This window comes from Nocardia anocheti (assembly GCF_029675105.1).
Classification (GTDB): domain Bacteria; phylum Actinomycetota; class Actinomycetes; order Mycobacteriales; family Mycobacteriaceae; genus Nocardia.
Genome location: NZ_JAQQFV010000003.1, coordinates 681,109 through 738,779, shown reverse-complemented (window position 1 = coordinate 738,779; position 57,671 = coordinate 681,109). Strand labels below are relative to the sequence as shown.

At 70.7% G+C, this 57,671-nt stretch carries 49 protein-coding genes and 1 riboswitch (2 of these 50 only partly in view); of the genes, 22 read left to right on the top strand and 27 right to left on the bottom strand.

What is annotated here, in order from left to right:
- Positions 1–597, top strand: partial view of an NAD(P)/FAD-dependent oxidoreductase gene (locus QC180_RS10965; RefSeq protein ID WP_278262548.1) — the end only. Its footprint begins 606 nt before the window's first position; the window shows 597 of its 1,203 coding nt (coding positions 607–1,203); the start codon falls outside the window, past its left edge; its stop codon occupies positions 595–597.
- Here the strand turns inward: QC180_RS10965 and QC180_RS10960 are convergent.
- A complete protein-coding gene (locus QC180_RS10960; RefSeq protein WP_278262547.1) occupies positions 566–2,116 on the bottom strand; it encodes an FAD-binding oxidoreductase in 1,551 nt (516 codons plus the stop codon). The genes QC180_RS10965 and QC180_RS10960 overlap by 32 nt on opposite strands.
- A gap of 233 nt (positions 2,117–2,349) precedes the next feature.
- On the opposite strand from QC180_RS10960, the gene QC180_RS10955 reads away from it, so the two are divergent.
- Both QC180_RS10955 and QC180_RS10950 read left to right on the top strand, forming a co-directional pair.
- Positions 2,350–3,942, top strand: coding sequence for an aspartate aminotransferase family protein (locus QC180_RS10955; protein ID WP_278262546.1), 1,593 nt, complete (start codon positions 2,350–2,352; stop codon positions 3,940–3,942).
- Positions 3,939–4,967, top strand: a complete 1,029-nt coding sequence (locus QC180_RS10950; protein ID WP_278262545.1) for a methyltransferase — start codon at positions 3,939–3,941, stop codon at positions 4,965–4,967. Before QC180_RS10955 ends, QC180_RS10950 begins: the two co-directional genes overlap by 4 nt.
- A gap of 62 nt (positions 4,968–5,029) precedes the next feature.
- Here QC180_RS10950 and QC180_RS10945 read toward each other — a convergent pair whose 3' ends face one another.
- From QC180_RS10945 to QC180_RS10935, 3 genes are read right to left on the bottom strand one after another with little or no spacing between them, the layout of a single operon-like run.
- Positions 5,030–6,658, bottom strand: coding sequence for an FAD-dependent monooxygenase (locus tag QC180_RS10945; protein ID WP_278262544.1), 1,629 nt, complete (start codon positions 6,656–6,658; stop codon positions 5,030–5,032).
- 41 nt (positions 6,659–6,699) lie between these two features.
- Entirely contained in the window at positions 6,700–8,088 is a 1,389-nt protein-coding gene (locus tag QC180_RS10940; RefSeq protein WP_278262543.1) for an aldehyde dehydrogenase family protein, read from the bottom strand.
- 1 nt (position 8,089) lies between these two features.
- On the bottom strand, positions 8,090–9,199 hold the full coding sequence (locus tag QC180_RS10935) for a phenylacetate--CoA ligase family protein (RefSeq protein ID WP_278262542.1): 1,110 nt from the start codon (positions 9,197–9,199) through the stop codon (positions 8,090–8,092).
- Positions 9,200–9,449: 250 nt separating this feature from the next.
- On the opposite strand from QC180_RS10935, the gene QC180_RS10930 reads away from it, so the two are divergent.
- Positions 9,450–10,652: an NAD(P)/FAD-dependent oxidoreductase gene (locus tag QC180_RS10930; RefSeq protein WP_278262541.1), complete on the top strand. Its 1,203-nt coding sequence runs from the start codon at positions 9,450–9,452 to the stop codon at positions 10,650–10,652.
- A gap of 62 nt (positions 10,653–10,714) precedes the next feature.
- Here QC180_RS10930 and QC180_RS10925 read toward each other — a convergent pair whose 3' ends face one another.
- From QC180_RS10925 to QC180_RS10915, 3 genes are read right to left on the bottom strand one after another with little or no spacing between them, the layout of a single operon-like run.
- The gene (locus QC180_RS10925; protein WP_278262540.1) at positions 10,715–11,989 is read right to left on the bottom strand and encodes a metal-dependent hydrolase family protein; all 1,275 of its coding nucleotides are present in this window, start codon (positions 11,987–11,989) and stop codon (positions 10,715–10,717) included.
- Entirely contained in the window at positions 11,986–13,662 is a 1,677-nt protein-coding gene (locus QC180_RS10920) for a (2,3-dihydroxybenzoyl)adenylate synthase (RefSeq protein ID WP_278262539.1), read from the bottom strand. Before QC180_RS10920 ends, QC180_RS10925 begins: the two co-directional genes overlap by 4 nt.
- Positions 13,659–13,886 carry an acyl carrier protein gene (locus QC180_RS10915; RefSeq protein WP_278262538.1) on the bottom strand — a complete coding sequence of 76 codons (228 nt, stop codon included), beginning with the start codon at positions 13,884–13,886 and terminating at the stop codon, positions 13,659–13,661. The genes QC180_RS10920 and QC180_RS10915 overlap by 4 nt, the downstream gene beginning before the upstream one ends.
- Before the next feature lie 321 nt (positions 13,887–14,207).
- On the opposite strand from QC180_RS10915, the gene QC180_RS10910 reads away from it, so the two are divergent.
- From QC180_RS10910 to QC180_RS10885, 6 genes are read left to right on the top strand one after another with little or no spacing between them, the layout of a single operon-like run.
- Positions 14,208–15,482: a DegT/DnrJ/EryC1/StrS aminotransferase family protein gene (locus QC180_RS10910; RefSeq protein WP_278262537.1), complete on the top strand. Its 1,275-nt coding sequence runs from the start codon at positions 14,208–14,210 to the stop codon at positions 15,480–15,482.
- A complete protein-coding gene (locus tag QC180_RS10905; RefSeq protein ID WP_278262536.1) occupies positions 15,479–16,666 on the top strand; it encodes an NAD(P)/FAD-dependent oxidoreductase in 1,188 nt (395 codons plus the stop codon). The genes QC180_RS10910 and QC180_RS10905 overlap by 4 nt, the downstream gene beginning before the upstream one ends.
- Before the next feature lie 30 nt (positions 16,667–16,696).
- Positions 16,697–24,136 (top strand): non-ribosomal peptide synthetase/type I polyketide synthase, encoded by a 7,440-nt coding sequence (locus QC180_RS10900; protein ID WP_278262535.1) that lies wholly within the window; start codon positions 16,697–16,699, stop codon positions 24,134–24,136.
- Positions 24,137–24,159: 23 nt separating this feature from the next.
- Positions 24,160–27,321, top strand: a complete 3,162-nt coding sequence (locus QC180_RS10895; RefSeq protein WP_278262534.1) for a non-ribosomal peptide synthetase — start codon at positions 24,160–24,162, stop codon at positions 27,319–27,321.
- On the top strand, positions 27,318–28,487 hold the full coding sequence (locus tag QC180_RS10890) for an acyl-CoA dehydrogenase family protein (protein ID WP_278262533.1): 1,170 nt from the start codon (positions 27,318–27,320) through the stop codon (positions 28,485–28,487). Before QC180_RS10895 ends, QC180_RS10890 begins: the two co-directional genes overlap by 4 nt.
- A complete protein-coding gene (locus tag QC180_RS10885; protein WP_278262532.1) occupies positions 28,484–29,203 on the top strand; it encodes a thioesterase II family protein in 720 nt (239 codons plus the stop codon). Before QC180_RS10890 ends, QC180_RS10885 begins: the two co-directional genes overlap by 4 nt.
- Positions 29,204–29,234: 31 nt before the next feature.
- On the opposite strand, the gene QC180_RS10880 is transcribed toward QC180_RS10885, so the two are convergent.
- The 5 genes from QC180_RS10880 to QC180_RS10860 form a co-directional block, all read right to left on the bottom strand.
- The gene (locus tag QC180_RS10880; protein ID WP_278262531.1) at positions 29,235–30,692 is read right to left on the bottom strand and encodes an MFS transporter; all 1,458 of its coding nucleotides are present in this window, start codon (positions 30,690–30,692) and stop codon (positions 29,235–29,237) included.
- A gap of 81 nt (positions 30,693–30,773) precedes the next feature.
- Positions 30,774–31,586, bottom strand: a complete 813-nt coding sequence (locus QC180_RS10875; RefSeq protein WP_278262530.1) for an ABC transporter ATP-binding protein — start codon at positions 31,584–31,586, stop codon at positions 30,774–30,776.
- Positions 31,583–32,671, bottom strand: coding sequence for a FecCD family ABC transporter permease (locus QC180_RS10870; protein ID WP_278262529.1), 1,089 nt, complete (start codon positions 32,669–32,671; stop codon positions 31,583–31,585). Before QC180_RS10870 ends, QC180_RS10875 begins: the two co-directional genes overlap by 4 nt.
- Positions 32,672–32,682: 11 nt before the next feature.
- The gene (locus QC180_RS10865) at positions 32,683–33,741 is read right to left on the bottom strand and encodes an ABC transporter substrate-binding protein (protein ID WP_278262528.1); all 1,059 of its coding nucleotides are present in this window, start codon (positions 33,739–33,741) and stop codon (positions 32,683–32,685) included.
- Positions 33,742–33,855: 114 nt separating this feature from the next.
- Positions 33,856–34,482, bottom strand: coding sequence for a TetR/AcrR family transcriptional regulator (locus QC180_RS10860; protein ID WP_278262527.1), 627 nt, complete (start codon positions 34,480–34,482; stop codon positions 33,856–33,858).
- 279 nt (positions 34,483–34,761) lie between these two features.
- Between QC180_RS10860 and QC180_RS10855 the strand changes: the two genes are divergently transcribed.
- Together QC180_RS10855 and QC180_RS10850 are read left to right on the top strand one after the other, a co-directional pair.
- The gene (locus QC180_RS10855; protein ID WP_278262526.1) at positions 34,762–35,226 is read left to right on the top strand and encodes a LuxR C-terminal-related transcriptional regulator; all 465 of its coding nucleotides are present in this window, start codon (positions 34,762–34,764) and stop codon (positions 35,224–35,226) included.
- Positions 35,227–35,300: 74 nt separating this feature from the next.
- On the top strand, positions 35,301–36,272 hold the full coding sequence (locus tag QC180_RS10850; protein WP_278262525.1) for an LLM class flavin-dependent oxidoreductase: 972 nt from the start codon (positions 35,301–35,303) through the stop codon (positions 36,270–36,272).
- Here the strand turns inward: QC180_RS10850 and QC180_RS10845 are convergent.
- From QC180_RS10845 to QC180_RS10815, 7 genes are all read right to left on the bottom strand, one after another.
- Positions 36,232–37,617, bottom strand: a complete 1,386-nt coding sequence (locus tag QC180_RS10845; protein WP_278262524.1) for an ABC transporter ATP-binding protein — start codon at positions 37,615–37,617, stop codon at positions 36,232–36,234. The two genes, QC180_RS10850 and QC180_RS10845, sit on opposite strands and share 41 nt — an antisense overlap.
- Positions 37,614–38,423, bottom strand: coding sequence for an ABC transporter permease (locus QC180_RS10840; RefSeq protein ID WP_278262523.1), 810 nt, complete (start codon positions 38,421–38,423; stop codon positions 37,614–37,616). The genes QC180_RS10845 and QC180_RS10840 overlap by 4 nt, the downstream gene beginning before the upstream one ends.
- On the bottom strand, positions 38,420–39,361 hold the full coding sequence (locus QC180_RS10835; protein WP_278262522.1) for an ABC transporter permease: 942 nt from the start codon (positions 39,359–39,361) through the stop codon (positions 38,420–38,422). The genes QC180_RS10840 and QC180_RS10835 overlap by 4 nt, the downstream gene beginning before the upstream one ends.
- Before the next feature lie 8 nt (positions 39,362–39,369).
- Positions 39,370–41,016: an ABC transporter substrate-binding protein gene (locus tag QC180_RS10830; protein ID WP_278262521.1), complete on the bottom strand. Its 1,647-nt coding sequence runs from the start codon at positions 41,014–41,016 to the stop codon at positions 39,370–39,372.
- Between the two features lie 16 nt (positions 41,017–41,032).
- Positions 41,033–41,210, bottom strand: a riboswitch (cobalamin riboswitch).
- A 145-nt stretch (positions 41,211–41,355) separates the two neighbouring features.
- On the bottom strand, positions 41,356–42,159 hold the full coding sequence (locus QC180_RS10825; RefSeq protein ID WP_278262520.1) for an alpha/beta fold hydrolase: 804 nt from the start codon (positions 42,157–42,159) through the stop codon (positions 41,356–41,358).
- Between the two features lie 130 nt (positions 42,160–42,289).
- On the bottom strand, positions 42,290–42,886 hold the full coding sequence (locus tag QC180_RS10820) for a TetR/AcrR family transcriptional regulator (RefSeq protein ID WP_278262519.1): 597 nt from the start codon (positions 42,884–42,886) through the stop codon (positions 42,290–42,292).
- Between the two features lie 86 nt (positions 42,887–42,972).
- The gene (locus tag QC180_RS10815; RefSeq protein ID WP_278262518.1) at positions 42,973–43,941 is read right to left on the bottom strand and encodes an alpha/beta hydrolase; all 969 of its coding nucleotides are present in this window, start codon (positions 43,939–43,941) and stop codon (positions 42,973–42,975) included.
- Positions 43,942–44,343: 402 nt separating this feature from the next.
- Here QC180_RS10815 and QC180_RS10810 point away from each other — a divergent pair, with 402 nt between their 5' ends.
- Positions 44,344–44,778 carry a hypothetical protein gene (locus tag QC180_RS10810; protein WP_278262517.1) on the top strand — a complete coding sequence of 145 codons (435 nt, stop codon included), beginning with the start codon at positions 44,344–44,346 and terminating at the stop codon, positions 44,776–44,778.
- Positions 44,779–44,839: 61 nt separating this feature from the next.
- Complete coding sequence (locus QC180_RS10805) at positions 44,840–45,391, top strand: dihydrofolate reductase family protein (protein WP_278262516.1); 552 nt, start codon at positions 44,840–44,842, stop codon at positions 45,389–45,391.
- On the opposite strand, the gene QC180_RS10800 is transcribed toward QC180_RS10805, so the two are convergent.
- Both QC180_RS10800 and QC180_RS10795 read right to left on the bottom strand, forming a co-directional pair.
- Positions 45,388–46,692: a DoxX family protein gene (locus QC180_RS10800; protein WP_278262583.1), complete on the bottom strand. Its 1,305-nt coding sequence runs from the start codon at positions 46,690–46,692 to the stop codon at positions 45,388–45,390. The genes QC180_RS10805 and QC180_RS10800 overlap by 4 nt on opposite strands.
- Complete coding sequence (locus QC180_RS10795; RefSeq protein WP_278262515.1) at positions 46,692–47,288, bottom strand: M15 family metallopeptidase; 597 nt, start codon at positions 47,286–47,288, stop codon at positions 46,692–46,694. The genes QC180_RS10800 and QC180_RS10795 overlap by 1 nt, the downstream gene beginning before the upstream one ends.
- Positions 47,289–47,374: 86 nt before the next feature.
- Between QC180_RS10795 and QC180_RS10790 the strand changes: the two genes are divergently transcribed.
- Both QC180_RS10790 and QC180_RS10785 read left to right on the top strand, forming a co-directional pair.
- A complete protein-coding gene (locus QC180_RS10790) occupies positions 47,375–48,049 on the top strand; it encodes a response regulator transcription factor (protein ID WP_278262514.1) in 675 nt (224 codons plus the stop codon).
- Entirely contained in the window at positions 48,042–49,142 is a 1,101-nt protein-coding gene (locus QC180_RS10785; protein ID WP_278262513.1) for a sensor histidine kinase, read from the top strand. Before QC180_RS10790 ends, QC180_RS10785 begins: the two co-directional genes overlap by 8 nt.
- Here the strand turns inward: QC180_RS10785 and QC180_RS10780 are convergent.
- Positions 49,132–49,482, bottom strand: a complete 351-nt coding sequence (locus QC180_RS10780) for a hypothetical protein (protein ID WP_278262512.1) — start codon at positions 49,480–49,482, stop codon at positions 49,132–49,134. The genes QC180_RS10785 and QC180_RS10780 overlap by 11 nt on opposite strands.
- A gap of 119 nt (positions 49,483–49,601) precedes the next feature.
- Positions 49,602–50,027, bottom strand: coding sequence for a DoxX family protein (locus QC180_RS10775; protein WP_278262511.1), 426 nt, complete (start codon positions 50,025–50,027; stop codon positions 49,602–49,604).
- Positions 50,028–50,230: 203 nt separating this feature from the next.
- On the opposite strand from QC180_RS10775, the gene QC180_RS10770 reads away from it, so the two are divergent.
- From QC180_RS10770 to QC180_RS10760, 3 genes are all read left to right on the top strand, one after another.
- The gene (locus tag QC180_RS10770) at positions 50,231–50,548 is read left to right on the top strand and encodes a GYD domain-containing protein (protein WP_278262510.1); all 318 of its coding nucleotides are present in this window, start codon (positions 50,231–50,233) and stop codon (positions 50,546–50,548) included.
- 9 nt (positions 50,549–50,557) lie between these two features.
- A complete protein-coding gene (locus QC180_RS10765) occupies positions 50,558–50,944 on the top strand; it encodes a DoxX family protein (RefSeq protein ID WP_278262509.1) in 387 nt (128 codons plus the stop codon).
- Positions 50,945–51,136: 192 nt separating this feature from the next.
- Positions 51,137–52,108, top strand: a complete 972-nt coding sequence (locus QC180_RS10760; protein WP_278262508.1) for an Acg family FMN-binding oxidoreductase — start codon at positions 51,137–51,139, stop codon at positions 52,106–52,108.
- Here QC180_RS10760 and QC180_RS10755 read toward each other — a convergent pair whose 3' ends face one another.
- Together QC180_RS10755 and QC180_RS10750 are read right to left on the bottom strand one after the other, a co-directional pair.
- Positions 52,109–52,393 carry a hypothetical protein gene (locus tag QC180_RS10755; protein ID WP_278262507.1) on the bottom strand — a complete coding sequence of 95 codons (285 nt, stop codon included), beginning with the start codon at positions 52,391–52,393 and terminating at the stop codon, positions 52,109–52,111.
- Between the two features lie 134 nt (positions 52,394–52,527).
- Positions 52,528–53,100, bottom strand: a complete 573-nt coding sequence (locus QC180_RS10750; protein WP_278262506.1) for a helix-turn-helix domain-containing protein — start codon at positions 53,098–53,100, stop codon at positions 52,528–52,530.
- A 105-nt stretch (positions 53,101–53,205) separates the two neighbouring features.
- Here QC180_RS10750 and QC180_RS10745 point away from each other — a divergent pair, with 105 nt between their 5' ends.
- Positions 53,206–54,597: an MFS transporter gene (locus tag QC180_RS10745; RefSeq protein WP_278262505.1), complete on the top strand. Its 1,392-nt coding sequence runs from the start codon at positions 53,206–53,208 to the stop codon at positions 54,595–54,597.
- On the opposite strand, the gene QC180_RS10740 is transcribed toward QC180_RS10745, so the two are convergent.
- Positions 54,579–54,899 carry a hypothetical protein gene (locus tag QC180_RS10740; protein ID WP_278262504.1) on the bottom strand — a complete coding sequence of 107 codons (321 nt, stop codon included), beginning with the start codon at positions 54,897–54,899 and terminating at the stop codon, positions 54,579–54,581. The two genes, QC180_RS10745 and QC180_RS10740, sit on opposite strands and share 19 nt — an antisense overlap.
- 153 nt (positions 54,900–55,052) lie before the next feature.
- Here QC180_RS10740 and QC180_RS10735 point away from each other — a divergent pair, with 153 nt between their 5' ends.
- Complete coding sequence (locus tag QC180_RS10735; protein ID WP_278262503.1) at positions 55,053–55,469, top strand: hypothetical protein; 417 nt, start codon at positions 55,053–55,055, stop codon at positions 55,467–55,469.
- Positions 55,470–55,537: 68 nt separating this feature from the next.
- A complete protein-coding gene (locus tag QC180_RS10730; RefSeq protein WP_278262502.1) occupies positions 55,538–55,993 on the top strand; it encodes a flavodoxin domain-containing protein in 456 nt (151 codons plus the stop codon).
- Here the strand turns inward: QC180_RS10730 and ilvD are convergent, their stop codons facing one another.
- Positions 55,994–57,671, bottom strand: partial view of a dihydroxy-acid dehydratase gene (gene ilvD, locus QC180_RS10725; RefSeq protein ID WP_278262501.1) — the 3' portion only. The gene runs 14 nt beyond the window's last position; the window shows 1,678 of its 1,692 coding nt (coding positions 15–1,692); its start codon lies off the right edge, out of view; the stop codon is at positions 55,994–55,996.

Here is a 57,671-nt window from a genome sequence, read left to right as displayed (position 1 = left end):
TACACGCGCCCGTGGCGCGGCTTCGCGGCGGCGCCGACGCACGACGGGCTGACCATGGTCGTCTCCGGGTGGCCCTTCGCCGAAATGCACGCCCGGCGAGCCGATCTCGAGGGCAACTACCTCGCCGGATTCGAGCAGGCACCCCATTTCGCCGAACGCCTGCGCGCCGCGCGCCCCGAGACCCGCCTGCTCGGCACCTCCCTGCCCGGCTTCTTCCGCAAGCCCTTCGGCCCCGGCTGGGCGCTGGTCGGCGACGCCGGGTACACCAGGGATTTCATCACCGCGCAGGGCATCAGCGACGCCTTCGCCACCGCCCAGTGGTGCGCCGAGGCCCTGGACGACACCTTCACCGACCGGCGGCCCTTCGACACCGCGATGGCGGGCTACCAGGTACTGCGCGACCGGCGGGCTCTGCGGATCTACGACTTCACCGCCGATCTGGCGACCCTCGCACCGCCGGAGCCGGACTTCCTGCGCCTGCTCGACACCGTCTCCGGCGATCCGGCCGCGATGCGGGACTTCGTCCAGGTGAACTCCGGCCTGCTCGCCGCCGACGAGTTCTTCCTCAGGTACGGATCGATGGCACCGGCGCGGTGATCGACAGCGTGTGCCGGAAGACATCACGCGGATCCCACGCCGCCTTGACCTCCTGCAGGCGGCGATAGTTCGGGCCGTAGTAGATCTCGTGCCAGGCGACGCCGGAGGTGTTCCACGCCGGGTCGGCCAGATCGACATCGGCGTAGTTGATGTAGGCGCCGGTGGTGGTATCGCCCGGTACCGGGACTCCACCCGTCCCCGAATGCATCTCGCGATAGAACTCGCGAATCCAGCTCAGGTGCGTGTCGTCGTCGGCGGCGTCGTTCCACAGCACCATGTAGAACGTCTTGAGCAGCGCGCCACGGGGAATGGCTGTCGCGGTGGGCGCCACGGTGTTCACCCGTCCGCCGTAGGCGATGTATTCCAGCGCCGAATAGAAGCCCTGGTAGCCGTCGCGGGTGAGATGCCGGTAGGCGACGGCGAGTTGTTCGGGCGAGTGCGGTACCCGCAGATCCGCCGATTTCACCTTGCACCGCAGGGCCACCGCCGACAGTCCGGTGTCGGGGACGGCCAGATAGCGGGTCGCGGCCAGCCACGGCAGGGTCTGCCGTCGCACCGACGGGTCCAGGCGCAGTCCCCGGTGCAGGTAGGCGAGGAAGCGATCCATGCGGGCGTGCGCGTCGGGCGCGTTCTCGGGTAGGTGCGCGTGCAGAGCGATCCCGCCGCCCGAGCGGTGCATGCAGTTGAGCAGGGCGTAGAGGTCGATGTCCTCGGCGTCGGGGGCGCTGTTGGCCGCCTGCCATTCGAGGAAATTGCCGACCAACCGCACGAAGTCGGGCTCGTCGAGTTCGTCCCACGACCAGGCGAGTTGGGCGATGTGCAGGGCACCGGGCGGCCGGGGGAGCAGCGTGGCCGGATCGGTGCCCACGGCTTCGGGGATACGCAGCCAGTAGCGGGTGACGATGCCGAAATTGCCGCCCCCACCGCCGGTGTGCGCCCACCAGAGGTCCCGGTGCGGGTCGTCCTCGTCGCTGGTGGCCACCACGGTGGAGGCCCTCCTGTCGGCGTCGACGACCACCACCTCCACGGCGTGCAGATAGTCGACGCTGAGACCCAACTGTCGCGACAGGGGACCGTAACCGCCGCCGCTGAGGTGGCCGCCCGCGCCCACACCGGTGCAGAACCCGCACGGAATCGTCACCCCCCAGCCACGGAACAGCTCGTCGACGAGTTCGCCGACCGTGGCGCCCGACTCGATGACGAACGCGCGTCGCGGCGCGTCGAAGCCCACATGCCGCATCCGCGACAGATCGATGATCACCTCCACCTCGGGCGCGGCGACGAAATCCTCGCCGCAATGCCCGCCCGACCGCACCGTCAACCGTTTTCCGGCGGTCACCGCCTGCTGGACCGCGTCCTCGACCTCGCGGGTGGACTTCGGGAGCCGGAAATACTCCGGCTGCGCGATGAAACGATAGTTGTAAGCCCTGCACAGATCCGCATAGCGATTGTCGCCGGGTCGGATACGACCCTCGTCGGGTGCCGGTGCGGTGCCGTCGCCGCCATTGTCGCGATTCATCGGATGCTCGTCCTCTGCGTCGTTCGGAAACGGGAAATATCGGCGCGCGTGCCCTCGCCCAGCCTGACAGTCACGTGCGCGGCACACAACACGAACTAAAGTCTGAACAGGGTGGATCGGGGAGTTAAGCCCGTTGCCCGGTGGTGCGCACGGCCGGTACGGTGCAGCCGAGGGGTGTATTCGAGAGTCACGGCAGCGCAGCGGGTTTCGTGGTGCGCGGAAAGAGGTGTGTGGTGAGCCGACCGGTGGACGAGGTAGTTTTCGCGGACGATCTGCTGAACGACTGGCTGTCGAGCGTCGGTCTGGCGGTCGAATACCGCCGGGCGGTGGGGAATACGCTCTATTTCACCGACGAGAGCGGCCAGGAGGTGGCGGTCCTCGACCATATCGGTGGATTCGGTGCGCTGATATTCGGGCACAACGAACCGGAAATCATCGAATACGCGAAGAATTGTCTGGACGACCGCATTCCCGTGCTGGCGCAATTGTCGGTGCAGCCACGGGTGAACGGGCTGGCCGCGGCGCTCAACACGATCCTGCGACGCGAGACCGGCATCGAGGAGCCGTTCGCGACGGTGTTCGGCAACAGCGGCGCCGAGGCGGTGGAGATCTGTCTCAAGCACGCGGAACTGGAACGCCGGGACCGGATCGCGGCGCTCACCGAGGAGATCGGACAGCACATCGCCGAGGCGCGCGAGGCGGTGCGGGCCGGTCGAGCTGTCATCGCTCCGTCGGCGGGGCACGAGGATACCGACAGCGCGACGGCGTTCGAGAGCCTCGTCGCCGAGGTCGAACAGCGCAACGCGGCACTCGTCGCCGGAGGACCGGTGTATCTGGCGCTGGAGAACGCCTTCCACGGGAAACTGGTCGCGAGCATCCAGCTGACCCAGAATCCGCAGTGGCGCAGCCCGTTCACCGCCCTGGCGTCCTCGACGCGGTTCCTGCCCATGGACCGGCCGGGCGCCATCGAGGCGGCGGTCGACGGGTTGCGCGCGACGCTGTCGGACCTCACGGTCGTCGACGGTGCGGTGACGGTCATCGAGCGCGACTTCCCGTCGGTCGGCGCGTTCTTCGTGGAGCCGGTGCAGGGCGCGAACGGGATGCGTCCGGTCCCCGCCAGCGCGGCGCGGGAGATCAGGGCGGTGTGCGATGCCCTGGGCTGTCCGCTGGTGGTCGACGAGATCCACAGCGGCGCGGGCCGCACGGGGGCGTTCTTCGCGAGCTCGCATATCGGTCTGCGGGGCGACTACTACGCCGTCGGCAAGAGTCTCGGGGGCGGGATCACCAAGATGTCGGCGGTGCTGGTTCGGCGCGACCGATTCCGTCCCGCCTTCGAGGTCATCCACACCTCGACCTTCGCCAAGGACGGACTGTCCGTCGCGATCGGGACGAAGGTGCTCGAGATGTTGGAGGCCGAGGACGGCCGGGCCTACCGCCGGGCGGCCGTGCGGGGCGAGCGGCTCCTGGACATGCTCGCCACCGTCCGAGCGGATTTCCCCGACATCGTCGCCGAGGTGAACGGCCTCGGACTCATGTCGGCGCTGGAGTTCACGGATCGGACGTCCTCGGCGGGCGCGATCGGTGAGTACGCCCGCACCGGCATGCTCGGCTACGTGCTGGCCGGATACATCCTGCGCGAGCACCACATCCGGGTCCTGCCGCTGGGGCCCGCGGGCAATTCTGTGCGTTTCGAGCCCTCGATCTATCTGACCGACGAGGAGATCATGCGCACGGAGGTCGCGCTGCGCGAGGTGTGCGCGCTGCTGCGCGAAGAGGACGGCGCGCGGCTCGCGCCATCCGCGACACCGGAAGGCGCCCGGGGATGACCGACCGGAGCGCGGCACCGTCGCTGGCCGCACAGCTGACCGCGCACGCCCTGAGCACCGCGTGCGCGGCGGCCCTACGGGCGGCGGTGACCCTGGGACTACCCGAGGCCGTCGGTGACCGCGCCGCGACCCCGGCCGAGCTGGCCGTGACGCTCGACGTCGACGCCACGGCACTGCACCGCCTACTGCGCTTGCTCACCAGCCACGGGGTGTTCGCCGAGGACGACGCGGGCGGCTACCGCCACACCCCCGAATCCCTGCTGCTGCGGCGGGATTCGCCGGACTGTCTCGCCGATCTGGTGCTGTGGTGCACCGAGCCGTGGACGTGGTCGCTGTGGGGGCACCTGGACACCGCGGTCCGCACCGGCACCGAGATCTTCACCGGGGTGCACGGCCGCCGGTTCTACGAGCACCTGCCCGAAGCGTGGCCGGACTCGGCCCAGGTCTTCGACCGCGCGATGACCCAGCAGAGCCGATCGGCAGCGCGCGCCGTCGCCGAGACGCTCGCGTCGGAGACCATCACCGCCATCGCCGATGTCGGTGCCGGACAGGGCACCGTGCTGGCCGCGCTGCTGGAGCGCTGCCCCGCGGCGACCGGCTACCTGCTCGACTTGCCCCACGTCGTGGCCGACGCGGGCGAACGATTCCATCCCGGCGGCGATCTGGCCGAGCGGGTGCGCCTGACGCCGTGCGACTGCCTGCGCGAGGTGCCCGCCCGCGCCGAGTTGTACCTGCTGAAGAACATCCTCGGCATGGACGACGACAATGCCGTGCGGATCGTGCGCAATGTGGTGCGGGCGGCCCCGCCGGGGGCCAGGGTCGTCATCGTCGAGAACCTGATCGACGACGGGCCGACCCGGCCGCTCGCGACCGCCCTGGACCTGCGGATGCTGCTGGTCATCGGCGGCCGGAAACACACCCTGCCGGGACTGCTGAGCATCGTCGAACGCGGGGGACTGATCGTGAGCGAGGTCCGTCCGGTCGACGCCGATCTGCACATGATCGACGCCTCGGTTCCCGGATAGCGTCGATCAACCGGCGACGGGCCCCGCTCCTCTCCGGGAGCGGGGCCCGTTCTTCGTGCCGTTCAGCGCGGTTCGGCGCCGACGTCCCGGCTCAGCACCCGCGTGAGCGCCTCGGTCAGCACCTTCTCCGGGTCGGCGGCGGCTTCGGTGGCACGCCAGCAGACGAAGCCGTCGGGGCGCACCAACACCGCCCCGTCCGCACCGACCCGGTGCGTGGCCGTCCACGAGTCGGCCGGATCGCGCAGATCGTCGCCGATGCGGTGCGTGGTGAGCGGTACCTCGAGCTCCGCGCCGACGCGGTCCGCCGCCGCCACCCACTCCTGTCCCCGTGGTCCCGCGACCAGCACGAACCGGCGGGCGTACAGGTCGATGGTCGACACCGCGCGGTCGGCCTGGAGGAGCGTCATGTGCGGTGCCCGGGTGCCCGGTTCGCCGCTCAGCTCGGCCGGGTGTAGCAGATCGGTGGCACTCGCGTCGTCCTCGGCCAGCACCGCGCCGGAGCGGTAGCGATGTCCGAACAGCACCGCGAGATTGCCCTCGGTGGTGGCGCCCCGGCCCCCGGCCCGGCCACGGTCGCGCAGATGGTTCGTCGCGGTGTCCACCGTGGCCTCAGCCACCGGGATACGTTCGGGCGCATAGCTGTCCAACAGCGCCGGACCCGCCTGACCGCGCAGCACCGCGGCCAGTTTCCAGGCGAGATTGTGCACGTCCTGGATGCCCAGATTGGCGCCGAACGCCCCGACCGGGGGCATCAGATGCGCCGCGTCACCGGCCAGGAACGTGCGGCCGTGCCGGAAGCGTTCGGCCACACAGGAACCCACGTCCCACGGACGGGCGACGGTGCCGAGCTCGTCGGCGAAGGAGACGAGCTCGACCGGGAGGTCGGGCAGCCCGATCGCCGCCCGCACCAGCTCGCGACAGTACGGCTCGGTGAAGTCGGCGAGGGTCTCGCCGGTGGCCGGATCGTGCGGGACCATCAGAATCCAGCGGCCGGGCCGATCCTGGGGCATCACCACCGACGCCGGGCGGGGGTGGTCGAGGAACCACACGCCGACCGGGCGGTCGCGCAGCGCCTGCGAGAGATCGGCCTCCCACACGATATTGACGTACCGGCCGATCACCCCGAGTCCGCGCATACCGATACCGAGCAGCTCGCGCACGGTGCTGTTGGCGCCGTCGGCGGCGAGGACGTAGTCCGCCCGGATCGCGCGCTGCCCGCGGGTCTCGGTGTCGAGGACCGTGGCGGTCACCGCGTCGTCGTCCTCGACGAGCCCGACCAGCCGGACCCCGTAATCGACGCTGGTACCCGCTCGGACGGCGCGCTCGCGCAGCAGCGGCTCGAGGTGGTGCTGGTCGATCGGCGCCCACGGCGCCGGACTGTACCGCTCGGCCTCGTCGAGCCCTTCGATCTCGCCGCGCAGCCATTCCGACCCGGCGATCGTCTCCGCCACGGCCATCTCCGGGAACCGGGCGAAGAGCGAGGGTTTCGCGCGGATGGCCGCCTCCAGGCCGACGGTGCGGAAGATCTCCATCGGTCTGCCGAGGATGATCCTGGTGCGCGGCCAGGGGAACACGGAGGTCCGCTGTTCGACGGCATGGACGCGGATGCCGTGATCGCGCAGCAGGACCGCCGCCGTGGCTCCGGTGAGGCTTAAACCGACCACCAGAACCTGGGTATCTGTCGTGGACAAACTGATTCCTCGCAAGTGTCGTGGGAAGCGGTCGCGCGGCCTCAGCCGACGACGACCGCCTTCGTGCGCATCAGGAACTCGGCGAGATAGCCTTCGTGCGGCAGACCGGGCCGGGTCCAGGTGGTCGGTCGGTCACCGAGATGGACCTTGTGGATGCTCGGCTCGGCGACCAGCGCGTCGACGAGCGCGGTGTCCTCGGTGAAGACGGTGAGCGACAATGTCTCCCGCAGCACCGCGACCGGGTCGCGGCCGCGCCGCCACGGCGCCACCCACACGCAGGGAAAGCCCAGTTCGATCCGGGCCTGCGGCGCGTCGGGACGGTCCAGCAGGAACACCGCGGGCCGCAGCGCCGCGGACCCGTCGCCGAGATCGTCCACGACGGTGTCGGCGCCCAGGATGGCCGTGGCATCGGCCGCCGCCGAGCGCAGATACACGGCGATCGCGCGAGCGCTGTCGATCCGGTGCACCGGTAGTGCGGCGTGCTCGTCGGCCGGGGGCAGCGAGGGCAGCGCGCGCAGTCGCGCCGCGATCGCGTCGGCGACCGGCGCCGGATCACCCTCGACGAAGACCGCGGTGGCATTGACACACCCGGTTCCGGCATGGCCCGCGATGGACTCGACCACGGTGTCGAGGTGCCGCAGCGGGTCGACGCCCTCGGTGAACAGGATCTTGGAACGACCCGGCCCGAACGGCAGGACCAGTGTGCCCGCGCCGTACTTGCGGGTGACGTCCGCGCCGCCGAAGACCAGCGCGAGGTCGGCCTCGGCCACGAGCCGGTCGGCGGTGTCGTGATCGGTGGGCAGCAGCACGACCTGGTCGGCGCCGTAGCCCACCTGCCGCAGCGCGGCGACCAGCCGGTGCGCGGTGAGCGGTTCGCGCTGGGAGGGCCGCACCGCCACGCGATAACCCAGCGCCAGGGCGTCGAGCCACGCCGCGTGCACGGCGGGGGAGTTGGCGGGGGCGTTGACCACGAGCACCTCGCCCCGCCGGGTCCACACGCCGCACCCGTGGGCGGCGTCCTCGCTGCGCCAGCTCGCCCGCGCGCCCACGGGACGAGCCTGCTCGACACTGTCGCAGACGAGCGCGGCGTACTCGCCCACCTGCCGCACCCCCTCTCGGACGACCGGCAGCGGGATCCCCGAGACCTCGGCCACCGTGCGCTGGTGCGCGGCGGCGTCGATGCCGTCGACGACACCTGCGGCGAACACCGCCCCGGCCTGGGCGAGCAGGGCCGCGCGTCGCGCGGGTTCCGGGGGGACCGCGCGACGCAGGCGCTGGAGGGCGCGCTGGGCGAAAATCCAAGGCACCAGGCTCAATTCGGCGACCGGGCGCCCGGTGACGTCCTCGACGGTGTGCAGGTGGCGGCTGCGGTAGGCGCCCTCGGCGCCGAGCGCGTCCACCCGCAGCAGCGCGGCAGGCGAGCGCCGCACGTCAGTACACTCCCTCGATCACGGCCACCTCGCCGAACTCGCGCACCGGCCTGACCTCGGCGATGGCGTCACCGGGCAGGCCCAACCCGTGGGGATGGCGGATGGCGGTGTCGCGGTCCAAGTTGTTGGGCAGGAACAGATTCCGGGTGATGTGGTGGGTCAGCACCTGCCCGCGTTCGCCGTAGGCCACGTTCTTCCCGGTCTCGGGGTCGATCACCGAGAACACCGAGAACGGCGCGGGCGGATCGAAGACCGGGGTGTCGGTGACCGCGGCACCGGGACGTTCCGGCATCGCGCAGAAGATCATGGTGCTGCCGAAGATGCTGACGAAGTTCACCCCGGAGAACACCTCGGTGCGGAACAGGTGCCGGGTGTCCTCGTCCATCGACGTCCCGCCGTAGATGATCGTCTCGACCTTCGCGTTGACCAGGTCGACCAGATGCTCGCGGCGACACAGCGCCTCGATCAGCGGTGGCGTGACCACCATGACGCGGATGTCCTGGCTGGTCAGGATCCATTCGATCTGGTCGACCAGATGGGTGATGTAGGCCCGTGTCTCCTCGGCCGCGCCGCGCCCCACGCTGCGCTTGACCCAGCGCGGATCCAGATCGAGGGTGAAGAACACACTGCGGAACCGCCAGGCCGTGTCCTGGGCGAGGACACCGGCCATGTGCGGGCCCGCGGGCATGACGCCGAGCCAGTGGGCGCCGTGCGCGATGCCGTGGTCGACGAGCCGGTGGTAGTACCAGGCCCAGGACTGTTCCCGCACATCCGGCAGCATGAAAACTCGCTTCGGCGCTCCGGTCGTCCCGCCGCTCTCGGCCACCACCGGCGGCTGGGCCAGATCACGCAGCTCCCCGTACCCGCGCGGCACCAGATCCTCGATGCGGACCTGGCGCAATTCGTCGGCGATATTCGGGAACTTCGTCAGATCCTCGATCGTGCGGATATCTTTCCGCGGATCGAATTCCAGTTTCTTCGCCAATTCGAGCCAGAACGGTGATCCGGTTTCCGGATCGAAGTGCCACCGCATCGCTTCCTGCACGAGTTCCGCGCTCTCCGGCGGGGTATCCCAGGGCATATCGAGTGCGGTGTCGATACGTGTGGCCATCGTCGTACTCCTCGGCATCAGGTGTCGAACGTCCTTGCCGAGATTACAAGCAGCGCAGTTTCTTTGGCTAGATCCGGAGAGTACACCTCTCGGCTGGTAGGTATTACAACCGGGGAATTAGTCTGGTTGCCGCGTGTCCGCGTGGTGCGTAACCTGCCAGGTGCCCTCCGAATTCTCTGAAGAATCGGCGAAGCGGTCTATTTCTCCTCTCGCGTTTCTCCGCGACGATTTCCCTGCAAGGAGTGCAACGATGAGCCGAACCGATTACGACGTGATCGTGGTGGGGGCGCGGTGTGCCGGGTCGCCGACGGCGATGCTGCTGGCCCGGAAGGGATATCGCGTCCTGCTCGTCGACCGCGCGACCTTCCCCAGCGACACGCTCTCGACCCACCTGATCCACCCGCCGGGGGTGGGCGCGCTGCGCCGGTGGGGGCTGCTGGACACGGTCGCGGCGTCTGGATGTCCACCGATCCACACCTACGCCTTCGATTTCGACCGGATCGTCCTCGCGGGCAGCCCCGGCACACCCACCGACCCGGTGGCCTACGCGCCCCGGCGCGTGGTGCTGGACAAGATCCTGGTCGACGCGGCGGCGGACGCGGGCGTGGAGGTGCGCGAGGGTTTCCTGGCGCTGGAGCTGGTCTTCGACGACCACGGGCGGGTGGTGGGCCTTCGCGGCCGGGGCAGGGGCGGCCCGGTGGTGACCGAGAAGGCGCGGCTGGTGATCGGCGCGGACGGCCTGCAATCGATGGTCGCGCGGGCGGTGGGCGCGCGCAAATACCACGAGAAACCCCGGCTGATGTACGGCTGCTACAGCTATTTCAGCGGCCTGGAGATGGACGGTACTTTTCGCGCGCATTCGCGCCCGTACCGGGCCTTCGGCGCCTGGCCGACGAACGACGGATTGACCCTGGTCGGCGGCTGCTGGCCCTACTCGGAATTCAAGAAGATCCGCGGCGAACTGGAATCCGGCTATCTGCGGAATTTCGCACTGGCCCCGCGATTCGCCGAACAGATCCGCGGCGCGCGGCGGGAGGCGAGACTCCTCGGGACCGCACTGCCGAACTTCTTCCGCGAACCCTACGGGCCCGGCTGGGTCCTGGTCGGTGACGCCGGATACTGCAAGGACTTCTTCACCGCGCAGGGCATCAGCGACGCGTTCCTGTCCGCGCAGTGGTGCGCGGACGCCGTCGACGACGTGCTGTCGGAGCGCGTGCCCTTCGACACCGCCCTGGCCGGATACCAGTCCGTGCGCGACGAACACGCCCTGCCGATCTACGAATTCACCGCCGAGACCGCCGTACTCGAACCGGCCAGCGCGGAGTTCGAGAAGTTGCTGGCGCACATCGACGGCAATACCGAGGCGATGGACGATTTCGCCCGCGTGAACGCCGGTGTGCTGTCCATGGCGGGGTTCCTGTCGCGATGGGACCCGCAGCACCACACCCCGTAGGCCGGTGACCGACGCGGGGCCCGCCACCGAGCGACGGTGGCGGGCCCCTGCTTTCGGCGGTTTCATCCCACCCGGACGGGCTCGCGCAGTGCCGCACCGGGTCCGGTGTGGACGAGGGCACCCGCCTTCCACACATGGGTGATGCTCGCCTGGCGGGTGAGCACCGCGATGTCGGCCAGGGGGTCGGCGTCCACCGCGAGCAGGTCGGCGTCGTATCCGGCGGCGAGCTGCCCGGACTTCGGTCCGGCCGGGCCCAGGGTGGCCGGACCGTGCGCGGTGGCGGCGGCGATGGCCTCCGCGGGGCTCAATCCGGCGGCCACCAGGTGGGTGAACTCGCTCGCGTTCGCACCCCACGACAGCGGTCGTCCCCGGTCGCTGGTGCCCAGATCGGTTCCGAGCGCGAGGGTGACACCCGCCCGGTGGGCCAGCGCGATCGCGGACAGATGCCGCTCGGCCATGCTCTCGAAGCGGTCCCGCCAGGTCGGTGGCAGGGCCGCGACATCCTGACGGAACGCCTCGTAGACCGTGCGGGTGGGCACCAGCACCATGCCGCGCTCGGCCATGAGATCCGCGCACTCGCTGTCGAGTTCGCTGCCGTGCTCGATGGTGTGACACCCGGCCCGGATCGCGGCCATGATGCCGGCCCGGCCGTGGCAGTGCGCGGCCACGACCCGGTCCGCGCGCGCGGCCTCGGTGACGATCGCGCGCAATTCCTCGTCCCGGAACTGCTGATGCACCGGGCTGTCGAGCTCGCTCAGCACACCACCGGAGGTACAGACCTTGATGATTTTGGCGCCCGCCCGCAGTTGCAGGCGCACGGCCTTGAGGCACTCGTCCACGCCGTCGGCGATGCGCAAGGTGCCGGACCGGCAGGGATCCGACATCCAGCGATACGGCAGCCGATGCGCGTCGGAGTGACCACCGGTCTGCCCGATCACCTGATTGGCGCTGTAGATGGTCGGCCCGACGAAGGTGCCCTCGGCGACGGCTTCCGCGAGGACACAGCCGTAGCCGCCGAGGTCGCGCACACTGGTGAAGCCCGCCCGCAGCGCCGTTTCCGCGTCCTTGACGCTGCGCGCCACGGCCAGCGCCTCGGGGGTGAGCGTCAACTCCTCGGTGCTGACCCGGCCGCGGATCCCGGCGAAATGCACGTGACAGTCCCACAGTCCGGGCAGCAGGGTGGCGACCCGGGTGGCGACCAGAGCGGTGTCGTCACCGGACAGTTGGGCGGTGGGCCCCGCGAAGGTGATGCGGCCGTCGGCGACGACGACGCTGCCGTGCGCGATCGGCTCGCCCGAGCCCGGGACGAGCAGGTCGGCGTCGATACGCTCTCTCATGCCTGTGCCTCCACGGCGGTACGGCGCGCGAGGTCGGCGCGCAGGGCGTTCTTATCGATCTTGCCGAGCGCGGTGGTCGGCAATTCGTCCACGACCCACAGCGATTCGGGCAGCTTGTAGGGGGCGACCCCGATCTCGCGCAGGAACCCGCGCACTGCCAGCAGGCCGGGTTCGGCGCCGGGTTCGGCCACCACGTAGAGGCACACGACTTCGCCATAGAGGGCGTGGGGCGCGCCGATCACCGCGCACGCGCGGACGCCGGGATGCCGCGTCACCAGCATCTCGAGGTCCGCCGCGGGGATCTTGTCCCCGCCCCGATTGACGATGTCGCGGGCGCGGCCACCGACGACCAGATCGCCGCGCGGGGTCCGGGTGACCATGTCGCCCGTGCGGTAGAAACCCTCCGGGGTGAAGGCTTTCGCGGTCGCCGCCGGGTCGCGGTAGTAGCCCGCGACGGTGTAGGGCCCCCGGGTGAGGAGCTGGCCCATCTCGCCGTCGGGCACCTCGCGATCGGTGTCGTCGACGATGCGGATCTCGTCCAGCGGCGAGGCGGGCCTGCCCTGGGTGCCGTGCACGACGGCGTCGGGATCGGTGAGCGCGGTGTAGTTCAGTAGGCCCTCGCTCATGCCGTAGCACTGCTGCAGGGTGGCACCCAACGCGGGCCCGATCCGGGCCGCCAGATCGGGATCCGGTGGGGCGCCGCCGATCTGCACCACCCGCAGGCTGGACAGGTCGGCGGTCGTTTCGGCCGCGGCGCTCACCCAGCGGGTGGCCAGGGTCGGCACCAGGGCGCAGTGGGTCACCCGCTCCCGCTCGATCAGGGCGAAGGCGCGGCGCGGGTCGTCCGGATCGGCCAGGACGACGGTGCCGCCGCACACCAGGGTGCCCAGCACCCCCGGACAGTTCAGGACGAAGCCGTGCGCGGCGGGCATCACCGCGAGATACACCGAATCCGCGGACAGCGCGGCGATCTCGCAGGTGGCGCGGATCATGTAGGCGTAGCCCGCGTTGCCCCGGGGAATCACCTTCGGCGCGCCGGTGGTGCCCCCGGACAGCAGGAACACCGCCGCGTCGTGCGGATGCCGGTCGTTCGGCGCGGGCACCGGTGCCAGCGGTGCGCACCAGGACGCGTTCGGGTCGCACAGGGTGCGCAGATCGATCTCGGCGGTGCTGTCCTGGCCCGAGACCAGCACGTGGCGCAGGGCGGGATGCTGCTCGCGCAGCCGCCGCGCGGACTCCACGGCCGTGCGCCGGGGTCCCTCCGTGCTCACCGCCAGCGCGACCGGCTCGGCGACCGCGACCACGTGCGCGAGCTCGTAGTCGCCGAAGCCCGGCATCACCAGGACCGGGGGCGCCCCGATCTCGAGCAGCGCCAGCACCAGGACGAGCATCTCGGTCCGGTTGGGCAGATGGACCACCACCCGGTCGCCGATGTCGATCCCGAGCCCGCGCAGGCGTTCACTCGTACTGGTGACGGCGGCATGCAGGTCGGCGTAGGAGAGTCTGTCCGTCGGGGTGACCAGCGCACACCGCTGCGGGTCGCGCGTCCGAGCGGCTCGCAGCAATTCGGCGAGCGTTTCCCGCTGCCACAGCCCGGCGCGCCGGTATTCCTCGGCCCGCCGCGCATCGATCATCGGGACCTCGGGATCGCGCCGTCGCGACTCGGCGCTCATCCTCGCGGCTCCGGAATACGGTCGGCCAATTGCCCGACCGTGTAGTCCTCGCGATCCCACAGATTCAGCGTCATGCCGAATCGCTCGCGCAACTGGATCTCCAACTCGGTGGTCTGGCTCGACGACAGACCGAGGTCGGCCCGGATCCGGGTCTGCGGTCGTACTCCGTCGACGGTGCGTTCCGGCACGCCGATTTCGATCAAGAGTTGTTTGAATTCACTCACGGCCACGACGCCTACCCCTTGTGTCAACGGCGAAATACCTGCGCCGATTCTGCCTGGCAGGCCGAGATTAATCGACGGCGCGCGAAGGTGACAACGGCCTAAGTCGCCGGTATCAACTCGCGGGTGAAGTGTTCCGCGCCAGCGGGTTACGGTCGTAGAACCGGTTAGGTCGACCGTGGTATTCCCGGGCCGCCGCGGACTTTGAGACTCTTGTCCGGTACCGGCGGGGATATCGTCGGGTCCGGACGGGGGAACGGCCCACGATCATCGATATCCAGACTTTCGGGTGCGCGGTGCAGGGCTGAATCCTGGAGGTGAACGGTGGAGCAGTCGTACGCGATTCCTTATCCGCAACTCGGGTCTCTTCTCGACGAGCAGGAAATAGCTGTACTGACCGAATTGGTGAATTCCGGCGAGAATCTTTCCGGGGGACGGTGGCGCGAAGAATTCGAACGATGTTTCCGTCGGCACGTCGGGGCGCCGCACGCGCTCTCGGTGACCAGCGGCACGGTGGCACTCGAGATCGCGATCCGCCTGTTGGACCTCACCGAGGGCGACGAGGTCATCGCCACCCCGCAGACCTACAAGGCGAGTGTCCAGCCGCTGCTGAACTACCCGGTGCGGGTGCGCTTCTGCGACGTCGAACCGGACACGCTCAATATCGATCCGGTCCGCCTGGAGGCACTGATCACCGGCCGGACCCGGGCCATCATCCTGGTGCACTACGGCGGGCTGCCCTGCGACATGGACGCGATCATGGCGATCGCGCGGCGCCACGGCATCACGGTGATCGAGGATTGCGCGCACGCGCTCGGCGCGGATTACCGGGGACGAAAACCCGGTGCGCTGGCCGATATCGGCTGCTTCAGCTTCCATTCCAGCAAGAACATCACCACCCTGGGGGAGGGTGGCATGATCACCCTGCTCGACGGCGCGCTGGCCGAGCGGGTCGACCGGATCCGGTCCAACGACGCCGACGCCGTCTATCACGAGAAGCCGCGCGTCATCGGTGAGCGCACCAGCGCGCACCCGTGGATGATGCACCCCGGCCGCACCTATACCCACGGCTGCGCGCGCATCCGCTACGGCGGCACCAACGCCACCCTGGCCGAGCCCAACGCGGCGGTCGGCATCGTCCAGCTGTCCAAGCTCGACGCGATGGTGCGCAGACGCACCGAGATCGCCGCGGCCTACACCGAGGTGCTCGCCCGCTATCCGGGCGTGCGGATCCAACGCGGCGCGCAGCCGGTCCGCCACGCCCAGCATCTGTTCACCTTCTTCGTCGACCCGGCCGCCGGTCTGCGTCGCGATCGGCTGGTCGCGCGCCTCGACGCCCTCGGCGTCCAGATGCAACTGCGCTACTTCCCGATGCATCTGCTCGCGGAGTGGGCGGCCAGGGGCCACGACGCCGGGGAATGCCCGGTCGCCGAGCGCCTGTGGTTCGAGCAGCAGGTGAACCTGCCGTGTCATCCGGCCGTCACCGATCGACAGGTCGAACAGCTGGTGTCCCACCTGGACACCGCGCTGGGCGAGGAATTCGCCCACTCATCCCTGACCGCCACGACGGCGCGCACAGCGAAAGGTCTGGTGCCATGACCGAGACGGAGCACTTCGACATCGTCGTGATCGGTGGCGGCCCGGTGGGGCTGGCCTCGGCCTGGCGGGCGGCCCGCCGCGGCGCGCGGGTGGCGGTCTTCGAACAGGACGACTTCGGCAATCAGCGCGGCGGAACCAGTGGGGCCGAACGGCATTGGCGCCTGCAGTACACCGAACCCGACCTGTGCCGACTGACCGGCGCGGCCCTGCCCATGTGGCGGGAGCTCGAACGGGCCTGCGACCGCACACTGGTCCACGCGTTCGGCAGCCTCTGGTTCGGTGACGTCGATGTGGCCACCAACGAGGGCCGGATCTCCGAGACCGCGCGCACCATGGACGCGCTGTCGATCCCCTACGACTGGCTGACCGCGCCCGAGATCGAGCGTCGATACGGCTTCGCGGATCTGCCCCGGCACTGGGAGGGCTTCGTACAACCCGACGGCGGCGCCGTCGACGTGCGCGCCACCGTCGACGGGCTGCTGGAGCTGGCCAGCGCGGCCGGATGCGTCCTGCGCGCCCGGCACACGGTGAGGGAAGTGGTCGCCCACGACGACGGTGTGCGGCTGCGCACCGACCGGGGATGGGTCGCGGCCGGGAAGGCGATCGTGGCCGGTGGGCCCTTCGCCAACCGGTTGCTCGAGCCCCTGGGCGCGCGACTGGATCTCGCGGTGTTCGAGATGGCGCTGGTGACGTTGCGGCAGCGGGATCCACTGGCCCGCTACCCGTTCTGGTACGTCTTCCAGGAACCCACCGAGGACGACACCAACCTGTTCTACGGCTTCCCGCCCAACGCGTGGCAGGACACCGACCTCGTGCGCGTCGGCCCGGTCTTCGAGGTGAATCCGCTGACCGACCCGGACCGGGCGAGCGGGGTCCCCGACCCGCGCCACGTCGACCGGGTGTGCGGCTGGGTCGCCCGCCACTTCCCCCTGGTCGACCCGCGTCCACTGGCCAGGGAGACCTGCCTGGCCGTGCTGCCCACCGACCCGCGACGGCAGTTCTTCCTCGGCACCGCCGAGGGACGGTGCGCGGGCGGCGCGAACGTGGTGATCTGCACCGGCGGTTGGGGTTTCAAGTTCGTCCCGCTGCTGGGGGAGGCGTGCGCCGAGCTGTGCCTCGACGGCGCGACGACCTACGACGTGGCACGTCTCGCGCTGCCGCTGTCGAGCCACGTCGATTCCTGAACACCCCGAGCGCAACCGAGGAGATTCACGGTGACTTCTACCCTGCCCACCGCCGATGCCGACCGCGTCGACATCGCGGTCGTCGGTCTCGCTGGCCGCTTTCCGGGTGCCCCCGATATCGAAACCTATTGGCACAACCTCTGTTCCGGCGTGGAGTCGATCCGCCCACTGAGCCGGGAACAACTGCTCGCCGAGGGGCTGGACCCGGAGCTGATCGCCGGTGCGGACTATGTGGCCGTCGCGCCGACGCTGGAGGGCATCGAGCTCTTCGACGCCGGATTCTTCGGCTTCACCGCCCGCGAGGCCGCGCTGCTGGACCCCCAGCAGCGGCTGTTCCTCGAAACCGCCTGGCACGCCATGGAACACGCGGGCATCGACCCCGCCCACTGTGGGACCGCCGGGGTGTTCGCCGGGGCGAACCTGCCCGGCTACCTGCTGTCGAATCTGCTCGGCGGGCAGCGGTTCGTGCTGGACGCGGCCATGTTCGAGTTGCAGATCCACAACGACAAGGACTATCTGGCCAGCCGGACCGCGCACGCGCTCGGACTGACCGGCCCGGCGATCAGCGTGCAGACCGCGTGCTCCACCTCGCTGGTGGCGGTGCACGAGGCGGCGGCGGCGCTGCGGGCCGGGACGTGCGAGCTCGCCCTGGCCGGTGGGGTCTGTGTGCGGGTGCCCCACCACGTCGGCTATCGCTACGAGCCGGGCCTGATCTACTCGCCCGACGGGCACTGTCGCCCCTTCGACGCCGAGGCGGCGGGCACCGTCTTCGGCAACGGTGTCGGGGTGGTCGTGCTCAAACGGCTGGCAGACGCGCGCCGGGACAACGATCGGATCCTGGCCGTGCTCAAGGGTTCCGCGGTGAACAACGACGGCCGCGACAAGGTCGGCTACACCGCGCCGAGCGTGCGCGGACAGGAAGCGGTCGTCGCCGACGCCATCACCGCGAGCGGGATCTCCGCGCGCACGATCAGCGCCGTCGAGGCGCACGGTACCGGCACGCACGTCGGCGACCCGATCGAGATCGCCGCGCTCACCCGGGCCTTCAGCAGATCCACCGCCGACACCCAGTTCTGCGCGGTGAGCTCGGTCAAGGCGAACATCGGCCACCTCGAGTCGGCCGCCGGGATCGCCGGGTTCATCAAAGCCGTCCTGCAACTGCACCACCGGACGCTGGTGCCGAGTCTGCATTTCGAGCGGCCCAACCCGCGCATCCACTTCGCGGCCACCCCGTTCTTCGTCAACACCGGGCTGCGCCCGTGGGACACCGGCGAGGACCCCCGCCGGATCGGAGTGAGTTCGTTCGGTATCGGCGGGACCAACGCGCACGTGGTACTCGAACAGGCACCCGAGCCGCCCGCCGCGCCCGCCTGTGACCGGCCGCAGCTCGTGGTGCTCTCCGCCGCGACACCCGCCGCGCTCGACGACACCACCGCGCGGATCGCCGCCCGGCTCACCGATCTCGACCCGACACCACTGGTCGATATCGCGCACACCCTGCAGTCCGGACGGGCACCGCTGCGGTTCCGCCGTGCCGTGCTCGCCCGCGACACCGCCGAGGCTGCCGCGCTGCTGGCCGGTGCCGATCCGGGGCGGCTGCGTAGCGCCGACGCGGGCACGGCCGGGGCGAAGGTGGTGTTCCTGTTCCCCGGCCAGGGCGCCCAGTACCCCGGCATGGGCCGGGAGCTCTACGCCGGTGAACCGGAATTCGCGCGCGCGATCGACGACTGCGCGGACCTGTTCCGCGACCACCTCGGCTTCGATCTGCGCGAGGTGCTCTATCCGGACGATCCCACCACCGACGGGCTCACCCGCACCACGCTGGCCCAACCCGCCCTCTTCGCCACCGAGTACGCGATGGCGCGCCTGCTGCTCTCGTGGGGGGTCGAGCCGGACACGATGGTCGGCCACAGCATCGGCGAGTTCGTCGCCGCCTGCCTGGCCGGGGTGCTGTCGCTGGCCGACGCGACCTGGCTGGTCGCGGTACGGGGAAAACTCATGCAGGAGTTGCCCGGTGGCGCCATGATCTCGATCGCGGCCGGGGCCGAGCGGACGCGACCCCGGCTGCCCGCCGAGGTGTCGCTGGCGGCGATCAACGCCCCGGAACTGTGTGTGGCCTCGGGGCCGCACGACGCGATCGACCGGTTGTCCCAGGAGTTGACCGCCGACGGCATCGCCGTGCGACCGCTGCACACCTCACACGCCTTCCACTCGGCGATGATGGACCCGATCGTGGAGCCGTTCACCCGTGTGGTCACCGAGGCGACGCTGTCCGCGCCGGTCCGATCGGTCGTCTCCTGTGTCACCGGCGAACCCCTCGACGCCGCCACGGCCACGGACCCGGGCTACTGGGGTGCGCACATGCGGCGTCCGGTGCGTTTCGCCGACGCGATCGTCACCGCGATCGGGGACCGGCCCGCCGTGCTGGTCGAGGTCGGCCCCGGCAACACCCTGAGCACCCTGGCCCGCGCGTGCGGCGGTCCCGAATCGCCCCGGGCGGCCGCGGTGACCACGATGCGCCGTCCCGACGAGGCCGTCGACGACACCCACGTGGTGCGCACGGCCGTCGGCGACGTGTGGCTCTTCGGCGGCGAGGTCGACTGGTCGGCCGTGCACGGAACCCGGCGCCCCCGTGTGGATCTGCCGCGCTACCCGTTCCAGCGCGACCGGTACTGGATCGAACCGCGCCGGGCGAGCGAACCCGCCCCGGGTGACATCGCGGCCGGTTTCGCCGCGACCTCGGAACCGGTCGCCGAGCCGTCGATCCGCTCGACCCGGCCGAGCACCCTGCTCACGGGCTACGTCGAACCCGCCGACGAACTCGAGGTGTCGATCACCGAGGTCTGGGAGGAACTGTTCGGCCTCGCGCCGATCGGCGCGCGCGACAACTTCTTCGAACTCGGCGGGCACTCGCTGCTGGCGACCCAGGTGCTCAACCGGTTGCGCGGCACCCTCGGCCGCACCGTCACCCTGGACCGGCTGCTGGCGACCCCGACCGTCGCCGGACTCGCCGAACAACTGCGGGCCGCGGGCACCACCGAGGACGAGATCGACGCCGTCGTCCCGAGCCCGGAGCACCGGTACGACCCGTTCCCGCTCACCGAGATGCAGCAGGCGCAGTGGATCGGTCGACTGTCGAGTTTCGACATGGGCGGGGTGGCGCCGCACCTGTACTTCGAATTCGACAGCCGTACCCTCGATGTGCCCCGGCTCGAGCGGGCCTGGCAGCGGGTGGTGCACCGCCACGACATGCTGCGCATGATCGTGCTGCCCGACGGACGTCAGCGCGTGCTGCCCGACACCACGCCCTACCGCTTCACCGTGCTCGACCTGACCGAGGCCGATCCCGCCCGCGCCGAGGATCAGCTGGCCGCCATCCGCACGCGGATGGCGGCCGAGGTGCGCCGGGCCGACGCGTGGCCGCTGTGGGAGATCCGGGTCAGCGTGCTGCCCGAGCGCGTGGTGCGGGTACACATCAGCTTCGATCTGCTGGTCGCCGATGTGTCGTCGTTCTTCTATCAGCTGCTGCCGCAGTGGCGCGACAGCTACCACGAGCCCGACCTCGAACTCGCCCGGCCCGCACTGACTTTCCGCGACTACGTCCTGGCCGAGGAGCGCCTACGCGCCACGCCGCGCTACGAGCGCGCCCTCGAGTACTGGCGCGCGCGGGTCCGCGAACTGCCGCCCGCCCCCGAGCTGCCGACGGCCACCACCGGCGTCGACGACCTCGCCCGGCGGACCTTCGTGCGCAGGCACGCCACCCTCGACGCCGAGCTGTGGGGCCGGATCAAGAGTCGGGCGGGGGAGTTCGGTGTCACCGTGTCCAGCGCCATGCTCGCGGCGTTCGCGGTGGCCGTCGGCACCTGGAGCAAGTCGCAGCGGTTCACCCTCAACTTCACCGCCGTGAACCGGCTGCCGGTGCACGAGCAGGTCGACGACGTGGTCGGCGAATTCGCCTCGTTCGACCTGCTCGAGGTCGACGCGGTCGCGGTGTCCAGCTTCGCCGATCTCGCGCGTGACCTCCAGCGTCAGAGCTGGGCCGACTTCGAGCATCGCTTCGTCAGCGGCGTGCGGATCCTGCGCGAACGGGCCAGGGCGCGCGGCGGCGCGGGCGAGGCCATGCCGGTCGTGTTCACCAGCGCGCTGGGCAACACCCTCGACGGCAAGCCCGCCGAGTCGCCGGTGGACTGGCTCGGCGACCAGACCTACTTCGTCTCGCAGACCCCGCAGGTCAGCATCGACCACTTCCTGCTCGAGTTCGAAGGCAACCTCGAACTCGCCTGGCACGCCGTCGACGCGCTGTTCCCCGACGGGATGATGGCCGAGATGTTCCGGGTCTACCGGGAATTCGTGGTCGGCCTGGCCGATGCCGCGAACTGGCATCGGCCGCCGGTACTCGAACTGCCCGCCTGGCAACTCGCGTCGCGGGCCGCCGCCAACGCGACCGGCGGCCAGCTGCCCGACGGCGTGCTGACCTCCCGGATCTTCGCCAACGCCACGTCCACCGCACCAGCGGTGATCGCCGCCGATCGCACCCTCGACTACGCCGAATTGACCGCGCGCACCGCCACACTGGCGCGGGTGCTCGCCGAGGCCGGGTGCGGGCGCGGCAGCGTGGTCGGCATCGGGCTGGCGAAGGGCTGGCGGCAGATTGTCGCCGCGCTCGCCGCCTCCGCCGCGGGCTGCGTCTACGTACCGCTGGACCCGGAGCTGCCCGAGGAGCGGCGTCGCTGGCTGGTCGACCAGGCGGGGATCGAATGCGTGCTCACCGAGCCGGGCACGGCGGGGCGGTGGACCGGCGCGCCCCGCGTGTACGAGATCTCCGAGGAGTTGTGCGCGCCCGGGCCGGACACCGGATTCCGCTGCCCGGCCGAGCCGGACGACATCGCCTACGTCATCTACACCTCCGGCTCCACCGGTACGCCCAAAGGCGTCGCGGTGAGTCACCGGGCCGCCCTGAACACCCTGGTCGACATCGAGCAGCGCTTCGGCCTCGGCCCCGGGGACCGGGTGCTCGCGCTGTCGGCGCTCAACTTCGACCTCTCGGTGTTCGACGTCTTCGGGATCTTGGCCGTCGGCGGCACGGTGGTCGTGCCCGCGCCGGAGGAGCGCAGGGACCCCGCGCGCTGGAGCGAGCTGTGTCGGCGCCACGGTGTCACGACCTGGAACTCGGTCCCGGCGCTGCTGCAGATGCTGGTCGAACACCTCGAGTCCACCGGCGACGCGGCCGCGCTCGCCGCGCTGCGGGTCACCCTGCTGAGCGGGGACTGGATTCCGCTGTCGCTGCCGGACCGGCTGCGAGCCCTCGCGCCGGGCACCCAGGTGATCAGTCTGGGTGGCGCGACCGAGGCCGCGGTGTGGTCGATCGCCTATCCGATCGGCGAGGTCGACCCGGAATGGTCCTCGATTCCCTACGGCCGTCCCCTGCGCAACCAGCGTTTCCACGTCTACGACGAGCGGCTGCGCCCGGCGCCGGTCTGGGTGCCCGGCCAGCTCTACATCGCGGGCTCGGGCCTGGCCGAATGCTATTGGAACGACCCGACCCGCACCGCCGAGTCGTTCCTCGTGCACCCGGAGACCGGTGAACGTCTGTACCGCACCGGCGATCTGGGTCGCTACCTGCCCGACGGCACCCTGGAGTTCCTCGGTCGCGACGACTTCCAGGTCAAGGTCGGCGGCTACCGGATCGAGCTGGGCGAGATCGAACACGCGCTGACCCGCCATCCCGAGGTCGTCGGCGCCGTCGCCTCGGCGCGGGGCCCGCGGACCCAGCAGCGGCTCGTCGCCCACGTGGTCCCCGCGCGGACCCCGGCCGACGAGACGGCGTTCACCGCGGCACTGCGCGCGTTCCTGGCCACGGTGTTGCCGTCCTACATGATTCCCGCCGACGTCGTGCTCATCGCCGAGCTGCCGTTGAGTGCCAACGGGAAGGTCGACCGGTCGGCGCTGCCCGAGCCACGGCACGCGGGTAGCGCCGCGCCCGCCGAGGTGGAGCTCACCCCCGCCCTGCGCACCCTGCTGACGCTGGCGGGTGAACTGCTCGGCGTCGACTCGATCGGGCCGGGGGACAGCTTCTTCCGGCTGGGTGGCGATTCGATCATGGGCGTGCGCTTCGTCGGCCGGGCCACTGCCGCCGGTCTCGCCATCACCCCGCAGCAACTGTTCGAGAACGCGTCGTTCGCGGAACTGGCGGCGACCGCGCCCGGCGACATCGGCGTCGGGGAGACGAGCGAGGCGGTGACGCTCACCGCGGCACAGCGTTTCGCGGGCGCCCAGGTCGGCTCGGTGACGTTCGAGGTGCCCGACGACTTCGACCCGGCGTTGGCCGGGCGGGCGTGGCGGGCGCTGCTCGACCGTCATCCGGCCCTGCGCGGTCGTGTCCACCTCGACGAGGGACAGTGGTTCACCCCGGCCACCGACGACCCCGACGACAGCGCGTTTCCCGAGATCGACCTCACCGCGCTGCCGGAAGCGGTGCGCGCCGAGGCACTGCCGGACATGGTCGCCGAGATGACCGGCGAGGTGGATCCACGCACCGGCCCGATCGTGAAGTTCGCGGTGGTCCGGTGCGGCGAGGCGGGCAGTGTGCTGGTCTGCGCGGTCGCACAGGCACTGATCGACGACTCGTCGGTCCTCACGCTGTGCCGGGAACTCATTTCGGCCTACCGGGATCTGGCCGCCGGACGCGAGGTGACCTGGACCGTCGCCGCCGGATCGCTGGCGGCGTGGACGCGCGGATTGCGCCGCGAGCCCGTCCATCCGGACGGTCTGCCCACGGTCGGCGATGTCCCGCGAACCTTGCCGGGCATCCACACCACCGCACTCGACGCCGCACGCACCGCGGACCTGTTCGCCGTGGCGGCCGCGCGCTACCACCTCGACCCCGCCGAGATCATCGCGACCGCCGCGACCGTGGCGACCGCGCGGGTCCTGGCCGAGCCCCCACGGGTGCTGCTCGAACGGTCCCTGCGCACCGACCCCGCCCGCTCCGGCGAACCGGCCGAGCACCTGATCGGACGGGTGACCGAATGGGCGGTGCTGGAGCCGGTCGCCGCCGACGCGCCACCGAGCGTGTACCTGCCCGAGCTGAAGCGGCAGCTGCGCGCTGAACACACGCGGCCCGCGCGCGCCACGACGATCACCGTCCGCGAACTCGTCCGCTGGGACGGCACCGACGACGTGCTCACGCCCCCGCAGGATTTCGTCGGGGTGGACGGTGTCGCGCCGGGAAACAGCGTCGGCCAGCTCAGTGCGGCGCTGGTCGGCGGGGCGTTGCGGGTCCGGTGGCAGTTCGCCGCCGCCGTCGACACGGCCGAGATCGCCTGCGTCGCTGCGAGTTTCGCCGCGACGCTCGACCACATCGCCCGGCACTGCCGCGAGCAGTCCGCGGGCTCCTACCACCCGACGGACTTCCCGCTGGCGGGCCTGTCCGACGACGAACTCGACGACTTTCTCCACGATCTGCGCTGACTGGCACGAAGGCGGAACCGGCTGTGACGAACGACAACGACGCGACCAGACGACCCGTCCGCGACATCGCGGACATCTACGAACTGTCCCCGATCCAGCAGGGCCTGCTCTACGAGCAACTCGCCCAGCCCGGACTCGGCATCTACATCGAACAACTGCGGCTGGAGTTCACCGGAACGATCCACCCCGGCCACTTCGAGCGGGCCTGGCAGCTGGTCGTGGACCGGCATCCCCTGCTGCGCAGCTCTTTCCACTGGCGCCGCGACGGCACCGTGCTGCAGGTCGTCCACGGTGCCGTCGACCTGCCGACCGAGGTCCTGGACTGGCGGGACCTCGACGAGGCGACCCAGCGGACCCGCCTGGCGACCCAGCTCGACGAGGAACGCGCGGTCGGCTTCGATCTCGCGGCGGCGCCGCTGATGCGCAATACGCTGATCCGGCGCGTGGACGAGCGCTGGACCTTCTCCTGGCGCTTCTCCCACCTGCTCATGGACGGTTGGTCGTTCACCCTCGCCATCGAGGACTTCCTCACCCACTACCGGCAGCTGTGCCGGGGCGAACAGCCGGATCCGTTGCCCGGCAGGCCCTATCGCGACTACCTCGGCTGGTGGCGCGAGCGCGACACCGGCCCGGATCGGGAGTTCTGGCAGGCCGAGCTGGCCGGGTATCAGCCGGTCGAGCACCTGTATCTGGGCGGGCTGGGGGAGGAGGCGGGGGCGCGGACCCACGGCTACTTCGAACGCGTCCTCGGTGAGCTGGCACCGCGGCTGTCCACGGTGGCACGCGCCGAACAACTCACCCTCGCGACCCTCGCCCAGGGCGCCTGGTTCCTGGTGCTCGGACGATTCCTCGGGCGCGCCGACCTCGCCTGCGGCATCACCATGGCGCACCGGCCACCGGACCTGCACGGGTCCACCGAGATCCTCGGGCCGATGATCGCCACCGTCCCGGTGCGCCGCACCCTCGAACCGACGATGCTGGTGCGGTCCTGGTTGCGCGATTTCGGTCGACACGTCCAGGAGGCGAGCACCCACACCGCGGTGGCACTCCCCGATCTGCAGGGCCTCGTCGGCACCGCCGCCGCGCTGCCCCTGTTGCAGAGCAGCGTCTCCTACGAGAACGTGCCGATGCCCGATTTCGACCTGTCCGAGCTCGGGGCCGAGATGGTCGAGCTGAGCTATGACGGCAGGCCCCACTTCCCGATCACCATGGTCATCATGCCCGGCGAACAGATGCCGCTGCGGGTGCTCTACGACCGCCGCAGCGTCGGTGACGACATCGCCGCGCGCTTCGCCGACGAGGTCGTGTCGGTCCTGGAACAGATCGTCACCCGCCCGGCGGCGACACTGGACGAGCTGACCTTCGACGGCATCCCCGCCCACGCCGCCACGACCTTCGCCGAGCCGGACACCGAATGCCTGCACGAGACGCTGCGTCGCCACGCCCGCACCGATCCGGACGCGATCGCCGTGGTCTGCGGCGAGCACACGCTCACCTACGGCGCGCTGGTCGAACGGTCCGGCCGAGTCGCGGCCGCCCTGCGCGACCGTTGTCCCGGCGCGACTCGGATCGGACTGTGCCTGCCGCGCTCGACCGACCTCGTCGCGGCCATGATCGGGGTGCTCGAGGTCGGCGCGGCCTACGTGCCACTGGACCCGAACCATCCGCCCGCCCGACTGGCCGACACCCTGGCCGACTGCGGCGCCGAGGCGGTCATCGTCGACGACGACACCGCCTCCGCGCTCGTACCCGACGGTGACACCCCGCTGCTCACCCGCACCGAGATCGCCCGCTACCAGGCCGATCCCGCCGCGCCGCGCGCCGCCGATCCCGAGGCGCCCGCCTACCTGCTCTACACCTCCGGCTCCACCGGCAGACCCAAAGGCGTACCGATCAGCCACCGCCACGTCCAGTGCCTGCTGGCCGCGGGGCGTCAGGTGTTCGGCTTCGCCGCCGAGGACGTGTGGACCTGCGCGCACTCGGTCGCCTTCGACTACTCGGTGTGGGAGATCTGGGGCGCGCTCGGCAACGGCGGCAGGCTGATCGTGGTGACGAGCGCGACCACCCGCGACCCGCGCGCCCTCGCCCGCACCGTCGCCGAACAGGGCGTGACGGTACTCAGCGCGACACCTGCCCTGTTCGAGCACGTGGCGCCGGAACTGACGCTCGACGGTGCGCTGCGCAAGGTGTTCCTCGGCGGCGATCGGCTCGACCCGGCGCTGGTGCGCCCCCGCTTCGCCGAGTTCCACCGCCGGGGCATCGAGCTCTACAACCTCTACGGGGTCACCGAAGCCACCGTGGTGTCGACCTACCACCTGATCCGCGAGCACGATCTGCGCACCGACGCGCCGATTCCGATCGGCCGCGCGCTGCCCGACCAGCGGGTGGTCCTGCTCGGCGAGAACGACCGGCCGGTTCCGGCGGGCGCGACGGGTCAGCTGTGTGTGGCGGGCCCGGCGGTCGCCGGTGGGTACCACGCGCGCGGCGAACTCACCGCGCGGCGGTTCGGCCTCGACCCGGACGGTCAGCCGCTGTACCGCACCGGCGATCTGGCCACCTGTTCGGTCGACGGCGAGATCCGCTTCCTCGGCCGGGCCGACTCCCAGGTCAAACTGCGCGGATTCCGGGTGGAACTCGGCGAGATCGAAGCCGTCCTGCGGTCGGCGCCGGGCGTGCGCTCGGCGGCGATCATCGCGCCCGGTGGCCCCCGCGCCGACCGGTTGCTCGGCTACGCGGTACCCGAGCGACCGTTTCCGACCACCGAACCCCGCCTCGCCGAACACCTCGCGGGTTTCCTGCGCGACCGGCTGCCCGAGCACATGGTGCCCGCCGCCGTGTACTGGATCGACCGGATTCCCACCACGGTCGGCGGCAAGGTGGACCTGTCGGCGTTCCCGGTCGCCGACGCGGTCACGGTCGGTGAGTTCACCGCCGCGCGTACCGAATCCGAACACCTGGTGGCCCGATTGCTGGCCGAGGTGCTCGACCTGCCCAGGGTCGGCGCGGGCGACATCGTGCGCGAACTGGGCCTGCACTCACTGGCCGCCATGCGGCTGGTCGGCCGATTGCGCGGCGAATACGCGCTCGAACCGGACCTGAGCGAACTCATGGCCGCCAGTACGGTGGCGGATCTGGCCCGCGTGGTGGACGCCGCGCGCCCGATCCTCGTGCGGGAGAACCGATGACGACATCGCCGGTCCACCCGTCCGAACAGCGCGACAGCACCGCCGACGACCGGTGGCGCGAACACGTGCGACACTTCGCCGACACCGAGATCGCCCCGCTCTCCACCGAGATGGACAAGACCGCCACGCTGGACCCGGGACTGCGCGACCGCCTCTTCGCCGAAGGGCTGATGGCGGTGGAGATCCCGCGCGCCTACGGCGGTCGCGGCGCGAGCCTGCGGCAGGTCCTGATCGGCATCGAGGAGGTGGCTCGCGTCGACCCCGGCGTCGCGGTCGGTGTCGACGTGCACAATATCCTCGTGGCGGGCACGATCCTGCGGCACGGCACGGGAGACCAACGTAGACAGTATCTTCCGCTGCTCGCCTCGGGCCGGATCGGCGCCTTCGCGCTGTCGGAGGAACAGGCGGGCAGCGACGCGTTCGCCCTGACCACCGTGGCCCGGCGGGTCGGCGCGGACTACGTGCTCACCGGCCGTAAACGCTGGACCAGCAATGCCCGCAACGCCGATCTCGTGCTCACCTTCGCCCACGTCGAGGGCAGCGGCCCGACAGCGTTCCTGGTGCCCACCGACGCCGAGGGCGTCACCGTCGACGACCGGGTCGAACAACTCGGCGTGCGCGCGGCCGCCACCTCCGACGTCGTCTTCGACGCGACGCCGGTCGGCGCGGCGCGGCGCATCGGCCCGGTCGGTGGCGGCCAGGTCGTCGCGATGGCCGCGCTGGACCTGGGGCGCCTGGGCATCGCGGCCCAGATGATCGGGCTGGCCCGTGGCGCGCTGGACACGGCGATCGACTACAGCCGTGCCCGTGAGCAATTCGGCACCCGCATCGCCGACTACCAGGGGGTGCAGTTCCCGCTGGCCGAGGTCGCGGCGCAGCTGGCCGCGGCGCGGGCGCTGCTGAACGAGTCGGTCGAGCTGTTCGAGCGCGACTCCGATCAGATCGACCGATTGCGTGCGGCCGCCATGACCAAGTACCTCGCCGCCGAGGTCGCGGAACGGGCGGCCTCGGTGGCGGTGGAAACCCTCGGCGGCAACGGATTCACCGACGCCTATCCGGTGGCTCGGTTCTACCGGGATGCCAAGGCGGGCAAGATCTATGAGGGCACCGCCAATCTGCTGCTGCGCAATATCGCCGCGATCCTGCTCGGCGGGACCGGCCGATGAGCGCCCGGATCCGGCTGCTGTGTTTTCCCTACGCCGGTGGCAACGCCCAGAGTTTCGTGCGATGGCGGCGGCCGCTGGGGGACGAGATCGAGGTGCGGCCCATGCAGCTGCCGGGTCACGGCGAGCGGATGGGGGAGCCCGCGCTGCACACCTGGGACGGTCTGCTGGCCGACATCCGGCACCGGGTGCGCGATCTGCTCGACCGGCCGATCGCGCTGTTCGGACACAGCCTCGGCGCCCTGCTCGCATTCGAATGCGCGCGGATGCTCACGACCGAGTTCGCTGTGCCGCCGGTGCGTCTGGTGGTCTCGGGCCATCGCGCACCGCATCTGCCGCTGCGCGAGGCCGCGCTGCGCGGGCTGCCCGACGCGGAGTTCCTCGACCGGCTCAGCGAACGCTCGCGAACCCTGCGCGCGCTCACCGACCCGGCCTTCCGCGCGCTGCTGCTGCCCGCGCTGCGCGCCGATTTCACCGTGTCGGAAACCTACGAGTTCACCGCGGCGCCACCGCTGACGACGCCGATCACCGCCCTGTCCGGCGCGCGGGACACCGACGCGCTCCCCTGGGAGCTCGCGGCCTGGCGCGAGCACACCACCGGCCCCTTCGACTCGGTGAGCTTCCCCGGCGACCACTTCTTCGTCGACGACGACTGGGAAGCCGTGGCCACCACGGTCGCCGACCGACTGTCCACGCGCGCCGAGGGCAGGCCCGGCTAGGGCGGGCGCCCACGGCACCCGCCCCCGGCGCCTACCCGCCCCGGACGGCGACGGGCTCCGCCGTGGACCCGTCGCGCCGCATCGTGACCTGCGCGAACAGCAGGGCCGCGGCTACCACGAGGGTCGCCACTCCCGCGACGGCGCAGGCGATCCGGAACCCGTCGACGAAGCCACCCGCGTAGCCGCTCGCGGCCGGATCGGGACCCGCGTGGTGCGCGATGAGCAGGCCGAGCACCGCGATACCCATGGTGGTGCCGCTCTGGCGCGTGGTGAGAATGCAGCCGGAGGCCAGCCCGGATCGCGCGCGCGGCAACGACATGATGCCCGCGATCTGGGTCGGCGCGATCGAACTGCCCATGCCGAGTCCGAGCACGATCGTGAGCACCACGAAGACCACCACCGGGGTGCCGGTGTCGAGCAGGGTCAGCCCGAGCAGACCCACCCCGGAGACGGTGTAGCCGACGATCATCACGCGCAGCGGACCACGGGACCCGCTGAGCCGCCCGGCGAACGGCGCGGTCAGGTTGATCGCGGCGGCCAGCGGCAACAGGATCACACCGGTCGACAGCGGCGAGAACCCCTGGGCGTCCTGGAGATACAGCGCGAGCAGCACGAACACGGCGCTGGTGCCGAAGCCGAGCACGAACGAGGCCAGGTTGGCCCGGCCGAAGCCGGGCGCGCGGAACACGCTCAGCGGCAGCATCGGTCGCGCGACGCGGCTCTCCACGAGCAGGAAGCCACCCGCCGCGGCGAGCGCCGCCACCAGGGGAACGAGCGTCGCTGCCGACCCCCAGCCGTGCATGCTGCTGGTGATCAGCGCATAGGTGAGTCCGGCCAGGGTGATCAGTCCGAGCAGCTGACCCGCGCCGTCGAGGGCGGCGTGCTCGGGATCGGAGCTCTCCGGCACCGTCCGCACGACCAGCCACAGGGCCAGCACACCCACGACGACATTGACCGCGAAGATCGCCCGCCAGTCCAGCGCGGTGACCAGCACACCGCCGAGCAGTGGCCCGAGGGAGATGCCGGAACCGCCGATGGCGCCGTTGAGCCCGAGCATGCGGGCCCGCGCGGCCGGGTCCGGATAGAGCTGGGTGATCAGCGACAGCGATCCGGTGATCAGCAGCGCGGCCGCGACCCCGAGGACCGCCTGCGCGCCGATGAGCACCCCGAGCGTCGGCGCCGCGGCACTCGCGGCCGAGGCGAGGATGAACAGCACCAGTCCGAGCAGGTAGAGGCGTTTGCGGCCGAACCGGTCACCGAGATTGCCCGCGCTGAGCACGAAGGCCGACAGCATCAGGTTGTAGGAGTCCAGGACCCACTGTCGGCCGGTCGTGGAGGCGTGCAGGTCCTCGCCGATCGTCGGCAGGGCGATCGGCACGATGCCGAGATTGAGCAGAACGAGAAACGCGCCGAGGGTCAAACCGAGGAAAGCCGCCGCGAGATCCGGCGAGCGCGGGACGGTCGGGTGGTCGGGGGAAGGCGAAGACACAGCTCACAGCTCCTGGGTAGTAACTGAATGAGATTCATTCATCGTAGTACGGGACCGAATCCGCTTCCAGCCCTGGCGATGTCACACCACGCGGTGTTCTTCCACACGCGTGTCTCGGTCCCGTGGCACCGCCGCGGGCGTGAAGGCGAGCAGCAGACCGCCGGTCACGGGATGAGTGAGGTGGGTGCACTCGACGCCGAAGACGGTGCGGACCAGGTCGGGGGTGAGGACCTCGGCGGGTGCGCCCTGCGCCACGATGCGGCCGTGCCGCAGGACGTAGAGCCGATCGCAGTAGGTGGCGGCGAGATTGAGATCGTGCAGCACGCACAGCGTCGCGCGGCCGAGCCCGCGCACGAGTTCGAGCAGTTCGAGCGCGGCGTGGATGTCGAGGTGGTTGGTCGGTTCGTCGAGCAGTAGCAGCGGGCTCTCCTGGGCGAGCGCGCGCGCCACCAGAACGCGCTGGCGCTCACCGCCGGACAGTGTGGAGAACCGCCGTTCGCGGTAGTCGCCGAGCCGCACGCGCGTGAGCGCGGCGGCGATGATCGACTCGTCGCGGGCGCCGGGGGAGGCGAAGGTCCCCAACCAGGGGCCCCGGCCCATGGCCACGATCTCCTCGACGGTGAAATCGAAGTCGGGTGCGCTGTGCTGGGCGACGAGCGCCGCGCGCCGGGCGATCTGCCGTTGCCCGAGCGCGCGGACCTCCTCGCCGTCGAGAGCCACCGTGCCCGCCACCGGGTCCAGCGCGCGGTAGACGGTGCGCAGCAGGGAGGTCTTTCCGCTGCCGTTGGGGCCGATCAGCCCGACCCGCTCCCCGTCCGCGACGGACAGATGACAGTCTTCGGCGATCGAGGTGGTGCCGATGCGGATGCTCACCCCGGCCAGCGACAGCTTCATGACATGGTCTCCGAACGACGCAGCAGCCACAGGAACACCGGTGCGCCCAGGACCGCGGTGATGATGCCGATCGGCAGCTCCTCGGGCCGCACCGCCACCCGGCACAGCAGGTCCACGACCACCAGATAGATCGCGCCGACGAGCACGGCGATCGGCAGCAGCCGCCGATGATCCGGCCCGACGACCAGCCGCGCCACATGCGGCACGATCAGCCCGACGAAGCCGATCCCGCCGGACACCGCGACGAGCACCCCGGTCAGCAGCGAGGCCACGACCAGCAGCCCGTTGCGCGCCCGGTGCACCGCGACGCCGAGCGACAGCGCCGCGTCGTCACCGGCGGCCAGCGCGTTCAGGGTCCGCGCCTGGGTCAGCAGGCAGGCACAGGTCACCAGCACGACGGTGGCCGGGAGCGCCAGCGTCGACCACGACGACTGGGAGAGCGAGCCGAGCAGCCAGAACAGCACCGACTGCGCCGCGTCGTCGTTGCTGCTGCGGAAGATCACGAAACTGGTGACACCACTGAACAGATACGACAGCGTCACCCCGGCCAGGACCAGTCGCCCGGGGACCAGCCGACCGCCCCGATGCGAGATCGCGAGCACCGCGACGGTCGCCGCCAGCGCCCCGGCGAAGGCGGCGCCCGAGGTCGACAATCCCGCCACCGCCGCCGATCCGAGCGTGATCGCCACCGAGGCCAGCAGTCCGGCGCCCGCCGAGACCCCCAGCACGTACGGGTCGGCGAGGGGATTGCGCACCGTCGCCTGCAGGGTCACCCCGACCGCGGCGAGCCCGCCACCGACGACCGCGGCCAGCAGCACCCGCGGCAACCGCAGATGCCACACGATCCGGTCGCTGACCACGCTCGCCGAGGACTCCGTCCCCGCGAGATGCTCGCCGATCACCGAGACCACCGTGCCGAGCGGAACACCGACCGACCCGATCGACACCGCCACGCAGATCGTCACGAGCAGCACCGCGATCAGGACGGGGACGGCGATCCGCAGCGGAATGCCGCGCATCCGCTCACCGAATGTGCGCCGAGCGGCCGGGGCGGGCGCGGCCGGGTGAATCATGTTCTTCGACAACGGGATTCCCACTACCGCCCGGCGAAGGCGTTCGGGTACAGGAAGCGCGCGATCTCGTCGACGCCGTCGACCACGCGGATGCTGCCGCGCGCACCGGTGCGGGCCGCGTCGATCGCCAGCACCCGGCCGTTGCGGACCGCGTCGGTGGTGGGGAAGGTGCTGGTCAGGAAGTCGATGGCGGTCTTGCGGCCGCTCTCGGAGGCGGTGTAGTCGTCCACGATGATGACCTGCGGATTGCGGGCGATCACCTGTTCGGCGCTGATCGGCGCGTACTGGCCGGGCAGCTCGGCGAAGAGGTTGTTGCCGCCCGCGCGCTCGAGGACGTCGCCGGACATGCCGCCGGTCGTCACATAGAGCTGGCCGCCCACCTGGGACACCTCGACCACGTCGACGCGCGCCGGGGTGCCGGTGCGGGCGCGGATGTCGTCGAGCCGGGCGCGCAGCTGTCCGGCCAGGGTCGCGGCCTGCTCCTCGATGCCGAAGATCGTGCCGAACCGGTCGATGTCGGCGAACAGCGAATCGACGCCGGTGGTGTCGGCGGTGAGGCCCTGCGCGCAGCCGCCGTCGGCGACATAGGTCGCGATGCCGAGCTGACGCAGCTCGTCGATGCTCGGGCTGCCCTGGTTACCCGACACCTTGGCCACCTGGTCGGCGACCAGCAGATCCGGCTGCGCGGCGACCAACGCCTCGGCGCTGGGATTGCGGGTGCCCAGGCTCGGCAGCGCCGCCAGCCGCTCGCTCAGTTCCGGGGTGGGGGAGGACTCGCCCCTGGTCTTGGCCACGATCTTGTCCCCGACGCCGAGCGCGAACAGGGTGTCGGCCAGGCCGTCATTGAGGATCGCCACGCGCTGCGGCGTGCGCTCCATGGTCACGCTCTGGCCGCAGGTTCCGAAGCTGATCGGCGCCGGACCGGCCTCGGCGCGATCGTCGGCACCGGTGTCGCCGCCGCACCCCGCTGCCACGAGCGCGACAGCCGCCACGAGGGCGCCGAGCATCGCGCCGGACGGCTTGGCCGGGTGGGATCGGGCGCTACACCCGGTGGAACGGAACTGGAACAGTGAGTGGAGCATTGCGCGATGGTCCTTCCCCTGGGAGGCCCTGCGCAGTTTATGAATGAGCCTCAGTCGCGGGCTTAGGTTAGCCTAACGGCTGGGGTTGGACAAGGGATTCGGTGGCGAGGGGGATCAGCGATCGGAGCGCAGATACCGATGGGCGAGCGCGATGATCTCGGCGATGAGCTCGTCGGCCAGCGTCGAGATGTCCTCGGCTTCGTGGTGCAGCAGCGCGTGGGTGGCGCCGTACCAGGCGCCGTAGATCAGGTTGGCGGCCATGGCCGGATCGGGGGCTCCGGCGGGCGGGTCGGGGCGCTCGGCGATGAGCTGGCGGAACGCCTCGATGTGGGCGTTCTCCGGCGGGACCTGCACCGTCGTCTTGGCGTTGATCGGGGTGTGGTCGTAGAGCACGTCGTGCAGTTCGGCGTGGTCGACGTAGGCGCGCACGGCGTCGGTGAGCCAGGCGTCCACGCGGCCGATCCAGTCGTCCTCGGGCAGTTGCCGCACCGCTGCCTGCTGGCGGGCGACCAGTCGGTCGATGAAGCGCGCGCGCAGGGCGACCATCAGGTCGTTCTTGGAATTGAAGTGCACGTACAGGGTGCCGATGGCGACGTCGGCCCGCTCGGTGATCTCGTCGAGGCGGGCCGCGGCGATGCCGCGTTCGACGAAAACCTGCTCGGCGGCGTCGAGCAGATCCGCGCGGCGCTCCTGCGCGGGCTTGGTGCGCGGCCTGCCCGGCGTGGAACGGCGCTGGCTCATTTCGGGGACTTTACACGGCGTCTCGGGCGTAGGCTGCCAGTGAGTGAGACTCCTTCGGTGAGTGAACTTATGCTAACCTAACTAAACTATGCGAGGGGGTTGTATGACTCACGACCTGGTCGGGTGCGCCCGCCCCGCCCCTCGCGTAGTCAGCCGAATTCTGTTGCGGCAGCCAGCCGATCCGTGCCGGACAGGCATCCTTGTCGAATTCTCGACGCTGGCTGATTTTCCCTCGATACCGCTGTCCGCACGGACAGCTACGACAAGGAATTCCTAGCTATGACCACTGGTGACTGGCATACCCGCACGACCACTACTGCTCGAGCTCTGGACGAGCTGCTGGATCAGATACAGCAACTCGGCGCCTACGCGGAGCGGATCCGGACATCGATGATCGCCCTGGAAGCCAGGGAGCGCCGCCACTCCGCACCCGAGCGGCCCGTCGGGTCGCCCCGCCCACCGGCCGACACCGCCTCCACCACACCCTCCGCGTCACCGACGGCGCATCAGCACAACGCCATTCGGTTGACTCCCCGGCAGCGTCAGGTCCTCGATCTGTTGGTCCAGGGCTGTACCAACCGCAGGATCGGCAGGGTCCTCGACATCACCGAACAGACCGTCAAGGCCCACCTGTACGTGCTGTACCAGAAGCTCGGCGCCGCGGATCGCACCGAGGCCGTGCTGATCGCGCTGCGATCGGGGATGGCGCGGCTCCCCGAGAACGGCACCGAAGCCGCGCGCTGAACGCCGCACCGGTGGCCGCGCGGCGGCGGTCGGGCGTTACGGTGGGACTTCGGTGCGACGACGGGGTGTCAGTGATGCGGTTCGGGTTCATTTCGCACGTCGTGGGTGACCGGGACTCCGCGACGGTCTTGCGCGAGGCGGTGGAGGCGGCCGTCTTCGCCGAGGAGTGCGGATTCGCGTCGTTCTGGGTGGCGCAGCATCATTTCGGCGCGCAGCGGGCGCACTGTCCGTCGCCGTTGGTCCTGCTGGCGGCGGTGGCCGGGCGGACCAGTCGGATCAGGTTGGGGACGGCGGTCATGATCGGGTCACTCGAGGACCCGATCCGGTTGGCCGAGGACGCGGCGATGGTGGACGCGCTCAGCGGCGGCAGGCTCGAACTCGGGCTCGGCGCCGGGGCGGACGCCGCGACCGCGGAACGCTTCGGACACAGCCATGCCGACCGACACGAGCGTTTTCGCGACACGCTGCACGCCCTGATCGAATTGTTCGGCCCCGCAAGCGATCTGGTGCCCGCCGCGCCCGGTCTGCGGGACCGGCTCTGGCTCGGGACCGCCTCCGCGGCCGGATTCGACCTGGCCGCCGCGCTGGATCTCGGTGTACTCACCGGACGCAGTTCCTCGCCGCGGGGGCCGCGCGATGAGATCGCCGCCGAGCGGGTCGCGAAATACCGTGCCGCGCAACGGATCGCGGGACGTCCCGCGCGGGTCGGGGTCTCGCGCTCGGTGCTGTGCGCGGACTCGGCCGCGACCGCGTTCGAGCACATGCGCCCCGGCATCGAGCGGTGGGTGGCGACCTCGATCGCGGCGGGGCGGTTCCCGGCGGAGTTCACCGCCCGCGACTACATCGACACCGGACACGGCTATCTCGGCACCGCCGCCGAGGTGGCCACCGCCATCCGCCGCGACGCGGTGGTCCCCGACGCGACCGATTTCCTGTGCAATGTGCAGCCCGCGGCACCGTCGCCGGAGGCGGTGCGAACCAGCATGCGGCTGTTCGCCGACACCGTCATCGCGCGGTGGACAGATCCGGTATCGCCTCGATCCTGACGACGGTGTCGGCGAGGTCGTCCAGGACGCGCTCGGAGTGCGAGACGAGCACGATGGCCAGGCCGTCGTCGGCGAGTTCGCGCAGGATCGTCATGACGCGGTCCGCCGACTCCGTGTCCAGGGCCGCGGTCGGTTCGTCGGCCAGCAGCACGCGGATGTCGCCGACGAGGGCCCGTGCGATCGCCACCCGCTGGGCCTGACCGCCGGACAGCTCGCCGGGCAGACGTCGAGGATCGATGTCGGCCAGGCCGACCCGCTCGAGGGCGGTGCGCGTGATCGCCATGGACTCGGCGGTGGCGAGCCGGGTGCGCAGGCGTGGCCGCAGCGGTTCGGTGACCCCGCGATGGAGCGGGCGGCGTGGATCGAGACTGCCCACGGCGTTCTGGAACACCATGCCGACCTCGCCCGCCGGTGGTGGCCCGTCCTTGCCGTCCCAGACGAGCCGACCCGAGCCGGGCGTCTCGATTCCGGCGAGCAGTCGCAGCAGGGTGCTCTTGCCCGCCCCGGACGGTCCGGCCAGGCCGACGATCTCGCCGGGGCGCACCGTGAGGTCGACCGGGGCCACGCCGCCGCCGCCCGGATAGCGCTTCGTCAGCGCGCTGGCCGTGAGGATCGGCGCGCCCGGGGGCACGGGTCGGCGGGACGGAACCTCACGGACCTCGACGGGCGGATCGAGGGTGGATTCGGTGACGGTGCCGTTGTCGACCACGTACACCCGGTCGGCGTATTTGCGCACCAGGCGCAGGTCGTGGCTGACGATCAGCAGCGCGGTCTCTCCGCCGGTGAGGGCGGTCAGGACACGGTGGGCGTTGGCGTCGTCCAGCGCCGAAGTCGGTTCGTCGGCCAGGACCAGGGCGGGGTCGAGGGCCCGCGCGGTCGTCACCGAGCCGCGCTGCAGCATCCCACCCGACCAGGTGAACGGCCGTCGACGGACGCGGCGGGCCGGATCGGGGATGTCCACGGCGGCGAGATCGTCGACGACGCGACCCTCGGGAACGCGGCGGCGGGCGATGCGCCAGGGCTGGGCGATATTGGTGCCCACCGACATGATCGGGTCCATCGCGGCGAACGGGTCCTGGCCGACGAACCCCAGCACGGTGCCGCGCAGCGCGCGGAAATCGCTGCGCGACACCGCGACCCCGTCGATGAGCACGGTGCCCTCGACGCGGGCGCTCTCGGCGAGGGTACCGAGCAGGGCGCGCAGAATGGTGGTCTTGCCGCAGCCGCTGGGCCCGACCACGGCCACCGTCTCCCCGCGTCGCACGGTGAGCGAGACATCGCGCAGCACCGGGTCGGCTCCGCCGTAGGCGACGGTCAGGCCGCGCAGTTCGGCGATCACACTCATCGAGGTCCCCTGTCGTCGCGCAGGCCCTCGGCGATCAGGTTCGCCGCGGCCGCCATGGCCAGAATCGCCACCGCGGGCGCGATCAGCAGCCACGGCGCGGCGCCGAGGAAGCGGCGCGCGTCCCCGAGCATCGCGCCCAGTTCGGCCTCGGGCATCTGCACCCCGAGACCCAGGAACGACAACCCGGCCAGCGCGACCACGATGCCGCCCAGTCGCAGGGTCGCCACGATCAGGAACGGCCCGAGGACCGCGGGCAGCAGATGCCGGACCCCGATCGCGGGCCTGCTCACCCCGGCGACCCCGGCCGCCACCACATACGGCCGGGACCGCGCCTCGAGGGTGAGCGCCCGCGCGACGCGGGCGTCGGCGGCCCAGCTCGCGATCACCAGCGCGAGCAGCAGTTCGAGATAGCCGGGGCCGAGCAGACCGACCACGGCCAGCGCGAGCACCAGGCTCGGAATCGCCAGCACCACATCGATCACCCGCGACACCGCCCGGTCGATCCGGCCGCCGTAGAGCCCGGCGCCGAGGCCGACCAGCAGGCTGATCGACGCCGACCCGGCCAGCACGACAAACGCCGACAGCAGCGACAACCGCAGACCGTGCATCAGCCGGGCGAACTGGTCGCGCCCGTAATGGTCGGTGCCCAGCCAGAATTCGGCGTTCGGCGCGACCAGCTTCGCCCCGTAGTGTGGTTCGTTCGGCGGGTACTGCGCCAGCAGCGGACCCACCGCCGCCAGCAGGAGCAACAGCCCGAGCACGACGGTGCCCGCGAGCACCGACGGGGGCAGATGACGGCGGGTCACGCGGCGACCTCGATTCTGCGGTCGATGACCGCCGACAGCAGGTCGGCGACCAGGCTGCTGAGCACATAGCTCGCCGTGGCGAACACGGTGAACGCCTGGATGACCGGCAGATCACGCGTCTTCACCGACTCCACCACGTACGCGCCGAGCCCGGGCCAGGTGAACACCGTCTCGACCACGGTCGCCCCGCCGAGCAGCACCGCGGTGCCGACCGCCAGCGCATGCAGCGACGGCACCGCACTGTTGGGCAGGCCGTGGCGCCACAGGAGCCGCCACCGCGACGCGCCCCTGGCCCGCAGCACCGCCGCGGTCGGCGATTCCAGGAAGGCCAGCAGATTCGCGCGCAGCAACCGCGACCAGGAATCCGACAGGCCCACCGCCAGGCAGATCGCCGGGAGCCACACCTGTGCCCAGGTGCCGTCGAGCGCGGCCTTGCCGACGCCGAACCCGACGACGAACACCTGGATGAGCAACAGCGCCACCACGAAACTCGGCACCGAGGTGAACACCAGCGCCAGCCAGCGGGTGCCGTGATCGGGCCACCGCCGCGGCGAGCGGGCCGCGATCACGCCGAGCGCGATCGAGAGCACCAGCGCCAGGACCAGCGCCGCCGAGGCCAGGATCAGGGTCGCGGGCAGCCGTTCGGCGAATTCCCCGGCCACCGGTCGTCCGGAGACGAACGACAACCCGAGATCGCCGCGCAGTACCCCCCACAGCCAGTGCGCGTACTGCTCCGGCGCCGAACGGTCCAGGTGCAGGGTCTGTTCGAGGTCGCCGATCTGTTCCGGCGTCGGCTCGGGGACACCCTGCGCGACCAGGATCATCCGCGCCGGGTCGCCCGGCGCCAGCGGGAGCAGGGCCCAGATGAGCACGCTGGCGCCGAGCAGGGTCAGCACGGCCTCGACGACCCGGCGCCGGGCCAGGACGAGTAGACGCACCTCGGTCGTTATTCGCCGGTGGCGCTGGTGAGGTGCCTGCGGACGTTCGACACCCGGTAGTCGGCCCATTCGGGGCCGGTCACCACGGTGAAGTACTTGAACGTTCCGGCCACCACGTAGGCCTGCTCGCGCACCAGGATCTCCTGGGCGCGCGCCAGCAGCGCGTCGCGGCGCGCGGTGTCGAACTCGCCGCGCAGCTGCGCGCCGATCGCGTCGATCTCCGGGTTCGTCACGCCCTGGGCATTGGACGAGCCGCCGGTGGTCCAGCGCACCAGGTAGGGCTGGATCGGGTCGGCGGTGCCCGACAGCGAACCGCTCAGCGCCACCGACGATTCCCACGCGCCCGGGTCCTTCTTGACGGCGGCGGAGTCCTCGGCGTTGTTGATCTGCAGGTCGAACCCGGCCTGGGCGACCTGGTCCTTCATCGCGATCGCGACATCGTTGGTCTCGGGCCCCTGGGCCTGGGTCACGAACCGCACCACCAGTTTCCGGCCGTCCTTGGTCCGGATGCCGTCGCCGCCGGGCACCCAGCCCGCCGCGTCGAGCAGCCGCTTCGCCTCGGCCAGGTCGTGGACCTGGTTGTCCACGGCGAACGACATCGACGGCGGGTACAGGCCGGTGGCGGGGGCGAACTGTCCGTTGCCGACGTCCTCGGCGATGCCCGCGTAGTCGATCGCCGCGGTGAACGCCTTGCGGACGGCGGTGTCGGTGAAGATGCCCGCCTTCAGGTTCATCTCCACCAGCAGCGACTGCAGGGCCTGCTCGGAGGACAGCACGTGCATGTCGCTGTCGCCGCGCAGTTCCAGCTTCGCCGAGGTGGACGGGTAGAACGCCATATCGGCCTCGCCGCTGCGCACCCCGGCCAGTCGGGCCTGCTCGTCGGGCACGACACGGACCGTCACGCCCTTCAGCGGCGGTGTGCCCTCCCAGTGCGCGGCGTAGGGGGCCAGCACGAGATTGTCCGGGCTCCACGTGGTGATCGCGTAGGGGCCCGAGTACGCACCGGCGCCGACGATCTTCGCCGAGTCACCGTTGGCGGCTTCGATCGCGGCGACGTCGTAGATCTGCAGCGAGTTGTCGCGCGCGGCGAGGGCGGCGGGCACCATCGCGTTCGGGGTGGGGGTGGTGATGACGACCCTGGCGCCGTCGGCGGTCACCTTCGTCGCCGGGTCCAGATAGACCCTGGCCGCCGAGGATTTGGCGATCTGCCTGGTGAGGGCGGCGGCGACGGCGGCGGCGTCGACCGGCTTGCCGTTCTGGAAGGTGACACCGTCGCGCAGGGTCACGATCCAGCGGGTGTCGCCGTCGCGCACGACCGATTCCGCCAGCCAGGGCGCGATCTCACCGGACTCGGTGACCTGCAGCAGATTCTCCGCCACACCCCAGTCGAACAGCCAGTTCGTGCCGGTGCCCGCCGGGTCGAGCCCGGCGATCTTGTAGGAGTTGTAGATCGTCAGCGTGCCGTCACCGGCTTCGCGCAGCGCTCGCGCCGCGGCGGCACCACCCTCGGTGGCCTCGCCCGCGCATCCGGTGACGACCATGCTGGCCGCGAGCAGCGCGGCCAGCGCCCCGGTGGCCAGGGAACGGCGCCGCCGGGTCGGGGCATGGTCGGACAGCCGCAGCGCATCGTGCCTGCGGCGAGTGAGCACTCGCATTTCTCATCCTCGTGAAGCTGGGTCCTGAAGCGGTGCAGGTATCCTGGCTCCCGGATCAACGCTCGCCTTCGGCCTTCCAACCCAGGAAGGTCGTGGCCATGGATGAAGGTCTGCTCCTCGGTCACAGTTGCGGGACAGCCCCGGATTCACACCGGTGTTCCCTGCGCCAGTGAACCTAGCCGATGGGACGAATGTCCGGTTGCGCGAGGTCGTCACCACAGGGCGGGAACCGGCTCCGTGGAATCGCTGCCGGTTCGAGTGATCAGGCCGACCTGTGCGGGGGCGACCAGCACCGCCCGCGCCTCCCGCCCGATGAGGCGGGAGTCGCCGACAGTGCTGTCAAGCAGGGGGCGTGGCGGTTTTCCACCAGGTGACGATGCGGTCGACGACGGGTTGTGGGGTGCGGACCCAGTCGATGTGGCCGTTGCTCGCGCCGGGTGGGACATCCTCGGTGCGGTAGTCCCAGCGGGTCGCCGTGCCGGGCGCGAACAGTCTGCGGGCGAAGTCGTCGACGCCGGATTCCGGGGCCATGGAGTCGTTCTCGAGGGCGACCACCAGGGCGGGGACGTCGATGGCGCGTTCCGTCGGGAAGGGTGGTCGGCCGGTGAGCGCCATGCGGGCCCACTCGCGCATCATGGTGCGGGCGCCGGGGGCGCCGAACGCGGGTGGCGGCAGGTAGCCGAACGCCGTGGTCAGGGCGGGGATCATGGCGGCCATGGCGGCCACGTGCAGGCCGAAACCGGCGAAGTGTCGGTGGTGGGGGAGGCAGCCGCCGATCGTGACGAGCCCGTCCACGCCGGGCTGGTTGATCGCCTGCCCGGCGGCGAGCTGTGCGCCGAGGCTGTGGCCGAGCACGATCACCGGCCGGGCGGGATGGCGGCGGCGGATCCGGGTGACCGCGTCGGTGATGGTGTCGATCTCGTCCCCGTAGGACCAGTCGTGTCCGCGCGCCGCGCGGGGCTGTCCCCGCTCGAATCCGCGGCGCGGCAGGACGTGCGCGTCCCAGCCGTGCGTGTCGAACGCGCGGACCACCGGGGTGTAGAAGCGGGAGCCGATCGCCATCGCGGGTGCGATCAGGGCGATGGGGGCATCGCTGTCCGGGTCCATCGCCGCGCCGATGTCGTCGTTGTCGGTGCTGGTCACTCTGTTGCTCCTCGGATGTGCGCGCTCTTGACCGCGCGCTTCGCGACCCCTAATGTAAGCGCCGAGTACATCAGGGGGTGCGAGCGGGCCCCTGAGGAGTCCGCGGTCGTGCCGGTTCCGACCTCGACGGCTACTCGTCGACGGTGGCGGCCGGGCGCAGGTCGAGGATCGAGTTGATCGTCGCGCGCACCCGTTCGGTGAGGTCTCCGGGTGCGCCGACCTCGAACTTCCCGTGTAGGTACAGGAAGGCCAGGCCGTGCACGAGCGCCCACATGGCGGTGGCCAGCGCCTCCTCGTCGGAGTCCGGAAAGGCTTGCCGCACAATCGATCGCACGTAGTCGTGGATGGCGGTGGTGGCCGCGACGCGCTCGGGGCTGGTGGGGTCGCAGGGCTCGGAGAACATGGCGCGGAACAGTCCGGGACGCTTCAGGGCGAACTGGACGTAGGCGACGGCGATCTCGGTGAAGTCGTCGGCGGTCGTCGGCGTGGGATTCGCGGCGACGAGATCGGCGCCCAACTCCCGGTACCCCACGGCCGCCACCGCGGCCAGCAGGGCGTCGCGGTCGGCGAAATGCCGATACGGCGCGGCGGTCGACACACCGGCGCGGCGCGCGGCCGCCCGCAGCGACAGTTCGGTGGCGCCGTTCTCTTCGAGCAGCTCGACTGCTGCGCGGACGAGCGCGGCCGGGAGGTCGCCGTGATGATACGGCGCGTTCTGCGGTGCCATGGAGTCAATTTAACAACCGCGTACCGACAGCGATCCGCCTGTCGAGCGGTTCCGGCACCGCAGAACGCCGAATCGATACCGGGGTATCAGCTCAGTGCGGTTTTCAGCGCGTCGATGGCCAGGGTGCGGGCGACGTTGGCGGCGCGGGTGTCGCGCAGGCTGTCCAGGAGTAGGAAGTCGTGGACCATCCCGGCGACGCGGACGGAGGTGACGTCGACTCCGGCCTCGCGCAGTTTGTTGGCGTACTGTTCGCCCTCGTCGCGTAGGACGTCGGCTTCGTCGGTGATGACCAGGGTGGTCGGCAGGCCCTTCAGGTCCTCGAGGGGTGCTTGCAGGGGGGAGGCGTATTTCTCGGCGCGTTGGGCGGGGTCGGTGGTGTAGGCGTCCCAGAACCATTGCATGCCGTCGCGGGTGAGGTAGTAGCCCTCGGCGAACTGGAGGTAGGAGGGGGTGTCGAAGTCGGCGTTGGTGACCGGATAGAGCAGGACTTGGGCTTTGAGGTCGATGCCGCCGCGGTCTTTGTTCATGAGGGCGAAGACCGCGGACATGCAGCCGCCGACGGATTCGCCGGTGACGGCGATGCGGGTGGTGTCGAGTCCGTGTTCGGCGCCGTGTCGCAGGACCCACTGGCCGACGGCGTAGTTCTGTTCGACCTGGGTGGGGTAGCCCTTTTCGGGGGCGCGGTCGTAGACGGGGAAGACTCCGGCCGCGTCCGCGCCGACGGCGAGTTCGCGGAAGAGGCGGTCGTGGGTGTTCTCGTCGCCGAAGACCCATCCGGCGCCGTGGATGTAGAACACGACCGGTAGTGGGCCGGTGGTGCCTTTGGGGCGGATGATGCGGGTGCGGACGGTGCCCCATTCTCCCGCGTCGACCTCGACCCATTCCTCGTCGACGTCGGGGCGGGGGACTCCTTCGCCGCTTTGGAGGTCGGCCAGGATCTTGCGGCCCTGTTCGGGTGGGACCTCGTAGATGCGGGGGTGTGGGTCGGTGGCTTCGGCCAGTTCCTTGGCGGCCGGTTCGAGGTAGGGGGTGATCGGGGGCGGCAGCGCGGTCATTCGATTCTCCCTGGGTGAAGGTCCGGCCGCGGACCGCCCGCGACGCCGGGCGAAAAGTCAACGGCAGCAGCTACTTTCGGCAGGTGGAACACCGGAACCCACCTTCCGGCGGTGGGTGATTTGCTCGACTGTTGCCACTATTCCCTCTGGGGAGCGGGGGTGTCAAGGATCATTGTGATCGGTGTCCACATTGCCTCGGTCATTGATGTTATTGTCGTATACATCAGCCGTGACATCCCGGTGGTGATCTGCGAGCTGCTCGAGGAATAGCCGTGCCGACGGAGACGCCCGGTGGGGGCTTCGTGCAGAATGGGACGGTGGGTGTTGGACCGAGGACGGAGTTCGGGGTGCTGGTCGCAGTGAGATCGATGGGTGTCGCGACCCCTGTCCGCGGTTGAGTCGATGTCCGATCACGATCCCGGCCGATACGACGCGGTGCAGCGGCTGCGCCGGAAGTGGGAACAGGCCAAGGCCGAGGACGGCGAGTCCAATGTCGTCCGGCTGCCCAAGCGACCGCGGCGCGGCGGGGACGATATCGGTGACGCCCGGCAGCGGCCCTGGGGGGCAGGAGCCGTCGACGATCCGGCGCCGACCCGTCCGGTGACCCGCGCGGAGCTGGAGCGGGAATCGGGCGCGTGGCTGGCCGCCGCCGTACCGCCGCCCGCCCCGGACGGCGAACACGAGAACACCGTCATCGACTTCGAGGCGTCGCGACGCAAACGCGCGGATTCCGCGACCGGGTCCGTGCGGCCGAGGGTGCGGCCGCGCAGAATCGACACCGGCGAGAAGCGTCGGGGCGGCGACCCCGATCCGACGCCCGGCGGACCCGGCCGATAGTCCGCCTCGCCTCCTGATCGAACACCGATGAGTTTCGAGCGCGGAGGAGGTCTACACCGGTATGAGAAAACTGATCTATGGGATCGGTGTGTCCCTGGACGGCTACATCAACGATCGCGACGGCAAGATCGACTGGACCGACCCGGACGACGAACTGCACCAGTTCCACAACGACCGATACCGCGAGCTCGAGATCGGGCTGCACGGCAGACGCCTGTACGAGCTGATGGCGGAGTACTGGCCGCACGTGCCCGCGGACGCGCCGCCCATCCAGCGGGATTTCGGCGCCCTGTGGACCGCCAAACCGAAGGTGGTGTTCTCGCGCACGCTGCCGAAGGTCGGCTGGAACAGCACCCTGGTCAGCGAGAACGCCGTCGAGGTGGTCCGCGAACTCAAGACGGGCGGCGACGGGGTCATGGAGGTGGGTGGCGCGACCCTCGCCGCCACCCTCATGCCGCACGGGCTCATCGACGAGTACCAGCTCTACGTCTCGCCGATGATCCTCGGCGGCGGCACACCCATGTTCCCGCCGCTGGATCAGCGGATTCCGCTGCGCCTGGTCGAGACGCGACGTTTCGAGACCGCGGTGCTGCTGCGCTACCTCGTCGACTAGCGGAAGTAGGGGTAGTCCTGGACCCAGTGGAAGCCGCGGCCACGCAGGGTGAAGCTGTCGGGGTCGATGCGTCGCAGGGAGATCTCCACGGGGCGGTCGTGCAGTGTTCCCCGGAGGGACAGGTCGTCGGCGTGCCGGTCCGCGGTGAGCGTCGCGAAGGGTCGGTCGTCTTCGGTGGTGAGGACGAGCTGGCCGCCGGGGCGGAATTCGGCCCGCACGGTGACCAGTTCGCCGCTCATGTGCTGGTAGGTCGCCGCTCCCGGTCGATCGAAAACCACACGCCGCCAGCGGGTTTCGTCGGTGGTGAGCGGCGGGATCGGGTTCCCGGCGACGGTGAGATCGCGGACCTCCCAGATCCCGTACAGCTCGGAGCGGGGGCTGGCGGCACCGTATTGCTCCTGCCAGACGACCCAGCGGTCGTAGCCGCTGCCCAGCGCGACCCAGAGTCCGAGAGCCGCCACGAGCCAGGCCGCGCGGCGGTCGCGGCGTTCGTCGGGGAACAGGGCCGGTGGACGCAGTGGTGCGCACGCGCGTTGTCGCACGAACAGGTCCGTCAGCGCGCGCAGGTACGGGGCGAGCAGGATCAGGCTGATCAGCAGCAGGTGGAAGGAGAGCAGCTTCTCCGGGATGTCGAAGGTCAGGTTCAGCAGCAGGATCTGCGCGGTGCTCGCCAGGGTGAGCGCGGCACCCAGCACGGCGGTTCGGGAGACGAACAGCAGCAGTCCCGCGGTGACCTCGACGGCACCGAGCGTCATCTGATAGGCGGGGGAGCTGCCGACCTGCAACCACAGCACCGACGCCGGGCTGAGGTCGCCGTAGGGCTGCACCAACTGCGCGAGACTCGGCGCGGGCATCTGGGTGGGGATCAGTTTGGCGAATCCGAAGCCGATCATCTGTCCGCCCAGGCACACCCGGAGGAACAGGGTGAACCAGGCCGACAGCCGCGGTGTCGGGGTGCGCGCGGCCACGGCGGTCCACCCGGTCGCCACCAGCGCGGCGACCACCAGCAGGCACAGCACCAGCACCCAGATCGCGGTCTGGTCACCGGCTCCCGAATCCATGCGCAGGGTCGCGTCGACGCCGAAGAACACGCGACCCACCCAGCCGGTGAGCGGGTCGGTGAACGGAATGTTCCACGGCCCGGGGAACTCCCGGATCCAGCGCCCGGCGATCCCGAGCAGCGCGAAGGGGATGTAGGTCGTGAGCAGGCAGTACAGGCCGAAGTAGACGAAACAGAAGCGGAACGCGACTGTGCCCCAGAGGCCCGGATTCGTGTGGGCGACAGGTGTTCTCGTGTCGATCACCACCGCATCCTCGGATCTTCGGTGGGGTCGGCGTACGGGTCCGGGCAGCCCTCGTCGACGGCCGAGGGACGCAGTTCGTAGTGCCACGGCTCGTTGACGTAGGTCTGGCACAGGCCGTAGGCGGCGCCGTGGCGCGACAGCCAGGTCGTGGCCTCGGCGAGACCGAGGTCGACCGCGTCGCCCGAGACGTGCGCCGAGCGGTCGGGGGTGGCGACCCAGCGGGCCGCCTCGGCTTCGGAACCGTACTTCGCGATCGCGTCGCGCAGGAGTTGTCGCTGGTCCGCCGCGGTGCGCCAGCCGCTGGTGACGACGAGGTCGATGCCGTCGGCGCGGGCGTCGGTGGCCGCCTGGCGCAGGGCGGCGAGGAGGTCGGGATCGAGGTTGGCCACGGTCGGGAGGTCGTCGGTGAACACGCTGGCGACCGGGGTGTCGGGGGCGTCGAGCGGGAAATCGACGAAAGGCGCCTTGTGGAACGCGAGGGTGTCCGGCATCCGGTCCGCGACGATCGCGGTCGTCGCCGCGCCGAGTGCCAGGACCGCGACGGCGATCGCCCAGCGGCGCCGACCGATCTGTGCTGGTGGGTGAGGTTTCATACCCCGAGTCAAGAGCGGCGCGTGTTGCCGGGCCGTACCCGGATTTCGATACGCGGACCATAGGTCCCGGTGCCTAGCATCGGAGTATGCGTGTGCTCATCGTCGAGGACGAGCCGTATCTGGCCGAGGCCATCCGGGACGGACTGCGCCTGGCCGCGATCGCCGCCGACATCGCCGGGGACGGGGACACCGCGCTGGAACTGCTCGACGTCAACAGCTACGACATCGCCGTCCTCGACCGTGACATCCCCGGTCCGACCGGCGACGAGATCGCCGCGCGCATCGTCGCCTCCGGCCGAGGGACACCGATCCTCATGCTCACCGCCGCCGACCGCCTCGACGACAAGGCGAGCGGTTTCGAACTCGGCGCCGACGACTACCTCACCAAGCCGTTCGCGCTGCGTGAGCTGGTGCTGCGGTTGCGCGCCCTGGATCGCCGCCGCGCCCACCACCGGCCACCGGTGCGCGAGATCGCGGGCTTACGGGTGGACCCGTTCCGCCGCGAGGTCTACCGCGACGGCCGCTACATCGCACTCACCCGCAAGCAGTTCGCGGTATTGGAGGTGCTCGTCGCGGCCGAGGGCGGGGTCGTGAGCGCGGAGGAACTGCTGGAACGGGCCTGGGACGAGAACGCCGACCCGTTCACCAACGCGGTGCGGATCACCGTGTCGGCGTTGCGCAAACGCCTCGGCGAGCCGTGGGTCATCGCGACGGTCGCCGGGGTCGGCTACCACATCGACCCGGGTACCGAGCATGGTTAGGCCCCCTGGTCTCAGCGTTCGCCTCAAGCTCACGCTGAGCTACGCGGGATTCATCATGGTCGCGGGAGTCCTGCTGCTGGTGGGCGTGCTGGTGTTCTACCTGTACTTTCTGCCCGACGGGTGGCTCTACGCCCCGACCGGGGAATTCCTGATCGACCGGGCGCTGCTGCTGCGTTCCTTCGCGCCGTTCATGGCCGTGGTGCTGATCGGTCTGCTGGTGTTCGGGTTGCTGGGTGGCTGGCTGCTCGCGGGCTGGATGCTGGCCCCGCTGGCCCGCATCACCGCCGCGACCCGGACGGCCGCCGATGGGTCACTGGCGCACCGGATCCGGCTGCCGGGCCGCCGCGACGAGTTGCGTGAGCTCGCCGACACCTTCGACACCATGCTGGCTCGGCTGGAAGCGCACGTCGGTGAGACACAGCGTTTCGCGGCGAACGCCTCCCACGAACTGCGCACCCCGCTGGCCATCACGAAAACGCTGCTGGACGTGGCCGCCGCCGACCCCGCCCGCGACAGCGCCGCGCTCATCGAGCGATTGTCCGCGGCCAATGCCAGGGCCATCGACCTCACCGAAGCGCTCCTGCTGCTCAGCAGGGCGGGCCGACCGTCCACCACCGGGGAACTCGTCGACCTGTCGCTCGTCGCGGAGGAAGCCACCGAAACGCTGCTGGCGCTGGCCGAGGGGCACGGCGTCACGCTCGACACCGGCGGCGAGCGGGCGCTGGTCCTCGGTTCGCACGCGCTGCTGTTGCAGCTCACCACCAATCTCGTGCACAACGCGATCGTCCACAATCTCGCCGAGCGCGGCACCGTGTGGGTCACCACCGGCGCGGACCCGGGCGGGGTCGCGCTCACGGTCGAGAACACCGGCGCACCGCTGCGTCCGGAGCTCGTCGCGATCCTGGTCGAACCGTTCCAGCGCGGCACCGACCGCGCCCGCGCCCACCACAGCGGTGTCGGTCTCGGTCTCGCCATCGTCGACAGCATCACCCGCGCGCACGCCGGGACCCTGACTTTGACGCCGCGTGCGGCGGGCGGACTCCGGGTCACCGTGCGGCTCCCGGTGCCGCCGGTGCGTCCGCTCAGGTCGTGAGAGTGCCCGCGCCGATGGCCAGGTAGGCCGTCATCGCGACGAACAGGAACCACCCGGCGCCCTGCCACGACCGCCAGCTGCGGTCCGCCCGGTACCGCCGGAACGTCTGGACGAACGCGCCCAGGCCACCGGCCAGCAGGACCAGGGCGGGGCCGAAGAGCACGGCGGTCTTCGCCGCGTCGTCGCACAGGCGGCTCTCCGCGCTCGCGCAGGCGTCGCGGTTCGCCGCCCACACGGCGGCGAGCGCGCACACCACGGCGGCCACCGCGATCACCGTCAGGCCGTAGATCACGGCCTGACGGAAGGTCCGATCGTCGGGCTCACGCATGTCGTCGGCCAACGCTGGCACCTCCCGGGCACTGGGCTGCGGGTCCTCTTTCCATCAGAGCACACGCCGGGCGAACACGCGACGATCACCGGACACGGGGTCCGGTGATCGTCAGCGGATGCGGCGCGGGATCAGCGTGCGAAGGCGGGCAGGGTGCCGCGACGCTCGTAGGCGATCCAGGCGAAGATCGCGGCGAGCACCAGCGGGAAGATCGCCATGGCGGGCAGCTCGGCGATGAAAGCCTGTGTGGCGGCGGCCAGAACGGTGAGCACCGACAGACCGGCGGCGGCCGCGGCGCTCAGACGCGGCACCATCAGGCCGATCCCGCCCGCCACCTCCGCGACACCGATGAAGACCAGCAGGCCGAGCGGGATGGTGACGTTCGCGGGCGGGTTCTCCATCAGGGTGTGCGGGATGACGAGCTTCGGGCCACCCGACGCGATGACGAAGAACAGGCCGAGCACGATCTGCAGGGTCCACAGCACGCGGTTGCGGATCTTGCCCGGGCGGTAGGCGGCGGTGTCGGTGACGGCGGCGGAAGCGGTGGTGGTGGTCATGTCGTGTCCTTCGGATCGGTGCGCCGGGTGGGTGGCGCGGTTATCGGTTAGGACGGGGCGTCGCCGGAGAATTCATCGGCCGGGTATCACCGGAGTTTCGGGGGCGCATCGAAGCGGCGACAGCCTCGGTTCCCGGCGCTCACCGGAGCGCACAGAGCCTAGGCTCGGCCTGGCCGCGATCGTCTCATTCGAGGAGGTTCGTCATGCCGAAGTACCTGTGGCGGGTCAGCTATCTCCAGGACGGGGCCGAAGGGCTCCTCGCGCAGGGCGGCAGTGCGCGCCGCGCCGCGATCACCGAGATGGTCGAGAGCGTCGGGGGCGAAGTGGAGGCGTGTTATTTCGCCTTCGGGGAGGACGATCTGTTCGTCATCGGTGACGTCCCCGACGACGTCGCCGCCGCCGCGCTCGCCATCCGTACCGCGGCCGCCGGTGCCGCCGTCTCCCACACGATCGGCTTGCTGACGCCGGAACAGATCGACGCAGCGGTGGCGCGGGAAGTGACCTACCGCCCGCCCGAGTAGGTCGTCGCCATGGCGACTGTCGCCGAGAATCTGCTCCTGTTGCTCGCGCGGATCGTCGTCGGGATCGCGTTCTTCGCGAGTTCGCGCAACAAATTCCGCGATATGCGCGAATTCTCGACGAAGAACGCGGTGCCGCTCCCGGCCGCGTACTTCGTGGCGACCGCCGAAATGCTCGGCGCGATCGGTGTGGTGCTCGGTATTCTCGCGCCGATCGCGGCCGCCGGAGTGATGCTGCTCATGCTCGCGACCATCTCGCTGCATATTCTGAAGTGGCACAGCCCATACTGGGCCAGCAGTGGTGGCTGGGAATACGATTTGATGCTGTTCACCCTCGCGGGCACGATACTGGTGTTCGGCGCCGGTGCGGTGTCGGTGGATGAACTCGTCTTTCGGTGAGTGTGCTCACAGAACAGAATTCGGTCACGACGTCCGATCCGGCGATCTACCGGCGCCACCGCTGTTCCGTCACCGGGAAGGTGAGAATTCCCTGTGTATTCACGTGCGGGTTCTCCGTAAGAATTCAGTAAGGTCGAATATCGTGACGGCCTCATCGAAAGGGGCCGCAGGGGTGTTGGAAGGAGTGCGGAAATGAGTCGTTCGGGGCCTGGATACGAGGCGTGCCGGGACGCGATCGAACTCGCCGTGCGCGCGCCCTCGGTGCACAACACCCAGCCCTGGCGCTGGTGGGTGGGCACCGACCGGGTCGACCTGTTCGCGGACTTCGGGGCCCGGCTCACGGCCACCGATCCGCTGGCTCGCGCGCTCATGGTCAGCTGCGGTGCCGCGCTGCACCACCTCGATGTCGCCTTCGCCATGCTCGGCTGGCGCGCCGACATCGCGCGGCTGCCCGATCCCGACCGCCCCGACCATCTCGCCACCGTCCGTCTCACCCCGCATTCGCCCTCGGCCGCCGAGATCCGGCGGGCCGCGGCCATCCTGGAGCGCCGCTCCGATCGACGCCGTTTCCCCGGGCCGCCGGTTCCGGCCGCCGACCTGCGCGCGGTCACGCGCTGCGCGAGCCGGTACGGCTCGGCGGCACGGCACGTCCCTGACCAGTTGCTGCCCGGCCTCGCCGCGCCCATGCGCCGCGCCGCCGTTCGACACGCGGCCGACCCGGAGTACCTGGCCGAGCTGGCCCAGTGGAGCGGCTGCCGCGGCGCCTCGACGGGGGTGCCCGCCCGCAACGCCACCGCCGCCCGCTCCTCCGACGACATGCCGGTGCGGACCTTCGCGGGCGCGGAGCTGCGCGAATTCACCGACGCGCCCGACTCGGCCCGCTGGCTCGTCGTCTGCACGCCCCGCGACCACCGCCTCGCGCAGCTGCGCGCCGGGGAGGCGACCAGCGCCATGCTGCTCGAGGCCACCGCGCGCGGCCTGGCCACCAGCCTGCAATCCGAGCCGCTGGGCATGCTGGACCTGCGCGCGGAGATCCGCTCCACCGTGCTGCAGGAATGCGCGTATCCGCACGTCATGATCCGGGTGGGCACCATGCCGTACGCGGCGGCGCCCCTCGAGTCGACGCCACGACGTCCGGTCGACGAGGTGCTCGAGGCCGCCTGACTACCGGTCCAGGTGCAGGGTCGGAATCCGGATCACCGTCCACACCGCGAGCGCGGTGGCAGCCAGGACGTGCAGCAGGTAGATCGCGCACACCGGGACGATCCCGTACTCGGCCATCCACTGCCCCAACGGGATCAGCGCGACGAGATCCGCGGCGAGCATGAGCAGCGCCAGCAGCAGACCCGGACCGGCCCACGCGGGAACCGGCGCCTCGGTCGCGGATGCCGTGTCGAGCGCAGCGATGGCGGGAGCCGAGCCGGGGAGAGCGGGGATGTCGGTGACCATGGCGTCCTAGGGGATTCGGTACGGATCCGGCCTGCGTCAGCGCGCGGTGCGGGTGCCACGTATTTGCTGACCTGTCACATGTTCGAGGCGACGCCCGCTCCGGATCGGTCACACGGCGAAAGATCTCGCCGCGCTCACCTCGGCGGCTTGACCTTCGCGACGGGCCGGTGGCCGTGCGGGCCGAACAGGTGCAGGATCTCCACGGCGTCGCCCTCGGCGGGCCCGAACCAGTGCGGGATCAGCGGATCGAACTCGGCGGTCTCACCCGGACCGAGCAGGTGCTCGTCGTCCCCGAGCAGCAACCGCAGTGTCCCGGCGAGCACGAACAACCAGGCGTGGCCCGCGTGCGACACCAGCCGTGGTTCGCGCGGCCCGAGCACGTGCTTGAACACCTGGACGCGGCCCGGATAGCCGGTCAGCGGCACCACGACGCCGCCGCTGGCATGGTGCTGGGGCCGCAGGTGCATCCGCGGATCGCCGGTGTCGGGCGCGGACACCAGCTGGTCCAGGGCCACCCGGTAGAGCTTGGCCAGCGGCAGCAGCAGGTCGAGGGTGGGTTGGCGGTGCCCGGTCTCGAGGCGCGACAGCGTGCTCACCGACAGCCCCGACCGCGCGGCGACAGTAGCCAGCGCGAGTCCGCGTTCGCGGCGCAGCGCCCGCAGCCGTGGGCCGATGGCCGCCACGATCTCCGCCGTCTCCGCATCCATGCCCGCCATGTTTGCAGATTCCGCAAAACTTCTGGGCTCGCGGGTTCTCCGCTCGGCACCATCGACGCGACCCGGCGAGCGGCCGGGAAGTGGAGAGGTGGTCCGGTGACGGAGACGATCGCGGCGGGGATGCCCGCCCTCAGCACACGCGAACGGTGGACGGTGTTGGCGACCTGCGCGCTGGCGCTGTTCCTGGTGGGGTTGGACACGACCATCGTCACGGTCGGCCTGGCCGAGATCGGCCACGGACTCGACGTGGACGCCGACCGCCTCGCGTGGGTGATCGACGCCTACACCGTGACGTTCGCGAGCCTGTTGATCACCGCCGGAGCCCTGGCGGACCGGTTCGGCCGACGGCGGGTCTTCCGGATCGGGCTGGTCGTGTTCGCCGTGTCCTCGCTGGCCTGCGCCCTGGCGCCCTCGCTGGGTGTGCTGGTGGCCGCGCGGGTGGCGCAGGGCGTGGGCGCGTCGATGCTCACGCCGGTGGCGCTGGCCATCGTGGTGAACGCGATGCCCGATCCCCGGGAGCGGGCGCGAGCGATCGGGGTGTGGGGCGCGATGTTCGGGTTGAGCATGGCGGTGGGCCCGGTGACCGGCGGTGCGTTGATCGCGCTGTTCGACTGGCGGGCGGTGTTCTGGATCAATGTGCCCGTGGTCGTGGTGGCGATCCTGCTGGTCCGCGCGGTGGTGCCGGAATCGCGGGGCACCGTGGTGCGGCGGCTCGACCTACCCGGACAGGTGCTGCTGGTCGCGCTGCTGTGGATCGCGGTGACGGTGCTGATCGAAGGTCCGCGCCTCGGTTGGACCACTCCGGCGGCGATCGCCGGGTACGGCCTGCTGGCCGTGCTGACGGTGGCGTTCGTGCGGGTCGAGTCGCGCACCGCGACACCGCTGATCGAGCCGAGCCTGTTCCTGGTTCCGCGCTTCGCCGGGGCGATCGTCGGCGCGGTCGCCGTCTTCGTCGCCTTCAGCATGACCCTGCTGATGACCACGCTGTTCCTCCAGCAGGCACAGGACTGGAGTCCCGCCACGGCGGGCGCGGCCACCTTACCGATGGCGCTGGCCGCCACGATCTGCGCGCCGCTGTCCGGCTATCTGGTCGGCAGGCTCGGCCCACGCCTGCCGCTGCTGCTGGCGGGCGGCTGCCTCGGGGCGGGCGGGGGACTGTTGCTCGGGCTCGGCACCGGGATGAATCTGCCGCTGTTGCTGGCCGCTTACCTGCTCGTGGGGGCGGGGGTGGGTTTCGCCAACGCGCCCATCACGAACACCGCCGTCAGCGGGCTGCCGCCGGAACGGGCCGGGGTCGCCGGGGGGACGGCGTCCACCGCCCGGCAACTCGGTATAGCCCTGGGTGTCGCGCTGGCGGCCAGCCTGGTCGCCGATGTCGCCCCGGACCGGTTCGCCGCGGCCGCGATGCCCGGCTGGGTGATCGTCACCGCCTGCGGGGCGGTCCTGGCGGTGGTCGCCCTCGCCTGTTCCTATCGGCCCGCGTCGTGACGCAGGTCGGGGCGCGCCATCCAGTCGGCACTGTCGATCGTGACGCCACGGACCTCGCCCGCGATCTTCTTCATCACGCCCGGCTCGAAGAGCTCGCGCGAACTGCTGGTGATCGTGCCGGTGGGGTCGAGCACGGCGTCCCAGCGACCGGCCAGGCGCGCGTTCACCTCGTCGACCACCCGCAGCCGCACCCGATCCCAACTCAGGGCCGGGGGGATGTCGTGCACGGTGCCGGTGCACAGCCAGTCGTCCAGCGTCATCCCGAACAGTTCCGGCCAGTCGTCGGTGTAGGTGGTGCTCATGTCGACGATCGTAGGTCGGGCGCCGAAATCGGCAGCAGGGCAGGGGTATTCGCGCGAATCCGGGGCGGCGTGTCGGCGGGGTCGGTGTAGGCGGGGGATCGGGGTGGTACGACTGTGACGACCAGGTTCTGCATCCGGACGGAAGGAACGCGCATGTCACTCGGTGGGAAGACGCTGCGAACGGTAGCCGCGGCCGCGGTATTGGCCGGTACGGGGCTGGCGGTGGCGCCGGTCGCCACCGCCGACGGCGGACTGCTCGACGACGCGATCACCCTGACCAGTGCCGGAGTGTGCGTGGGGCACATCCACTTCGAGACCGTCTTCGGCACGGAGACCCCGTACTTCGGCCTGATCAGCGCCCTGCACGGGCTGGGCCCCTGCTCGGTCGAAGCCGCCGTGCACTGGCGCAATCTCGACACCGGCGCCAGTGGCACCGTGCGGCACCGGATCTACGGAACCGTCGGCACCCAGATCGAATTCGATCCGGGACCCGGGCGCATCACCGGCACCATCACCACCGACGCGCCGCACAAGCCGGGGTCCTTCGAGTTCCAGCGGCAGGGTTCGTAGGGAAGCTCTTGCGGCCGGAGGCGCGCTAAGGTAAGCCTAGGCTTATCCGTCGCGTGAAAGGAATCTCCTTGTCCCTCGTGATTCTGTTCGGGTCCGAACTCGGTACGTCCGAGGCCGTGGCCGAGCACCTCGCCGATCAGGTGGCGTTCGACGGCGCGGTGTCGGTCTACGACATGGCCGACTTCGACCCGCGCGACCTGGACGGCGTCGAGTTCCTGATCGTCGTCTGCTCGACCTACGGCGACGGCGAACTGCCCACGGCCGGTGAGGCTTTCTTCGACCGCGTCGAGATCGTGCGGCCCGACCTCACCGGCCTGCGCTTCGCGGTCTTCGGCCTCGGGGATTCGGTCTACGGCGACACCTTCAATCGCGGCGGCGAACTTGCGGCCGAGAAGCTCGCGGCCCGCGGTGCCGTCCAGGTGGGCGAGCACGCCCGCCACGACGCCTCGACCGAGATCAAGCCCCGCGAGCTGGCCAGCCGCTGGGTGCGCACGCTGCCGATCCGCACCCTGATCGCCTCCTAGTCAGCCGGTGACGGCGCCGTGCGCGGCCGAGCTCACCAGCTTGCGGTACTTGGCCAGCACGCCCGAGGTGTACTTCGGCGGCAGCGGCTCGAAACCCACCGCGCGGGCGGCGAGTTCGTCCGCGTCGACCTCGACATCGAGACGGCGCCCGGCGACATCGAGGACGATCGGGTCGCCGTCGCGGACGAAGGCGATGGGTCCGCCGTCCACGGCCTCCGGCGCCACGTGCCCCACGCACAGGCCGGTGGTGCCGCCGGAGAACCGGCCGTCGGTGAGCAGCAGGACGTCTTTGCCCAGCCCGGCGCCCTTGATGGCGCCGGTGATGGCGAGCATCTCGCGCATGCCGGGCCCACCCTTGGGCCCCTCGTAGCGGATGACCACCACATCGCCCGCGACGATCGTGCCGTCCTCGAGCGCGTCCATCGCGGCGCGTTCGCCGTCGAACACCCGGGCCGTGCCACGGAAGACGTCGGAGTCGAAGCCCGCGCTCTTCACGACGGCGCCTTCGGGTGCGAGCGAGCCGTGCAGGATGGTGAGCCCGCCGGTGCGGTGGATCGGGTGGTCCAGCGGCCGGATGACCTCACCGTCGAGCCCGAGGTCGATGTCGGCGAGGTTCTCGGCCATGGTCCGGCCGGTGACGGTCATGACGTCACCGTGCAGCAGACCCGCGTCCAGTAGTGCCTTGAGCACCACGGGGATTCCGCCGACCTTGTCCACGTCGTTCATGACGAACCGGCCGAACGGCTTGAGATCGCCCAGATGCGGCACCCGCTCGCCGACCCGGTTGAAATCGGCGAGGGTCAGGTCCACCCCGGCCTCGCGGGCGATGGCCAGCAGGTGCAGCACCGCGTTGGTCGACCCGCCCAGCGCCATGACGATGGTGATGGCGTTCTCGAACGCCTCCATGGTCATGATGTCGCGGGCGGTGATGCCCCGGCGCAGCAGTTCGACCACGGCCTCACCGGACTTGCGCGCGTACTCGTCGCGGCGGCGGTCCGGGGCGGGCGGGGCCGCCGAGCCGGGCAGGCTCATACCGAGTGCCTCGGCCACCGAGGCCATGGTGTTGGCGGTGTACATGCCGCCGCACGCGCCCTCGCCCGGGCAGATCGCGCGCTCGATCTTGTCGACCTCCTCGCGGCTGATCAGTCCCTTGAGACAGGCACCGACGGCCTCGAACGCGTCGATGATGGTGACATCGCGACCGTCGACATTGCCGGGCATGATCGACCCGGCGTAGAGGAACACACTCGACAGGTCCAGCCGCGCGGCGGCCATGAGCATGCCGGGCAGGCTCTTGTCGCAGCCCGCCAGCAGCACCGAGCCGTCCAGACGCTCGGCCATCATCACCGTCTCCACCGAGTCGGCGATGATCTCGCGGCTGACCAGCGAGAAGTGCATGCCCTCGTGGCCCATCGAGATGCCGTCCGACACCGAGATGGTGCCGAATTCGAGCGGATAGCCGCCCGCGGCGTGGACGCCTTCCTTGACGGCCTTGGCCAGCCGGTCCAGGGACAGGTTGCACGGGGTGATCTCGTTCCAACTGGACGCGACACCGATCTGCGGTTTCGCCCAGTCGTCGTCACCCATGCCGACCGCGCGCAGCATGCCGCGGGCGGCGGTTTTCTCGAGGCCGTCGGTGACATCACGGGAGCGGGGCTTGATATCGACCGGCTTGTCG

What these genes read in the sequence shown, in the direction of transcription:
- QC180_RS10960 (WP_278262547.1), bottom strand. Translation starts at nt 2,116, where the DNA reads ATGAATCGCGACAATGGCGGCGACGGCACCGCACCGGCACCCGACGAG.
- QC180_RS10950 (WP_278262545.1), top strand. Translation starts at nt 3,939, where the DNA reads ATGACCGACCGGAGCGCGGCACCGTCGCTGGCCGCACAGCTGACCGCG.
- QC180_RS10935 (WP_278262542.1), bottom strand. Translation starts at nt 9,199, where the DNA reads ATGGCCACACGTATCGACACCGCACTCGATATGCCCTGGGATACCCCG.
- QC180_RS10930 (WP_278262541.1), top strand. Translation starts at nt 9,450, where the DNA reads ATGAGCCGAACCGATTACGACGTGATCGTGGTGGGGGCGCGGTGTGCC.
- QC180_RS10925 (WP_278262540.1), bottom strand. Translation starts at nt 11,989, where the DNA reads ATGAGAGAGCGTATCGACGCCGACCTGCTCGTCCCGGGCTCGGGCGAG.
- QC180_RS10920 (WP_278262539.1), bottom strand. Translation starts at nt 13,662, where the DNA reads ATGAGCGCCGAGTCGCGACGGCGCGATCCCGAGGTCCCGATGATCGAT.
- QC180_RS10905 (WP_278262536.1), top strand. Translation starts at nt 15,479, where the DNA reads ATGACCGAGACGGAGCACTTCGACATCGTCGTGATCGGTGGCGGCCCG.
- QC180_RS10890 (WP_278262533.1), top strand. Translation starts at nt 27,318, where the DNA reads ATGACGACATCGCCGGTCCACCCGTCCGAACAGCGCGACAGCACCGCC.
- QC180_RS10885 (WP_278262532.1), top strand. Translation starts at nt 28,484, where the DNA reads ATGAGCGCCCGGATCCGGCTGCTGTGTTTTCCCTACGCCGGTGGCAAC.
- QC180_RS10875 (WP_278262530.1), bottom strand. Translation starts at nt 31,586, where the DNA reads ATGAAGCTGTCGCTGGCCGGGGTGAGCATCCGCATCGGCACCACCTCG.
- QC180_RS10865 (WP_278262528.1), bottom strand. Translation starts at nt 33,741, where the DNA reads ATGCTCCACTCACTGTTCCAGTTCCGTTCCACCGGGTGTAGCGCCCGA.
- QC180_RS10860 (WP_278262527.1), bottom strand. Translation starts at nt 34,482, where the DNA reads ATGAGCCAGCGCCGTTCCACGCCGGGCAGGCCGCGCACCAAGCCCGCG.
- QC180_RS10855 (WP_278262526.1), top strand. Translation starts at nt 34,762, where the DNA reads ATGACCACTGGTGACTGGCATACCCGCACGACCACTACTGCTCGAGCT.
- QC180_RS10850 (WP_278262525.1), top strand. Translation starts at nt 35,301, where the DNA reads ATGCGGTTCGGGTTCATTTCGCACGTCGTGGGTGACCGGGACTCCGCG.
- QC180_RS10845 (WP_278262524.1), bottom strand. Translation starts at nt 37,617, where the DNA reads ATGAGTGTGATCGCCGAACTGCGCGGCCTGACCGTCGCCTACGGCGGA.
- QC180_RS10830 (WP_278262521.1), bottom strand. Translation starts at nt 41,016, where the DNA reads ATGCGAGTGCTCACTCGCCGCAGGCACGATGCGCTGCGGCTGTCCGAC.
- QC180_RS10820 (WP_278262519.1), bottom strand. Translation starts at nt 42,886, where the DNA reads ATGGCACCGCAGAACGCGCCGTATCATCACGGCGACCTCCCGGCCGCG.
- QC180_RS10815 (WP_278262518.1), bottom strand. Translation starts at nt 43,941, where the DNA reads ATGACCGCGCTGCCGCCCCCGATCACCCCCTACCTCGAACCGGCCGCC.
- QC180_RS10810 (WP_278262517.1), top strand. Translation starts at nt 44,344, where the DNA reads ATGTCCGATCACGATCCCGGCCGATACGACGCGGTGCAGCGGCTGCGC.
- QC180_RS10805 (WP_278262516.1), top strand. Translation starts at nt 44,840, where the DNA reads ATGAGAAAACTGATCTATGGGATCGGTGTGTCCCTGGACGGCTACATC.
- QC180_RS10795 (WP_278262515.1), bottom strand. Translation starts at nt 47,288, where the DNA reads ATGAAACCTCACCCACCAGCACAGATCGGTCGGCGCCGCTGGGCGATC.
- QC180_RS10790 (WP_278262514.1), top strand. Translation starts at nt 47,375, where the DNA reads ATGCGTGTGCTCATCGTCGAGGACGAGCCGTATCTGGCCGAGGCCATC.
- QC180_RS10785 (WP_278262513.1), top strand. Translation starts at nt 48,042, where the DNA reads ATGGTTAGGCCCCCTGGTCTCAGCGTTCGCCTCAAGCTCACGCTGAGC.
- QC180_RS10775 (WP_278262511.1), bottom strand. Translation starts at nt 50,027, where the DNA reads ATGACCACCACCACCGCTTCCGCCGCCGTCACCGACACCGCCGCCTAC.
- QC180_RS10770 (WP_278262510.1), top strand. Translation starts at nt 50,231, where the DNA reads ATGCCGAAGTACCTGTGGCGGGTCAGCTATCTCCAGGACGGGGCCGAA.
- QC180_RS10765 (WP_278262509.1), top strand. Translation starts at nt 50,558, where the DNA reads ATGGCGACTGTCGCCGAGAATCTGCTCCTGTTGCTCGCGCGGATCGTC.
- QC180_RS10760 (WP_278262508.1), top strand. Translation starts at nt 51,137, where the DNA reads ATGAGTCGTTCGGGGCCTGGATACGAGGCGTGCCGGGACGCGATCGAA.
- QC180_RS10755 (WP_278262507.1), bottom strand. Translation starts at nt 52,393, where the DNA reads ATGGTCACCGACATCCCCGCTCTCCCCGGCTCGGCTCCCGCCATCGCT.
- QC180_RS10750 (WP_278262506.1), bottom strand. Translation starts at nt 53,100, where the DNA reads ATGGATGCGGAGACGGCGGAGATCGTGGCGGCCATCGGCCCACGGCTG.
- QC180_RS10740 (WP_278262504.1), bottom strand. Translation starts at nt 54,899, where the DNA reads ATGAGCACCACCTACACCGACGACTGGCCGGAACTGTTCGGGATGACG.
- QC180_RS10735 (WP_278262503.1), top strand. Translation starts at nt 55,053, where the DNA reads ATGTCACTCGGTGGGAAGACGCTGCGAACGGTAGCCGCGGCCGCGGTA.